Source organism: Paenibacillus humicus NBRC 102415, assembly GCF_004000905.1.
GTDB lineage: Bacteria > Bacillota > Bacilli > Paenibacillales > Paenibacillaceae > Paenibacillus_O > Paenibacillus_O humicus.
Window position 1 is genome coordinate 1 of the sequence record NZ_BIMD01000039.1, and the last position, 49,970, is coordinate 49,970.

The 49,970-nt window shown below is 57.5% G+C and carries 44 protein-coding genes, 3 pseudogenes, 1 riboswitch and 1 other annotated feature; of the genes and pseudogenes, 13 read left to right on the plus strand and 34 right to left on the minus strand.

Annotated features, from left to right (window positions below; all coding sequences use genetic code 11):
• From PHU01S_RS19405 to PHU01S_RS19425, 5 genes are all read right to left on the minus strand, one after another.
• The coding region (locus PHU01S_RS19405) for a Gfo/Idh/MocA family protein (RefSeq protein ID WP_164763127.1) at window positions 1-1,220 on the minus strand (1,220 nt) is incomplete at its 3' end.
• Between the two features lie 16 nt (window positions 1,221-1,236).
• Window positions 1,237-2,814, minus strand: a complete 1,578-nt coding sequence (locus PHU01S_RS19410; RefSeq protein WP_127509465.1) for an extracellular solute-binding protein — start codon at window positions 2,812-2,814, stop codon at window positions 1,237-1,239.
• Window positions 2,815-2,933: 119 nt separating this feature from the next.
• Window positions 2,934-3,815 (minus strand): carbohydrate ABC transporter permease, encoded by an 882-nt coding sequence (locus PHU01S_RS19415; protein WP_048745024.1) that lies wholly within the window; start codon window positions 3,813-3,815, stop codon window positions 2,934-2,936.
• Between the two features lie 13 nt (window positions 3,816-3,828).
• Window positions 3,829-4,782: an ABC transporter permease gene (locus tag PHU01S_RS19420; RefSeq protein ID WP_048745039.1), complete on the minus strand. Its 954-nt coding sequence runs from the start codon at window positions 4,780-4,782 to the stop codon at window positions 3,829-3,831.
• Window positions 4,783-5,102: 320 nt separating this feature from the next.
• Window positions 5,103-6,143, minus strand: a complete 1,041-nt coding sequence (locus PHU01S_RS19425) for a LacI family DNA-binding transcriptional regulator (protein ID WP_048745023.1) — start codon at window positions 6,141-6,143, stop codon at window positions 5,103-5,105.
• Between the two features lie 248 nt (window positions 6,144-6,391).
• Here PHU01S_RS19425 and PHU01S_RS27165 point away from each other — a divergent pair.
• The 4 genes and pseudogenes from PHU01S_RS27165 to PHU01S_RS19440 all read left to right on the plus strand — a co-directional run.
• Window positions 6,392-6,574: pseudogene (locus tag PHU01S_RS27165) on the plus strand (helix-turn-helix domain-containing protein); the annotation flags it as partial.
• Window positions 6,575-6,721: 147 nt separating this feature from the next.
• Window positions 6,722-6,940, plus strand: a pseudogene (locus tag PHU01S_RS27170) (cupin domain-containing protein); the annotation flags it as partial.
• Window positions 6,941-7,151: 211 nt separating this feature from the next.
• Window positions 7,152-8,198 carry an L-threonine 3-dehydrogenase gene (gene tdh, locus PHU01S_RS19435; RefSeq protein ID WP_049869033.1) on the plus strand — a complete coding sequence of 349 codons (1,047 nt, stop codon included), beginning with the start codon at window positions 7,152-7,154 and terminating at the stop codon, window positions 8,196-8,198.
• 51 nt (window positions 8,199-8,249) lie between these two features.
• Window positions 8,250-9,428 carry a glycine C-acetyltransferase gene (locus PHU01S_RS19440; protein ID WP_127509411.1) on the plus strand — a complete coding sequence of 393 codons (1,179 nt, stop codon included), beginning with the start codon at window positions 8,250-8,252 and terminating at the stop codon, window positions 9,426-9,428.
• 928 nt (window positions 9,429-10,356) lie between these two features.
• On the opposite strand, the gene PHU01S_RS19445 is transcribed toward PHU01S_RS19440, so the two are convergent.
• From PHU01S_RS19445 to PHU01S_RS19460, 4 genes are all read right to left on the minus strand, one after another.
• The gene (locus PHU01S_RS19445) at window positions 10,357-11,652 is read right to left on the minus strand and encodes a glycoside hydrolase 5 family protein (RefSeq protein ID WP_048745037.1); all 1,296 of its coding nucleotides are present in this window, start codon (window positions 11,650-11,652) and stop codon (window positions 10,357-10,359) included.
• A 453-nt stretch (window positions 11,653-12,105) separates the two neighbouring features.
• Complete coding sequence (locus PHU01S_RS19450) at window positions 12,106-12,390, minus strand: hypothetical protein (RefSeq protein ID WP_127509414.1); 285 nt, start codon at window positions 12,388-12,390, stop codon at window positions 12,106-12,108.
• 20 nt (window positions 12,391-12,410) lie between these two features.
• Entirely contained in the window at window positions 12,411-13,049 is a 639-nt protein-coding gene (locus PHU01S_RS19455) for an alpha/beta fold hydrolase (protein WP_049869029.1), read from the minus strand.
• 228 nt (window positions 13,050-13,277) lie between these two features.
• Window positions 13,278-14,369, minus strand: a complete 1,092-nt coding sequence (locus PHU01S_RS19460; RefSeq protein ID WP_069202504.1) for a LacI family DNA-binding transcriptional regulator — start codon at window positions 14,367-14,369, stop codon at window positions 13,278-13,280.
• A 262-nt stretch (window positions 14,370-14,631) separates the two neighbouring features.
• Here PHU01S_RS19460 and PHU01S_RS19465 point away from each other — a divergent pair, with 262 nt between their 5' ends.
• On the plus strand, window positions 14,632-15,135 hold the full coding sequence (locus PHU01S_RS19465) for a hypothetical protein (RefSeq protein ID WP_127509417.1): 504 nt from the start codon (window positions 14,632-14,634) through the stop codon (window positions 15,133-15,135).
• Window positions 15,136-15,242: 107 nt separating this feature from the next.
• On the opposite strand, the gene tyrS is transcribed toward PHU01S_RS19465, so the two are convergent.
• The 7 genes and pseudogenes from tyrS to PHU01S_RS19495 form a co-directional block, all read right to left on the minus strand.
• On the minus strand, window positions 15,243-16,532 hold the full coding sequence (tyrS, locus tag PHU01S_RS19470; RefSeq protein ID WP_127509420.1) for a tyrosine--tRNA ligase: 1,290 nt from the start codon (window positions 16,530-16,532) through the stop codon (window positions 15,243-15,245).
• A gap of 115 nt (window positions 16,533-16,647) precedes the next feature.
• Window positions 16,648-16,882: a binding site (T-box leader), on the minus strand.
• 42 nt (window positions 16,883-16,924) lie between these two features.
• Window positions 16,925-17,680 (minus strand): class I SAM-dependent methyltransferase, encoded by a 756-nt coding sequence (locus PHU01S_RS19475; RefSeq protein ID WP_127509423.1) that lies wholly within the window; start codon window positions 17,678-17,680, stop codon window positions 16,925-16,927.
• A gap of 111 nt (window positions 17,681-17,791) precedes the next feature.
• Window positions 17,792-18,814 (minus strand): GNAT family N-acetyltransferase, encoded by a 1,023-nt coding sequence (locus PHU01S_RS19480; protein WP_127509427.1) that lies wholly within the window; start codon window positions 18,812-18,814, stop codon window positions 17,792-17,794.
• 225 nt (window positions 18,815-19,039) lie between these two features.
• Entirely contained in the window at window positions 19,040-19,411 is a 372-nt protein-coding gene (locus PHU01S_RS25900) for a glyoxalase superfamily protein (RefSeq protein ID WP_164763128.1), read from the minus strand.
• 51 nt (window positions 19,412-19,462) lie between these two features.
• Window positions 19,463-19,741, minus strand: a pseudogene (locus PHU01S_RS27175) (LysR substrate-binding domain-containing protein); the annotation flags it as partial.
• A 500-nt stretch (window positions 19,742-20,241) separates the two neighbouring features.
• Complete coding sequence (locus tag PHU01S_RS19490; RefSeq protein ID WP_218032478.1) at window positions 20,242-25,320, minus strand: S-layer homology domain-containing protein; 5,079 nt, start codon at window positions 25,318-25,320, stop codon at window positions 20,242-20,244.
• Window positions 25,321-25,622: 302 nt separating this feature from the next.
• Complete coding sequence (locus tag PHU01S_RS19495) at window positions 25,623-26,138, minus strand: DUF6886 family protein (RefSeq protein ID WP_049869022.1); 516 nt, start codon at window positions 26,136-26,138, stop codon at window positions 25,623-25,625.
• Between the two features lie 72 nt (window positions 26,139-26,210).
• Here PHU01S_RS19495 and PHU01S_RS19500 point away from each other — a divergent pair, with 72 nt between their 5' ends.
• A complete protein-coding gene (locus tag PHU01S_RS19500; protein ID WP_127509435.1) occupies window positions 26,211-26,693 on the plus strand; it encodes a hypothetical protein in 483 nt (160 codons plus the stop codon).
• Here PHU01S_RS19500 and PHU01S_RS19505 read toward each other — a convergent pair.
• The 4 genes from PHU01S_RS19505 to PHU01S_RS19520 form a co-directional block, all read right to left on the minus strand.
• A complete protein-coding gene (locus PHU01S_RS19505; protein ID WP_049869020.1) occupies window positions 26,657-27,928 on the minus strand; it encodes an ATP-binding protein in 1,272 nt (423 codons plus the stop codon). The two genes, PHU01S_RS19500 and PHU01S_RS19505, sit on opposite strands and share 37 nt — an antisense overlap.
• 24 nt (window positions 27,929-27,952) lie before the next feature.
• Window positions 27,953-29,596 (minus strand): hydroxysqualene dehydroxylase, encoded by a 1,644-nt coding sequence (locus tag PHU01S_RS19510; protein WP_232312941.1) that lies wholly within the window; start codon window positions 29,594-29,596, stop codon window positions 27,953-27,955.
• Between the two features lie 333 nt (window positions 29,597-29,929).
• On the minus strand, window positions 29,930-30,868 hold the full coding sequence (locus PHU01S_RS19515) for a DNA-3-methyladenine glycosylase 2 (protein ID WP_049869019.1): 939 nt from the start codon (window positions 30,866-30,868) through the stop codon (window positions 29,930-29,932).
• A 62-nt stretch (window positions 30,869-30,930) separates the two neighbouring features.
• Window positions 30,931-33,018 (minus strand): beta-galactosidase, encoded by a 2,088-nt coding sequence (locus PHU01S_RS19520; RefSeq protein WP_127509439.1) that lies wholly within the window; start codon window positions 33,016-33,018, stop codon window positions 30,931-30,933.
• Between the two features lie 133 nt (window positions 33,019-33,151).
• On the opposite strand from PHU01S_RS19520, the gene PHU01S_RS19525 reads away from it, so the two are divergent.
• The 6 genes from PHU01S_RS19525 (at window position 33,152) to PHU01S_RS19550 (ending at window position 36,924) form a co-directional block, all read left to right on the plus strand.
• On the plus strand, window positions 33,152-33,988 hold the full coding sequence (locus PHU01S_RS19525) for an AraC family transcriptional regulator (protein ID WP_048745749.1): 837 nt from the start codon (window positions 33,152-33,154) through the stop codon (window positions 33,986-33,988).
• A 99-nt stretch (window positions 33,989-34,087) separates the two neighbouring features.
• Complete coding sequence (locus PHU01S_RS19530; RefSeq protein ID WP_048745748.1) at window positions 34,088-34,381, plus strand: hypothetical protein; 294 nt, start codon at window positions 34,088-34,090, stop codon at window positions 34,379-34,381.
• 101 nt (window positions 34,382-34,482) lie between these two features.
• Window positions 34,483-34,875, plus strand: a complete 393-nt coding sequence (locus tag PHU01S_RS19535; RefSeq protein ID WP_021878725.1) for a hypothetical protein — start codon at window positions 34,483-34,485, stop codon at window positions 34,873-34,875.
• Window positions 34,876-34,970: 95 nt separating this feature from the next.
• Complete coding sequence (locus PHU01S_RS19540; RefSeq protein WP_127509441.1) at window positions 34,971-35,462, plus strand: DinB family protein; 492 nt, start codon at window positions 34,971-34,973, stop codon at window positions 35,460-35,462.
• Between the two features lie 128 nt (window positions 35,463-35,590).
• On the plus strand, window positions 35,591-36,625 hold the full coding sequence (locus tag PHU01S_RS19545; protein WP_127509444.1) for a helix-turn-helix transcriptional regulator: 1,035 nt from the start codon (window positions 35,591-35,593) through the stop codon (window positions 36,623-36,625).
• Window positions 36,622-36,924, plus strand: coding sequence for a putative quinol monooxygenase (locus PHU01S_RS19550; protein WP_049869015.1), 303 nt, complete (start codon window positions 36,622-36,624; stop codon window positions 36,922-36,924). The genes PHU01S_RS19545 and PHU01S_RS19550 overlap by 4 nt, the downstream gene beginning before the upstream one ends.
• Before the next feature lie 229 nt (window positions 36,925-37,153).
• On the opposite strand, the gene PHU01S_RS19555 is transcribed toward PHU01S_RS19550, so the two are convergent.
• From PHU01S_RS19555 to PHU01S_RS19620, 14 genes are all read right to left on the minus strand, one after another.
• Window positions 37,154-37,738 carry a YdeI/OmpD-associated family protein gene (locus PHU01S_RS19555; protein WP_127509447.1) on the minus strand — a complete coding sequence of 195 codons (585 nt, stop codon included), beginning with the start codon at window positions 37,736-37,738 and terminating at the stop codon, window positions 37,154-37,156.
• Window positions 37,739-37,902: 164 nt separating this feature from the next.
• Complete coding sequence (locus PHU01S_RS19560; RefSeq protein WP_127509450.1) at window positions 37,903-38,652, minus strand: amino acid ABC transporter ATP-binding protein; 750 nt, start codon at window positions 38,650-38,652, stop codon at window positions 37,903-37,905.
• 20 nt (window positions 38,653-38,672) lie between these two features.
• Window positions 38,673-39,392, minus strand: coding sequence for an amino acid ABC transporter permease (locus tag PHU01S_RS19565; RefSeq protein WP_049869013.1), 720 nt, complete (start codon window positions 39,390-39,392; stop codon window positions 38,673-38,675).
• Between the two features lie 66 nt (window positions 39,393-39,458).
• Entirely contained in the window at window positions 39,459-40,250 is a 792-nt protein-coding gene (locus PHU01S_RS19570; protein WP_373864548.1) for a transporter substrate-binding domain-containing protein, read from the minus strand.
• Window positions 40,251-40,395: 145 nt separating this feature from the next.
• Window positions 40,396-40,578: riboswitch (Lysine riboswitch) on the minus strand.
• 434 nt (window positions 40,579-41,012) lie between these two features.
• Window positions 41,013-41,714, minus strand: a complete 702-nt coding sequence (locus tag PHU01S_RS19575) for a DUF4386 domain-containing protein (protein ID WP_049869010.1) — start codon at window positions 41,712-41,714, stop codon at window positions 41,013-41,015.
• A 5-nt stretch (window positions 41,715-41,719) separates the two neighbouring features.
• Window positions 41,720-41,947: a helix-turn-helix transcriptional regulator gene (locus PHU01S_RS19580; RefSeq protein WP_048747276.1), complete on the minus strand. Its 228-nt coding sequence runs from the start codon at window positions 41,945-41,947 to the stop codon at window positions 41,720-41,722.
• A 1-nt stretch (window position 41,948) separates the two neighbouring features.
• Window positions 41,949-42,395: a hypothetical protein gene (locus tag PHU01S_RS19585; RefSeq protein ID WP_021878734.1), complete on the minus strand. Its 447-nt coding sequence runs from the start codon at window positions 42,393-42,395 to the stop codon at window positions 41,949-41,951.
• Between the two features lie 203 nt (window positions 42,396-42,598).
• Window positions 42,599-43,552, minus strand: coding sequence for an NAD-dependent epimerase/dehydratase family protein (locus PHU01S_RS19590; RefSeq protein WP_174806387.1), 954 nt, complete (start codon window positions 43,550-43,552; stop codon window positions 42,599-42,601).
• Window positions 43,553-43,626: 74 nt separating this feature from the next.
• On the minus strand, window positions 43,627-44,148 hold the full coding sequence (locus PHU01S_RS19595; RefSeq protein ID WP_127509459.1) for a TetR/AcrR family transcriptional regulator: 522 nt from the start codon (window positions 44,146-44,148) through the stop codon (window positions 43,627-43,629).
• A gap of 37 nt (window positions 44,149-44,185) precedes the next feature.
• On the minus strand, window positions 44,186-44,419 hold the full coding sequence (locus tag PHU01S_RS19600) for a multicopper oxidase domain-containing protein (RefSeq protein ID WP_049869008.1): 234 nt from the start codon (window positions 44,417-44,419) through the stop codon (window positions 44,186-44,188).
• Between the two features lie 146 nt (window positions 44,420-44,565).
• Window positions 44,566-45,459: an NAD-dependent epimerase/dehydratase family protein gene (locus tag PHU01S_RS19605; protein ID WP_049869007.1), complete on the minus strand. Its 894-nt coding sequence runs from the start codon at window positions 45,457-45,459 to the stop codon at window positions 44,566-44,568.
• 101 nt (window positions 45,460-45,560) lie between these two features.
• The gene (locus PHU01S_RS19610; protein ID WP_049869005.1) at window positions 45,561-46,994 is read right to left on the minus strand and encodes an MFS transporter; all 1,434 of its coding nucleotides are present in this window, start codon (window positions 46,992-46,994) and stop codon (window positions 45,561-45,563) included.
• A 246-nt stretch (window positions 46,995-47,240) separates the two neighbouring features.
• Window positions 47,241-47,762 (minus strand): TetR/AcrR family transcriptional regulator, encoded by a 522-nt coding sequence (locus PHU01S_RS19615; RefSeq protein WP_049869004.1) that lies wholly within the window; start codon window positions 47,760-47,762, stop codon window positions 47,241-47,243.
• Window positions 47,763-48,245: 483 nt separating this feature from the next.
• Window positions 48,246-48,668, minus strand: coding sequence for a hypothetical protein (locus PHU01S_RS19620; protein ID WP_049869003.1), 423 nt, complete (start codon window positions 48,666-48,668; stop codon window positions 48,246-48,248).
• A gap of 274 nt (window positions 48,669-48,942) precedes the next feature.
• On the opposite strand from PHU01S_RS19620, the gene PHU01S_RS19625 reads away from it, so the two are divergent.
• Window positions 48,943-49,593: a DUF421 domain-containing protein gene (locus PHU01S_RS19625; RefSeq protein WP_049869815.1), complete on the plus strand. Its 651-nt coding sequence runs from the start codon at window positions 48,943-48,945 to the stop codon at window positions 49,591-49,593.
• The last annotated feature ends 377 nt before the right edge of the window (window positions 49,594-49,970 follow it).

Sequence of the window (49,970 nt, forward strand, 5' to 3'; positions counted from 1 at the left end):
CGCACCGGCTCCCCGCCGGAGAGGCGGGACTTCTCCGCCGCGAACGCCATCAGGTGGCTGCGCACAGAGGCGGCTGCGGAGGTCAGGCCTTCCTGGCCGTCGTAGGAGCGGACCTCCTGCAGGAAGCTGCGGACGATGCCGCTGTCTCCGCCTCCATGGCCGGTCCACTGCTCCGGAATCGTAATTTCGTTCTTGCGGTGCGTCAGGAAATCGTAGACGGTGATCTTGTCTTCCTCTCCCCGGATCTCGCCGCGCGTGCCCATGATCTGGATGCGCCGTTCCTGCTCGTAGGTGAAGCCGCTCATGCTGAACATGGCCGTCGCTCCGCCCTCGAATTCCATCGCCACGACCTGATGGTCCACGACGTTGTTGTCGCTGCGGTAGACGCAGCGGCCGTAATCCGTCGTGCGCAGCCCTTCGAGAATGGTCTCGCGCTCCAGGTTCGGCGAGAAATGCCCGGCCCAGCCCTTGTAGGGCTTGCTGAGATAGAAGCGCGGCGCGGAATAAGGGCAGTCCGGCTCCACCGCGCAGTCCAGGCAGCGGGCGGCGGATCCGGCCGGAGCCTGCTCCTCGCGGAAATGCATGAGCGAGCCGAAGGAGCTGACGCTGACGCAGCTCTTGTCCATGAGCCAGCTGAGCACGTCCATGTCATGGCAGGACTTGGCCAGAATCATCGGGCTCGCCTTGTCGGAGTTGTTCCAGTTGCCCCGTACGAAGCTGTGGGCGATATGCCAGTAGCCTACGTTCTCGTTGAGCTGAATGGAGGCGACCTCGCCGATCTCGCCCGAGGCGATGATTTCCTTGATCGTCGACCAGAACGGAGTGTATCGCAGCACATGGCAGATGCTCAGCAGCCGGCCGCGATCCCTGGCCGCCTGCTCCATGTCGAGGCACTCCCGCGGATTCGGAGACATCGGCTTCTCCAGCAGCACATGATAGCCGGCCGCCAGCGCCCTCATCGTCGGCTCGTAATGCATCCGGTCCTGGGTGCAGATGATGGCGATGTCCGCCTTCCTCGGCTCTGCCAGCAGGCCTTCCCATGACGGGTAGCGTTCCTCTGAAGCGATGCCATGCTTCTCCGCCGTCCGCTCCAGACGCACCGGATCGGCTTCCGCCACGGCGGTCAGCCGCAGCTCATGGGGATAATCCAGCGCGTAAGGGGCGTAGCCGCCGGCGCCTCGCGCGCCGGCTCCGATCAGCACTGCTGTAAGTGGGGGCATGATTGTACCTCTTTTCTCAATTCTTGTTGTTGCGGTCCAGCGCCGCCTGATAGATTTCGATATACTGCTTGAGTCCCATGCCGTCCAGCGTCGAGACATAGGAGTCCCAATCGCTGAGCTTGGCGTCTCCGACGATGAATTTGTCCCTCATCTCGTCCACATAGGTCTGGATGTCGGTGCCGACCGTGGAGAGCACCTCCTGCTCCTCCGCCGTGAAGCTGAAGCCCGGCCAGACGGCATCCGGCTTGAGCACGTAGGGATCGGCCTTCTTGGAGTTCGCCACGGAAGTCGGCAGCGCCTCGGCGCCCTTGAAATACTTCTCCTTCACATAACCCGGATAGAGGCCGCCCGGCCAGATGAGATAACGGCTGACCGCCTGGTCGAGGCTGAGGCCGTCCTTGTTTTTGGCCATATCGTCGACATACTCCACGCTGCCGTCGGCGTTCTCCTTGTACGTATCGTCCTTCCAGCCCATGAAGAAGTTCTTGATGCCTTCGTCTCCATAGAAATAGTCCATCCAGCGGATCATCGCCTCCGGATTTTTCGCCTTGTCCGTCAGGACGAACTGCGCGATCCCGCCTAGCGGAGCCCCGAGATAAGTGTACATCCGCTCGCCGTCCGGCCCCTTCAGCACCGGCAGGCCGACATAACCGTTGTCGTTGTAGATGGCGACGGGATCGACGTTGTCGACGACGCCGAGCAAGCCGGCCGTGCCCTTGGCGTCGATCTCCTCGGCTTTGACGGAGGCGATGTCCTTCTCGATCAGGCCGTCCGCGTACAGACCGTGCACGTACTCCAGCAGCTTCTTGTATTCGGGAGCGGCCGCCACGAAGCGGATCTTGCCCTTGTTCGCGGGGTCCTCGTCGACATAGGGATTGGCCGCTCCGCGGTTGTTGAGGCCGAAGGAGCCCTTGAGATACCCCATGAGACCCGCCGTACCGGTGCCGCCCCAGGCGATCTCATCCGGCTTGCCGTTGCCGTTCGGATCTCCCGTCTTGAACGCCTTCAGCATCGCCTTGAACTGGTCCAGATCCTGCGGCTCCTGAATGCCCAGCTTCTGGAGCCATTCGGTCCGCACCCACGGCGTATTGAAGAAGACGGAGCGGAAGTCGGGATCGTAGATGACCGGCAGGGAGTAGATGTTGCCGTCCGGCATCGTGATGCCCTGCTTGATGCTCGGGTATTTGTCCATGATCGCCTTGAAGTTCGGCGCGTACTTGTCGATGAGGTCGTTGAGCGGCAGGAAGACGCCCTGCTCGCCGTACTTGACCACCTCGGAGCGGCTGAAGGACGAGGCATAGAACACCTCCGGATAATTGCCGCCGGCAAGCAGCAGGTTGCGCTTCTCCTTCAAGCCGTCCTTCTGGACGGTCTCCCAGTTCATATGGATGTTGGTCTTCTTCTCGTATTCCTGCCACAGCTTGAGATGGCTCCAGTCGACGTTGGCGAAAAACTTGCCCGCAAAGCCGGACACCTCGATCTTGTCCTTGACGATCGGGAAGCCGGACGCTTCGATGCCCGCGTCCTCACCCTTGGAGCCTCCCGCTTCGGCGCTGCCTCCGCCGTTTCCGTTGTTGCTGCATGCCGCAAGCATCGCAGCCGTCAGCGCAAGCGCCAGCGCCCCTTTTGCCTGCCTCTTTCCGATGATCACCCTAACCCCTCCCGATGTCGTTGGTATGCCTCTTCATCAGCTCGTAATGCATGTATGGAAGATCAGCCCTTGATGGCGCCGACCATGATCCCCTTCACGAAGTAGCGCTGCAGGAACGGATACAGGAGGAACATCGGAATGTTCGCGACGACGAGCACCGCATACTTGATGCCCTCGACGGCGCGCTGCTGCTTGATCGCCGATTCGGTGGAGGCCCGCACCATCTCGTCGGTCTGTCCCTGGATCAGGATTTCCCGCAGGATGAGCTGGAGAGGGAACTGCTTGCGGTCGGACAGATAGAGCAGCGCGTTGAAGAAGGCGTTCCAGTGGCCGACCGCGTAATACAGCACCGTCACGGCGATGATCGGCATGGACAGCGGCAGCACGATGCGGATCAGCGTCTGGAAGTTGGAGCAGCCGTCGATGACGGCAGCCTCCTGCATTTCCGCCGGGATCGACTGCTGGAAGTAGGTCCGCATGATGATGATGTTCCAGACCGATACCGCTCCCGGCAGAATCATGACCCAGAATGTATTCAGCAGATGAAGGTTCTTGATCAGCAGATAGGTCGGGATGAGGCCTCCTCCGAAGAACATCGTGAACACCATGACGCCCATGAACAGATTGCGACCGGCAAAATCGCTCCGGGAAAGCGGATAAGCGGCGAGAATCGTCATGACAAGATTCAGCCCCGTGCCTGCCGCGGTGTAGAGCAGCGTGTTCAGGAATCCGCGCACGATCGCATCGTTCTTGAAGATGCTGGCGTAGGAATCGACCGTCATTCCCTTCGGCCAGAGCCAGATTTCCCCGCCCATGATGTATTGGGGATCGCTGAAGGAAGCGCTGACGACGTAGACGAGCGGATACAGCACGCACAGGGCGACAAGGGAAAGCAGGGAATAAACGACGATATTGAACATCCGGTCTTCTCTTGCTGCGGTCATGCTACTCTCCCCTTTACCATAGGCTGGTCCCCCCGGCGCGCCGGGCGACGGCGTTCACGAGCACGAGCAGCAAGAAATTGATGACGGCGCTGAACAGGCCGATCGCGGCCGAGAAGCTGTAATTGGCGTCCAGGATGCCGCTGCGGTACACATAAGTGTCGATGATGTCCGAGCTCGCCAGATTGAGGTTGTTCTGCATGAGCAGCACCTTCTCGAAGCCGATCGCCATGACGCTGCCGAGGTTGAGGATGAGCAGGATGACGATCGTGGGACGGATGCCGGGAAGGTTGATATGCCAGATGCGCCGGATCCGGCTCGCTCCGTCGACGCGGGCCGCTTCATGCAGCTGGGTGTCGATGCCTCCGAGCGCGGCGAGATAAATGATGGAGCTCCACCCCATCGTCTGCCAGACGTCGGACAGCACATAGAGCGTCTTGAACCACGAAGGATTCGCCATGAAGTTGACGGTGTCTCCCCCGAGCGCGCCGATGAACTGATTGACGAGGCCGTAGCGGGGGTTCAGGAAGATCATCATCATGCCGACCACGACGACGGTCGAGAGGAAATGCGGAGCGTATGTGATGGTCTGGACAAACTTCTTGAATCTCTCAGCCTTCGCTTCGTTGAGGAGGAGCGCCAGAAGGATCGGAATCGGGAAGCCGATGACGATCAGATACAGGCCGAGCTCGATCGTGTTGAAGATCAGCCTTTCGAAGAAGAAGCTGTGGAAGAAGCGGTCGAAATGCTTCAGTCCGACCCATGGGCTGTCCCAGATCCCTTTGTTGATCCGGAAGTCCTTGAATGCGATTTGAATGCCGTACATCGGAACGTAGTGGAACAGAATGTAATAAGCAAGTACCGGAGAAATCATGACATAGAGCTGCCAATTGCGAAGGATTTTGCTGAAGCGGGAGATTCTGGCTGTGCTTTTCAACGGTTTTCGGCCCACATGCTCTTGCTGAAGCATCGCCATCGGTTGATCGCCCTCCAGGTGCGGTAGGTTTGTTTACGTGAATCTATCATATGAGAACGATATCCAAATTGTCAACGAAATAATCCAAATATTTTTGGCTTTTTCCTCACGTTTGGATTGAGTTTTAGAAGAAAATAGAGTCTGTCCCTATCCGAATTCGAATAGATAACGCTTTCATTTTCTGTTTTGCTCTGCTCCTTTGCAATCCTGTTTTCTAACTTAGCAGAAAAGATCCGAATCGGCAACAAGTATTTTGGAGTCAATTATCCAAAATATTTGGATAAGAACCCGCAAAAAAACCTGACGATAAAACGTCAGGTCAGGGAAGAGTCCAGCTGCCAATCGGAGGATTCGCGTACAACGAGCGAGCAAGGCAGCAGCAGCTTCGGCACATCCCGGTATTCGCCGCGGGCGAAGTCGTACAGGAATTTGCAGGCGGCCCGCCCGATCTCCAGCCTCGGCACATGCACCGATGTCAGAGGCGGCGACGTATACTGCGCCAGCTCGATGTTGTCCATTCCGGCGAACGCGATATCCTCCGGAATCCGGCAGCCCTGGTCCATGGCAGCCCGCATCGCGGGAATGGCGAGCGTGTCGCTGGCGCAGAACATGGCGGTCGGCCTGTCCTCCGGCGCCAGCGCGCTCAGCATGGCGGACGTTTCGGCATAGCTCTTTTCCACGCTCCAGTCCGCATCCACGATCCATTCCGGCCGGAACGGCAAATCGGCCTGCAGGATGGCGAATTTGTATCCGAGATACCGTTCGTCGTTCTCCATGATCTTGTCGAAGGCGGGGCCTCCGACATACCCGATCCGGCGATGACCCTGGTCCAGCAAATGCCGGACCGCCATCCGGGCCGCCGACATGCGGTCGCAGTCGACGGTCGGAATGCGGATGGAATCGTCGTTGAGGCTCACCCCCGCCATCGGGATGCCGCTGTCGACCAGCGTCCGATGCATGCCCCGGTCATACCAGCCCAGAGCCAGCACCGCTCCCGCACCGGTCTCGTCCAGCATGGAACGCAGCCTGCCGGGTTCCCGCAGCTCCTCATAGGAGCGCATGATCGCCGGCGGCAGTCCCATCTCGGCCAGCCTGCCGTGGAAGCCTTCGAGCACTTCGGCAAAATAAGGATGGTTGCCCATCAGATTGCCGGGCAGGATGCATACATATTGCAAAGGCAGACCGGCTGCCGGAAACGCCATTCCCTGCAGCGGGTAGCCGACCTGGATGGCGGCCGCCTTGATCTTGCGCTTGGTCTCCTCGCTGACGGGCCTCGACGTATCGCCGCTGATCGCCCTGGATACCGTAGAGATCGACACGCCGAGCAGATCGGCGATGTCCTTGAGCTTGGCCACTTGCCCGTACCTCCATTCACTCGCTCCAATTATGCTTCAACCATCTTATCATATCGGAGAAGCGGAGATATACTTGCCACTTCACCGGCCTGACGTGATAAAATAAACGATAATGAACCGAGCGGATAGACAGGCCGATTCCGGCTGAGAAGCAGGCAAAAGGGAAAAAGGGAAATAGGAACGCTCATGGTCTCCATTGGGATCTGCGGACCAAGACAATAAAGCATGGAGGTTATGCAGTGGACACGATGGTGCTGCGGGTTGCCCGCAATTTGAAGAAAATCCGCAAGGCCCGGGCCTACAGCCTGGACAAGCTGTCCGAGCTGACCGGGGTCAGCAAGACGATGCTCGCCCAGATCGAGCGCGCCGATTCCAACCCGACCATTACGGTGCTGTGGAAAATCGCGAGCGGACTGCGAATCTCCGTCTCCGACCTGATCGAAGAGGAACGGCCGTCCGTCACGCTCGTGAAGGCTTCCGTCCGCTCTCCCATTCTGGCCGGGGACGGCAAATATAGGAGCTATCCGCAGTTCTCGTACAACGACAGCTCCCGCTTCGAGATCTACCGGGTCGTCATGCTGCCCGGCTGCGTCTATGAGGCCGAGCCCCATCACGAAGGCGTCGAGGAGTTCGTCACCGTCACGCGCGGAACGCTCCGAATGGTCATCGGCAACGAGTCCTACACGGCCGGAACGGGCGACGCGATCCGCTTCGACGCCGGGCAGCCGCATACGTATCTCAATGAGTCGGGGGAAGAGGAGACCGAGCTTCAAAGCATCATTCTCTACCCGTTCTAAAGGGGTCGTGTCTGCCCCTCGCGGACGGCCGTCCAACCGGCGCGAACGCGCGCCCCATAAGGGATTTCCGACTTCCAACAACCTTCGCAGAAGGTTGTTTTTTGTTGTTTACAAAGCAGGGTCGACTAATATACTATTACATACGAAGCAGTACCATATACTGCACATATGTTCGTTATGACGATCATTCTTGATCAGAGGAGAATGAAAAATGAAGGATACGATGATTGGTTTGGTCAAGGCGGAGCGCAAAGCCGGCGCCGTGCTCATGGAAGTGCCGATTCCGCAAATAGCCGCCGACGAAGTCCGCATCAAGGTGAAAGCAAGCTCCATCTGCGGCACCGACATGCATATTTACCACTGGGATGAATGGGCGGAGCAGAACGTCGTGACGCCGAACGTATTCGGCCACGAATTTTCCGGCATCGTCGAATCGGTCGGAAGCGCTGTCACGAATGTCGCCGTCGGCGACCATGTGTCGGCCGAGGGCCACATCGTCTGCGGCACCTGCAAGCAATGCCGCTCCGGCAACGCGCATGTATGCCCGAATACGCGCAGCTTCGGCATCAGCGCTCCGGGCTGTTTTGCGGAATACGCCGTGACCAAAGCCGTCAATATCATCCACAACGATCCTTCCCTGCCGCATGAGCTGGCCTGCCTCCAGGATCCGCTCGGCAACGCGGTCCACACCGTCATGGCCGGAGATATCGTCGGCAAGTCCGTCGCCGTCATCGGCTGCGGCCCGATCGGCCTCATGGCGATCCAGGTCGCCAAAGCCGTCGGCGCGGGCAAGATCATCGCCGTCGACCTGCATGATTACCGGCTCGGCATGGCCGCCAAGCTCGGCGCGGACGCCTGCATCAAGTCGGAGCCCGGCAAGGATGTCGCGGCGGAGCTGCGCGGCCTGACGGACGGCGCTGGCGTCGAGGTCGGCCTCGAGATGTCCGGCAACGGCCACGCGATCAACAGCCTGCTCGAGGCGATGGCGAACGCCGGACGCGTCTCGCTGCTCGGCATTCCGTCCAAGGCGGTGCCGATTGATTTGGCCCGCCACATCATTTTCAAAGGCTTGCAGGTATACGGAATCACGGGCCGAAGAATGTACCAAACCTGGCATCAGATCAAGGGCCTGCTCGACGCCGGCCGGATCGACCTGCGGCCGCTCGTGGACCATACGTTCACGCTGGACCGCTTCGAGGAAGCCTTCGAGCTGATGGGCTCCGGGCAATGCGCCAAGATCGTGTTCAAGCACGAGTAGAGTCATACTAAAGGGCCGACGCGGCCCCGTTCAAAAAGGAGAGATCCGCCAATGGCTGGACTAGACGGATTGAAGGACGAACTGGAGGAGCTGAAGCGGCAGGGGCGCTATCGCCTGCCCGCCGTTTGGGAGAGCGGCTCCGGCCCGTGGATGGAGATGGGCGGCCGCCGCATCCTGCAGATGGCCTCCAACAACTACCTGGGCCTGACCGACCATCCCCGGATGAAGCAGGCCGCGATCGAGGCGATCGAGAAGTACGGCGTCGGCAGCGGCTCCGTCCGCACGATTTCGGGCACGCTCGACATCCATGACCAGCTGGAGCGCGAGCTCGCCGAATTCAAGGGAACGGAGGCCGCGCTGGTGTTCCAATCCGGCTTCACGACCAACCAGGGCGTGTTCGGCACGCTGCTGCAGCCTGATGACGTCGTCATCAGCGACGAGCTCAACCATGCCAGCATCATCGACGGCATTCGCCTGACCAAGGCAGCCCGCCGCATCTTCAAGCACAAGGATATGAACCAGCTGGAGGAAATTCTGAAGGAATCCGGTTCGTTCAACCGCCGCTATATCGTCACGGACGGCGTCTTCAGCATGGACGGCGACATCGCCCCGCTGCCGGACATCGTCGAGCTGGCCGAGCGTTACGACGCGATCGTCTGCGTCGACGACGCCCATGCGAGCGGCGTGCTGGGCAAGAACGGCAAGGGCACGACCGACCATTTCGGCCTGAACGGCCGCGTGCATATCCAAATCGGCACGCTGTCCAAAGCCGTCGGCGTTGTCGGCGGCTACGCTGCGGGCAGCCTCGCGCTCAAGGAGTACCTCATCCACAAAGCGCGTCCGTTCCTGTTCAGCACATCGCAGACTCCGGCCGTCGCAGCAAGCTGCCTGGAGGCGATTCGCGTGCTGCGCAGCAGCCCCGAGCTCGGCGAGCGCATGTGGGCGTCGGCGAACTCCTTCCGCTCGCAGCTCCAGGCGGACGGCTTCGACACCGGCGCCAGCGAGACGCCAATCATCCCGATCGTCGTCGGCGAAGCCGCACGCACGATGGAGTTCTCGGCTCGGCTGCTTGAAGAGGGCGTATTCGCTCCGGCCATCGTCTATCCGACCGTCGCCGCCGACAAGGGCCGCGTCCGTTTCATCATCACCGCCTCCCACACGGCGGAGGATCTCGAGTTCGCGCGCCAGGCGCTGCTCAAGGTCGGACGCGAGTTCGGCCTGCTGGGCTGACCGTTTGGATATTGAAAAAGCTGTCCCCCGTCCTTCGACGGCAGGGACAGCTTTTTTGGTTGGCCGGGACGGCCTTTTTGATGTCTGATCCGCCCTATTGTTCCGTGCTTGCTTCGTGCTTGCTTCGTGCTTGCTTCGTGCTTGCTTCGTGCTTGCTTCGTGCTTGTAATGGCCTTGTTCCGTGCTTGTTTCGTGCCTGTTCTGGGCTTGTAATGGCCTTGTTCCGTGCCTGTTTCGTGCCTGTTCTGGGCTTTGCGACCTCTCGGAGGCTTATCGATCCCTGTTTCAACTACTGGTCAATTCTATCGGACATAGGATCCGCTATTTCCCCATTTTCAGGCATTAAAAAAAATTTAACGGACATCAGATCCGCTATTTGAGACTTTAAGTCACCAAAAAGCCTATTTTGATATAAATAACGGATCTGATGTCCGATAGAAGGCCCTTTTCCAGCAAAACAGACGAAATAACGGATCTGATGTCCGTAGCAGTCAGGAGCCCAAAGAAAAGTTGGTTGGTGCGGTCCGAAATGATGTTCGATGGTGGATAGCCGATTGAATACGGTCGGGCTGGTTTTTCGCAGTTCATTGAATTGCTCAGCTGCCTCACTTCATCATGGCTGGCTATTTCCGCTTCCGAGATTTTGTTTCTCAAAGCTACGGCTGGCTTTATTTGTTTCGGGCTGTGACCACAGCATTACGCCATGGCCGCTTATGTCTGTTCCTGCCCGTCGTCGCATTAAGATGGCTGGTTGGTTCCATGCATATAGGTTTAGCGAAGGCTGGCTCCAGCTCTCTGACGTGAACGCCGCTCACTCTACCTTATCGACTTCACGACGATAACACACTCATTCTCCCTTATCGACTTCCCGACGTTAACACACTCATTCTTCCTTATCGACTTCCCGCCGCGGGCCTCCAACTCTTTCCTACCCGCTCTCCGGCGTAAAAACCTCCGACTCATAGACCGGCGAGTAAGCCCCTGCCCGTCCATCCGGCGCATGAGCCTTGACGCGGTACCACGCCTTGGCGGAATGAGCCCGCAGCGGATCGCGCCAAGGCATGTCATAATCGGCCTCCCGGGCAGCGAATACCGTCTGCCATGGCCCATCCGCTCCGCGGCTGGAGCGCTCGAGCGTGTACATCGCCGCCCCGGCTACGCCGCGGAACATGATCTTCTCCTTTGCCGCCGTGATGACAGGGGCTTCCGGAAGCGGGAATTCCGGCACCACCCTGCCGCTCATCCGGAAGGCATGCTCACGCAATCGCAGCACCCGCCTGCCGATCTCTTCGTTGACGCCCGTGCCGGGATAATGAAGCGAGAACCCGTCGTAATGCGGCACGTACCCGCCCCCGTCGCCATGTCCGAAGAGCGACCAGAACAGCGTTCCCGCCACTCTTTCATCCTCCTCGGCATGGCGGACAAAACCTTCCAGATCGCCTTCAGGCCATCCGAACTCTCCGGCGATATACACCTTGCCTGCAGCGGCCGTGTCGGCAGCGTCTGCAGCCAGCTTCACCGCGTCGGCAGGATAATAATGCACGTCGAGAATATCGAGCTCCTCGATGCCCAGCTTGTCCCGATCCAGCTCGAACTGCTTGCCGTGCGAGATCAGGTGGCGGCCGTCCTCGGACTTGATATGACAGGCGATCTCCCGCACCCATTCGGCCGGAGCGCCATTGAGCTCATTTCCCAGTTCCCAGGCCATGATCGTCGGATCATCCTTGTAGGCCGTCTCCGTCAGGCTGTTGACCCTGTTCAGCACAACGCTTATGTACGACTTGAAGTCCTCGATGACGGCCCGATCCGTATAGAACAGACCTGGGTCGTCGAGCCCGCGCCAGGAGGCAAAGGTTTCCCTGCCCCCATGGTAATAAGCCCAATTGCACACAAAAGGAACCAGCAGCCTGAGTTCTCGGCGGCCGGCTTCTGCGATGGCAAAGTCCACTCGGCGAAACGCCTCTTCATTGTACTCCCCGCGCTTTGGCGACAGAGCCTTAGGACAGCCCTGGGACGCGGCCAGCGTATGCGAACGAACGACGGCGGCACCCATCTGAACGGCGGCATCCAGCGCGTCGAGCACCCGGAATTCGGTCGGCCAGTCCACTCCGCCTACATTTTCGTCGAGCCCAAGCCAGTAAATATTGGGGCCTCCGAACCGGAACGGCTTGCCGCCAAGCATCAACCGGCTGCCTTCGCGGCTTATGAATTCCCTGCTCGTCATGGATGCATCCCTGCCTTTTCTTGGATAAATGAGAACGATTTCAAGAAAAAGCATACCACGGCCTTTATTTTCGTTCAACATAAATAAACATTTTATTATGTGTTTAAAATTGTTAAAGATCGAGATTTCTCTCTTCCTTTTTCAATCCTTTCCTTTTGCAATCCAACGATGGATTCCATCCCTATATCTTCTATAATGAAAGTCAATCCAACTATGATAGGGTTGCTACTATGCAGCTGAAAATCGTTCATGCCGATCATTCCCGGCGCGAGACGCTGAGCCGGTTGATCCAGCGGCTAGATCCCCTTTGTCGAAGCTGGCCAGCGGAGCAAGAGCCTTCGAGGTAACGACAAAGAAACCGCCCTTCAGCTCGTAGAAAGACACCACTTCATTAAAAATGGAATGGAGCGGCCTGCCTCTCCTTCCAGGAACAGAAAGGTATTTCTGAATCCCTCAAACTGATTCGTGGTAACCAGCGGATTCCGGACATACTGCGCCTGCAGGCCCGCTCGGCGGATGCCGAAGCTCCAGCTTGATGCAGATCGAGCCGAGATGCCGCCCGTCTGACTCCAGAATCCAGATCCTTTCGCGCGAATCGCTGCGCTCCACGATTCCTCTCACTCTCTCGTCGACGATCTCCCGAAACGACTCGTCATATCCGTGCTCCCGCCCGTATAGCTCGGCATGGGCATCGACTATCGCCCGGGCATCCTCTTCCTTATATGCTCTCAGGTTCACATTTTCGCCTCTCTCCAACTTCAGCTTTCCTTCAAATACATCCCGACCGCGGAAACGATCTCCTGAAGAACATCCAGCGACCGCCCGGCATCCGGCAGCTCCAGTCCATGGTCGCCTCCGTCGATCGTCAGCAGCCGGACCCCATTGCCCGCCGCTGTGCGCTGCATATGCTCCGGGCCGAACACCGGGTCGGCTGTTCCGACTGCAACCAGCCCTCCATTCCGCAGGATAGAGGAAATCGCCGGAGCGATCGGGGTCAGGAAGATCTGGCGGATTTCCTTGCCTCTCGATTGTTCCGCAAGAGACTCCCGAGCAAGGCTGGAGACGACCGTTCCCACGCTCTTGCCGATGTAGGCAAGGCGGTCATATCGCTCCAGCAGCGGCCTGAGGACGGCCGCGCTGTCGGCGCTTGCCGCAGCTGCCGCTTCCTCGAAGGGACCAGGATCCCGGCGCGCCGCCTGATAGCCGTATTCCAGCAGCAGAAGGTCGTAGCCTTCCTGCATCGCCGACTTCCCGGCATAGTGCAGCAGCGGCATTTCGCAGGAATAGCCTTGTCCTGGAAACAAAGCGGCCAAGGAGCGGCTGCCGTCCCTCCGAATCCAGCGGCAGCGGATGTCCGTTCCCCAGGCGGATGGAGATTGAATCCAGCTCATATGCATACCGAAGCCCTCCTTATCCTTCCATATCTTCCTTGTTATTCTAGCATATGTATTCTTAAAAACGCCTCCGCATCTTCGGCAGCAGCAGGCTGCCAGCATCAAAAAAAGACAGGGCTGAATGTACCATCCCTGTCTTTCTGTCTTTCTGTCTTTCTGTCTTTCTGCCTTTCTGTCTTTCTGCCTTTCTGTCTAGCCCGACCCGTCCCGAGCTTCTTCCCATCCGGCCCGCTACGCCTCGGCTGTCTCCGTCTCGCCAGCAGCGGCAACGACCGCTCCGGCCGGCGGAGCTGTCGACTCTCTCTTGATCAGCGACGTCGACAGCATCACGAGCTCCGGCAGCCGCTCGGGCTCTCCGATTCTCCCCAGCACGAGCTGGGCCGCCCTCGCTCCGATCTCTTCCTTGGGCACGCTGACGGTCGTCAGCTTGGGCTGATTCAGCTCGGCGAGTGTGAGATCGTCGAAGCCGACGACGGACAGATCGCGCGGACAGGAAAGCCCCATCTTGCCGATCAGGTTGAGCGCGTCGAAGGCGATGAGATCGTTGGCGCAGAAAAGCGCCGTAAGCCTGCGCTCCGCGTGCAGCTCCGCGCCCAGCTCGGCCGCGAACGCCGGCTGGGTATACATGCCGCTGCCGCTGACGCCCATGCCCTCGATCATGACGGCCTCGGCCTGGTCGGCCGGCTGGCGGCGGTTGTGCACGGCAATTGCTTCCGCAAAGCCCCGCTGGCGCTCCGAAAAGCTCCAGGTCGTAAAGGCGTCTCCGGCAAAGCCAAGCCTGCGGTGGCCTTCCGCCAGCAGCGCCTGCACCGCCTGGTAAGCGCCGAGGTAATTGTTCGCAAGCACCTGGTCCATGTCGGGATGCTGCGCGTCCGGATCGACCAGCACGAACGGAAGCTTGCGCCTGGTCAGCTGATCGGTGTAGGCTTCCGGCAGCTGCCCCAGCACGATGACTCCGTCGACCTTGCGCTCGGTGATGGCGGCTGGCATGCCGTCCTTCACCCGCATCGTCACGTCGATGCTGGAGAGTACCATGCTGTACGTCTGCTTGGCGAGCTCCGCGTCGATGCCCTTGATGATTTTGCCCCAATATTCAGGGTCGTCCAGATAGGCGCGGGGCATGAGCACCGCGAGATTGCCCGTCAGGGAGGAGCTGCCGAGCCGCTTGCTCCCCTTGATCCGGTAGCCCTCCTCCTCGGCCGTTTTCCAGATGATTTCGCGCGTCACCTCGTTGACGGCGCTGTCTCCGGAGAGCGCCTTGGAGACCAAGGCTTTGGAGACGCTCAATTTATCGGCAATCATTTGCAGCGTAACCTTTTTCATGATGCTCACCCCTTAGGTTTACGACCCTTTCCGGTTCGTCTTCATTCCTTCTAAGTGTAAGGGTTCCTTCAACTTTTTTCAAATTATTTCAGCCTTTCTCAGCGCCCTTTATCTTAGGAATGAAAAGTTTGTTTGCAAGAAATGGCAACCATTCCTATTCGGGGGTCGTAAAAAGATGGAAGGCCATGGAAGAATTTCTCGGGAAAGAACAATCGGAACCGCAATCCTTCGTTGCGTTCAGATCAAATGGGGAGGACATCCAATGAAAACGACACGCATCCTGCTAACCCTCGGCCTGATTGCAGCTCTATTGACCGCCTGCTCCGGAGCCGGGTCGGATGAAGCGGAAGCCATATCCGTTCTGGATAAGGCCATTCACATTCAATACGACGTCAAGCATCGCGATATTCCGGAAGATCATTATTCCATGATCAAAGAACGCGGCAGCTTGCTTAAGCCTCTCGTAACCGGAGAGCTGCTCGACAAGCTGGAAGCCAACATGGATACGGCTATGCCTGCCCGGATTGCAGCCTATAACAAAGCCGATCTGGAGGCAACAGTAACAGAGATGAAGATTGAAGCGGTCAAGGATGCAAAAGACTCCTACGACCTTAAATATACCGTTGTTGTAAAGGTGACCGAAGACAGCGGTAAGGTTCAGCCCTACAGCGTCCCCGGAGAAGCGACCGCCGTCCGGACAGCGGAGGGCTGGGTTCTGAGCCGTCTCTGGTCCGATTACCGCTGGATGGCTAAGCTGTATCCTTGACCAACAACCGGAGCAGATGGCTTCACCGTCTGCCGCGCAACGCCGCCCAAGGAGCTTCAGACAAAAAAAGCCCGCCCGGCTGGATGCCGGTGCGGGCTGAAGCCGTTCTATTCGAACTTCACGAGGTAGTAATTCTTCTTGCCGCGGCGCAGCACGACGTAGCGTCCATGCAGGCGCTGCTCGGACGTCAGCATCGTGTCGATGCCGGTCTGCTTGACGCCGTTCACGTAGACGGCGCCGCTCTCGATATCCTGCTTGGCCTGGCGGCGGGAAGGAGCGGCCTTCGCCTCGACGAGCAGGTCGATCAGCCCCGTTTCGGCCGCCTCTCCCATAACCGTCGTCGGCATGTCCTGCAGCGCCTCGACCAGCTCGTCCTCGCTGAGCTGCGTGACGTCGCCGGAGAACAGCGCAGCCGTAATCTTCTCGGCGCTCTCGACGGCATCGGCTCCGTGCACGAGCCTGGTCACCTGGCGGGCGAGCTCGCGCTGGGCCTCGCGCTTCTCCGGCTGCGACGCGACAGCCTGCTCCAGAGCCGCGATCTCCTCGCGGGAGAGGAACGTGAAGTACTTCAGGAAGCGGATGACGTCGCTGTCATCCGTGTTGATCCAGAACTGGTAGAACTGGTACGCGCTCGTCTTGCTCCGGTCCAGCCATACGGCTCCGGATTCGGACTTGCCGAATTTTTTGCCGTCGCTCTTCGTGACGAGCGGCATCGTGATGCCGTAAGCGTCGCTTCCGCCCATTTTGCCGATCAGGTCCAGGCCTGCGGTAATGTTGCCCCACTGGTCGCTGCCGCCCAGCTGCAGATTGACGCCATGGTCGCGGTTCAGCTTGAAGAAGTCGTACGCCTGCAGAATCATGTAGCTGAACTCCGTGAAGGAAATGCCGTTCGCGAGGCGCGAGTCGACGGAGTCCTTGGCCAGCATGTAGTTGACGGTGAAGTTTTTGCCGATGTCGCGCAGGAACGTGATGATGTCGAGCGGCGCGAGCCAGTCGTAGTTGCTGACGAGCTTCGCCGGATTGCCCGCCGCCTCGAAGTCGAGGAAGCGCGACAGCTGGTTTTTCAGGCTCTCGGTCCAGTTCGCGACCGTGTCGTCCGTGTTGAGCGAGCGCTCGGTGGAGCGGCCGCTCGGATCGCCGATGAGGCCGGTGCCGCCGCCGACGAGGGCGATGGAGTTGTGGCCCGCCAGCTGGAAGCGGCGCAGCGTCAGGATCGGAAGCAGGCTGCCGATATGCAGGCTGTCTGCCGTCGGGTCGAAGCCGCAGTACAGCGTGACGCGGCCTTCGCTCATCTTTTTGCTCAGTTCCTCGCGGTTCGTCACCTGGTACACCAGACCCCGGTACTCCAGATCCTCCAGCAATTCCGGATTGACGGCCGCAGCTTGTTCTTGTGTCATGTCTGTTCCCTCCACTTGATTGAATGTTTGTTGCAGCCGAGCCTGTTGATTGAAAGCCGCCTGACTGTATCGCTCCATGTCTGAGGAAAAAAAGAAAGACCCCTCCCTGTCCAAAGACAGGGACGAGTCATCGCGGTACCACCCTATGTTGAGCTTCCCGTACGGGACGAGAATGCTCCGCTCTGCCGGGTAACGGCCGGCTGCCGTCCAGGCCCTTCTGCCTCAGGCAGTTGCGGACGCGGATGCTCCAGGATGTAATTCGCAGCCCGACCCCGCACCGGCTTGCACCAACCGCCGGCTCTCTAGAGCGATGTCGCTCGGGCGCTACTGATTCCCTTCAACGCACTTTATCGCTATCACTTTAGCGAATCCCGACGGATCTGTCAACCGGCCTACAGAAGACCGCTGTACACTTCCGTCTCGTAATCGAAGCTGACGGTTCCGTCCTGCTGCGTCTCGTCGAAGATCTGCCGCAGCTCGGCCAGCATCTCCACGTGACCGGGCTGTCCCTCGGCGGGAGCGTAGGAGGAAGACAGCAGGCGGCCCTTGACGCCCTCGTAATCAAAAATCTGCCGATTAGGGAAAGTCTGCCATTCCAACGTTCCCTCGCGGAAGAAAGCCTGCAGCGCTTCCGGAGAGACGTTGCGGTGATTTACGCTCGCATAGTCCGTCCCGTACTTATGCAGCAGCGCCTCGTACCTCTCCAGGAAGGGCGTGCCCGTAAGCACGCGCGAGTTCCAGATCAGGAACGCGCGTCCTTCCGGCTTCAGGATGCGGCGGAACTCCGCCTGCGCGGCAGCCTGGTCGAACCAGTGGAAAGCCTGCGCGCTTACGATCGCGTCGACGGAGGCCTCGGCCATCCCCGTATCCTCCGCAGGCGACAGCATCAGGCCGAACCGCTCGTCGGGGCCGAGCTTGGCCCAGGCCGCCTTGGCCATATCCGGATTCGGCTCCACGGCCATGACCCGGAGCTGCCTCTCCAGCAGCAGCCCGGAGAAGATGCCCGTTCCGGCACCGATATCGGCTACCGGAGAATCCTCCTTGAGCCCGCCGCGGCTGATGATGTAGTCTACCGCTTGCGCCGGGTAGCTCGGCCGGTATTTCTCATAGTTCTCCACACGGCTGGAAAACCGCTCCTTGCTGTCCATCGATCATCCCTCCAGATCTCGTCCATGAGGCCAGGGTTGCCGTTCGAACGAGCCGATGCCGGCGCGCACCCTGGCTTGTCTGCATGCTTAACCGTACCAGACAAGGATCGCTCAGGCAACCGGAGGCTTGCAATAAATGATCTCGGGATCGCCTTCGTCCAGGTTGTCGACGACCCCGCTGCGGACGTAGCCCATCGCTTCGCACAGCTGCTGCATCGGCTTGTTGGATTCGTTGGTCGAGGTGAACAGCTTATGTCCCGGAAGCTCGGCCTCCCAAGCCTCCATAAGACTGCGGCCGACTCCGCTCCTGCGGTCGTCCGGATCGACAATGATCAGCTGCAGGAACCGCTGCCCGAAAAAAGACCGGTCATGCGCGGCGAAGCCCGCGAGGCGGCCCTCTCGAAGAGAAACGAGGCAGCAGCCGCTGCGCACATGCTTCTCGAGCTCGGAAAGCCGTCCGCCATGTCCGACTGCCTTGGCATCCAGAGCGGCTATGGCCGGCAAGTCGGCCATCGATGCCTTGCGGACGTCGCTGGAGCAGGCAATGCCTTTGCCGGACGTTTCCGTTCCTTCAGACACTCCCCCGGAAGTTTCCGCCGCCGATGAGAAGAGAAACAGCTTGCTGCAGCCAAAGTGCTCCAGCTCCAGATCCTCCTCCGTATATCCGTCTTCCCCCGCATGGCGGGCCAGCGACTTCCGCCAGAAGGAGATGGAACCGCGATTGCGCTCTCCCGGCGTCGTAAACAGCGACCAGCTTCCGGGATGACGCCGGAACAGCTCGCCGGCCGCTGCTTCACCGACGCCTTTGCCTCGGTAGGGCCTGAGGATGAAGAATTCGTTCACCATATAATCGCTGCCGGACTCGGTGTACGGCCCGGAAGCGATGAGCGCGAAGCCGGCCGGAATTCCGTCCGCGAGGATCAGATAGGGGAACAATAGGCCTTCCTTTTCCCACCAGATGTCGAATTCGCCTTGCTGCTCCTGCAGTGTCTGGATTCCGTCATCCTCTTCAAACACACCGCAGCGGTTCGGCAAAACTTCGCGGATTCCGGCCAGATCATGCAGATACAGCGGATACAGATTCATGAGAATAAATTTGCGGTCCAAGCCGCACGGTTCTACGGATATGTTCATGTTTATGGCTCTCTCCCACGTTTTGTCCTGCACTTACTATACTTGCAGGCTGAGGCGGGAGGATATGGAAAGAACGGTTATAGCCGAAGAAACACGAGGATTCGGTCTGCGGGCTTGATAGGACAACTCTGTTCTTCAGATGTTTCCGCCTCCCTTGACCGCAAGCAGCTCAATTCGCTTCAGTCCATAGTCCGAAGAACCGCCAGGGAATCGCATCCATCCTTTTCAGACCCCGTCCGCTTCATAAAAGGTAATCCGGTTCCCGAACGGGTCCATCACGGTCGCTTCGCAGCCGCCCCAGGGGGGCTTTTCCAATCCCGGCCTGGCATACCGGTAGCCGCTGTCCAGAAGAGCCTTATGATAGTCAGCCAGACCTGCCGTCTCAATCCGAATGTTGGCGCTGGGACTTCCATCGCCGTGATGCTCCGAGAGATGCAGCTCGCAGCCTCCCAGCTTTATGGCCATATAGAGAGGCAGCGCCTCCTCGAATCGATGCTCCCAGAGCAGTTCAGCCCCTAGAAAATCCAGGTAGAATTCCTTTGCCTTGCCGACGTCGAACATGCGCATAATGGGGACGACTCGATTGAATTCAGGCATTCTTATATCCCTCCTATAGATAGGTTTACCGCCATTTTCAAAAACTTCCGCGGCACACTCGACAAACCGCAGCGCCGCCGGAGGAAGACAACCCTCTTTTCTTGTCATCATGCCTATTCGGCAGATGGAGCCCTCATCCTCCAGCGGAATCAAAGTTAGTCCTTCCAGCATTGCTTCCGGCAGGATCGAGACACCGAGCCCGGCTGCGGCGGATGCAGCCGCTGTCATGAGAGCCTCGCCCCGCCTGAAAGGATGGCTGCGGCTTGAAATCCAGCCCAAAGCAGTCGTCGATAGCATCCTCGAGGCTGTGTGTGCCAGATTCCAGCCCATTCGGGAATGTTTCGGACATCGTCAACTCTGCTGCCTATGTATTGGCGGTTGGCGGCCATTTCGGAGTTCTTTTGCACATCATCAAACCTGCTAACCATGGTTCCCAACCATTTCGGAGTTCTATCGGACATCAAATCCGTTATTTGGGCATTTCAACCCCATTTTGGACTTTATCGGACATCAGATCCGTTATTTTCTCAAAAACCTGACATCTGAGGCGATTTTCGCATAAATAACGGATCGTATGTCCGCTAAAAAGTGAAATCGTCCCAAACTGGCAAAATAACGGATCGTATGTCCGATAGGTTTGCTGCGCTGTCTTCGCCACGATCCGTTGGGACTGAAATGTACATTCAAACCATGAGGCTGCATTCGTCAGAGAAAGCATGATATCGCTCGGTAAATCAGAATGTTGGGCTCGGTAAAGTAGATTGGACTACACAAAGAAGACCGCTCCCTCATCTCCAGATGAAGGGTAGCGGCCTTTCCTCTATCGTTCTTTATTCAAACAGCTTCAGCATCCGCTGCAGCATAACCGCTGCCTGAGCGCGGGTAGCCTTTCCCTTCGGCGCAAATCCGTCTCCTCCGGCGCCGTTCATGACTCCGAGGGCAGCAAGCTGCGCAACCGACGAGCGGGCATAACCCGCTATTTGGCTGCGGTCCTTGAAGCCCGCGAGCTTCGCATTCACGTCTGTGGACTTGAGACTGCCGAGATAGTTAAGAACATTTGCGGCCATGACCGCCATTTCCTCACGTGTAATCACTCGGTTCGGCTCGAAGTTGCCGGCACCGGTGCCGCCTGTTATGCCCAGCCTGGCAGCAGCCGCCACCGCCTCGGCATACCAAGAATCGGGTTTCACGTCGCTGAAGGCTCTCATCGGTTTCACATCGCTGAGTCCTCCCACCGTTTCGGCGGCATCCAACCGGAACGCCCGGAACAAGGCTGTAATGAATTCGGCGCGCGTAAGAGGTTTGTTCGGAGCGAACTTGTCGCCCCCTACTCCCAACATGATTCCTTTGGCCGCCATCTCTTCGATGGCGGAACGCGCCCAATCGGTCCCGTCCAAATCGCCAAAGGAAGGAACGGGATTCGAGCTTGGCGGCGGCTTCAGACTTGGCGCTGGCGTGGCGCTGGGCGAAGGTGCGGCGCTAGGCGAAGGAGCCTCGCTAGGCGCTGGTGTCCAAGCTCCTCCAGGCGTCGGCGTCGCCCCTCCTCCGGGCGTCGGTGTCGCTCCTCCCCCGGGCGTCGGCGTCGCCCCTCCTCCAGGCGTCGGCGTTGCCCCTCCCCCAGGCGTCGGCGTTGCCCCTCCTCCAGGCGTCGGTGTCGCTCCTCCCCCGGGCGTCGGCGTTGCCCCTCCTCCAGGCGTCGGCGTCGCCCCTCCTCCAGGCGTCGGCGTTGGCTCTCCGCCCGGCAGGTCCGCCGTTTTGATCAGCGACACATCGTCCACCTTGATCCAGTTGCCCCCGCTGTCCTTGGAATGGAAGCCGACGGTGAGCTTGCCTTCCCGAACCTCAAGCCCGGACAGCTTCACCGATGCCCATGAGCTCTCTCCTTGCGGAATCGCCGCCTTCCGTACGGCTCCCTGATCGCCCGTCGCCGTCAATTCGGCGGCAATCTGGCCGCCCTTGGACTTCGTCCAGGCTCTCAGCTCGTAGATGCCGGGCTCGAGGCCGTCGACTTCCTGCGAAGTCGTGGCTTCATAGGCTTTGTCGTTCCAATGGACGAGCGCATATTGATCCGTACGCGCCCCGCCCTCCAGCTTGACAATGCCGTCCGTAACCTCGGCGCCGGAGGCGTCCTTGCTGGACCAGTGCTTCGGCAGCACAGGCCATGCGCCCGCATCGACGGCTTCCTCGAAGCCCGGATTGAGCAGCCGGTTGTTCGCCGCAGGCGCCGTGCCGTCATCATAAGGGTTGCCCGGCACGTTCACGTTCAATGCCGCCATGCTGCTGTGAAGGACGGTCCCGTCAAACAGCTCGATGGCAGCCGTCGCCTCCTTCATGCCGTTGGCGATTTTGGAAGTGGTGTACGACCAGGTTCCGTCCGGCTTCACCGGGGCATGGAACGTCTGCTTGCCGACCTGGATGCGGACGAATTCCGCTCCGACGGCCGTGCCGCTGAAGGTGTAAGGCAGCGTTCCGATGACGGCTCCGCTATCCCGGATGGCTACGGACGCCGCGTTCAGCCTGTCGGTAAAGTCCGCTCCCTGGATGTCGTCGACATACAGCGTCCCGGAAGAGGACAGCGAATCCGGCGATCCGCCGAGATAAAGGGAGAACGTCTTGATCTGCCGGGTCGGATCCGGACGGTCGCCGGGATCGCCGCCATACCAGCTCGGATAGCGGAAGGAACTGAACGGCACGTACATCAAGCGCGGATCGCTGCCGCGGAAGACCGCCTTCGTCTCCCAGAACTTCCCGGCGTCGTCGGAAAACTGGATCGCCAGCTCATTGTTCGACCCGTCCGGCTGCAGCCAGAAGCTGAAGCCGTCATAGCCGTCCAGCTTCAGGTAATCGGGGCTGAAGCTGCCGCCCGCATATCCCGGACCGCTGAAGTCGTAGTCCATCCGCAAGCCGTAATCGCCTTCGGATTTGCGGGAGCCGTCCAGCGATACATCAAGAGCTCCGCCGCCGGTGTTGCGCGCGAATGCTTTTTGCACCAGGGCGTTGTAGCCGCCGTACCCTTCAAAATTGTCCAGCTTGGAGGCATTGGCCATCCGCACGTCGTCCACGACGATGCTGCCCGCTGGGGCGGAAGTCCCCTCCGTTTTGCCCACATACAGGCCGAATCGAGTCACGTCGGACAGATCGATCGGCCCCCGGCCCGCATCGCCCGCCGCAAGCGCAAAGTCCGCAAGCTTGACCTCCAGCGTGCGCGCTGCCGTGCCGTTCAGCGAAGCGGCTGCTTCCCATATCCGTCCGTCTCCCGTGGAGAGCCTGAAGCCGAGCTTATTGCCGCTGCCGTCCGGCTTCACCCAAGCATGCAGGGCATCAAAGGAAGACAGGTCGGCATGGCCGATCGGCCTGCTCAGTCCCGCAAACGAAGCGGAGCCGAATTCGTAGCTGATTTTCGCTCCGTAGCTGCCCCGGTTCTTCGAGCCGCCGTCCAAGGCGATCGAGGCATGGCCCCCATCCTCGTCCCGCTCATAACGGGCAGCGATGCTCTCATCCTTGCCGTAATCGTATTCGCCATCCTCGAGGACGTTGGCGGGCGGAGCTTCCGTGAGCGGAATCAGCGCCGACCCGAAGCCGATATCGGCTTTGGCGAGAGCCGGAGATTCCGGGTTTCCGCCTGCCGGGTAATCCGCTTTGATGTAACGGGTGCCCGCCGGCAGCTCGAATCCGGCATACACCTTGCGGCTCCATCCGCCGGCTGTCTCCTTGCTGGTCACGGCCGGCTGCAGCGGCTGGTAATTCAGGCCGTCGATAGAGCCCGACAGCTGCAGCTCCTCTCCGCCGTTCGCATACGAGGTGAACCGGTAGGAATTCATGTCGCCTGCGGCTGCGTACACAAGCTCCGCATGCTCTCCGTCCAGGCGGCTGAGGACCGGCAGCCCTTCCGTGCCGGCGGAAGCGCCGCGAACGGCCAGATTGCCCGATGCCGAGTCCGGCTGTCCGTCGAAGCTGCGGTCTACGATCAGCCCGCTGCGCACCGGCGCCGGAACAGGCCGATAGCCTTGACCGGAATAGGCGTATTCCAGCTCGACACGGTCGATCAGAACGGAGCTGCCGCCGTCGATGACCAGCTTCACGTATCGTGTATCCGCCGGAAGCGCGTCCGCCGTCCAAAGCCCGTCCTTGAGCTGCGGCTGGATTTCCGCATACTTGCCGTTGACCGAGGAGACGAACAGCCGCATCTTTCCGCCGCCCTCGCTCTTTATCCGCACCGCCTCCAGCGGAACAGGCGCCGCATAGGTAAGCGTGCCCGGCAACGCGCCGGCGGCATAGGCTTTGAAGCCTTGGCCGAGCTCATTCCAGTTGTCCGCCTTGTTCAAGACATTGGAGGACTGGTCGTAGGCATAGGTCCGGCGATTCTCCTTCGGACTCTGCATAAGGCTCATTTCATCCGTGATGAGATGTCTCGCCGTCGTACTCACGACGTTGGACCACGCCGATGCGCCGGACTCGTTGACTCCGCGCACCCTGTACTGGTACGACGCGCCGGTGATCGCCTGCTCGTCGTGGAAAGCCTTCGTTCCGGCGCGTCCGCCGTCGGAGACGCCGGTCCCGACCGTCTCCCAGTTCATCCCGTCTGCGGAGCGCTGCACCTCGTAGCCCGATGCTCCGACAACGCCCTGCCACTTGATGTCCGCGACCGAATCGATCGGGAACAGGCCCGGAGCTCCTTCCGGCGCCTCGATTGCGGGAACCGCGGACGTCTTGCCTTTATCCAGCGCATTCATGTAATGGGCGTAGTTGTATACTGTCCGGATAATATCCGTCTCGCCGTAATAATCGCCCGAGGCGAAGCCCGGCCAGTGATACGAGGCCCAGTTGCCCGGATCCTCGTCATGCCAGTAGAATCCGCCGTCCTCCTTATGCGGTCTCAGCGACCAGATCATGATGCCGGAGGTGCCGTTTTGCAGCGCGGCGTTGTACAGGGCCTCCACCGGCTCCTTGGTCGTATAAAGGCCGAACTCGCCCAGTATATAAGGCTTCTTGCCTGCAGCCATAGCCGCATCGGCATTGATCTTGTCGATAAAATTGCCGGTATAGAAATGATTGCCGACGATGTCGATATGATCGTCCGTCAGCGAAGCGGCGTTGATCGAGAAGCGCCCGTCGAGCAGCAGCTGCTTGGGCTGCTCCTCCTCCTTGATGTAGCGGGCTATTTCCGCCGTCCATGACTGCGGGAACTTGTCCTGGTTGTAGCCGCCCAGCTCGTTGCCCGTCTCCCAGGCCAGAATCGCCTTATCGTCCTTGTATTTCACTCCCGTAATCGTGTTGGTGCGGTTCATCATGTAATGGACGACCTGCTTGAACAGGCCGATGACCTGAGGGTCGGTGTAGAACTTCCAGCCGTCCGGATCCGTCGCCGCATCACCCGTTATCGTACCGGGATAGACGAAGTTGACATAGCTTTCAATGCCGCCGACCCACTGCCATTGATCGACGAACGGGATGATGATCCGGACGCCGGTCTCATTGGCAAGCGCGAGCATGCGGTCCATCTTGGCGAAGCCTTCCTCGCTGAACTGCATCCTGCCGCTGGAATCCGGTCCGAGGATAAAGGCCGAGCCTTTGTTGGATCCGTCGTAACGGAGAACGGACGGCACATAGGAGCGGGTCACTTTCCCGCCCATCGCCTTGATCGTGCGCAGGGCGTCGTCCTGGGAAAATGCCGAGTCCCCCAGCGCACCGGGATAGTTGAGGCTGGCAAAGCGATATTCCCTGCCGTCCTCCATCAGCTTGTCTCCTTCTGCCGTAATGTAAGAGGAGAACATGGTATTTTCTCCGTATACCTGATCCGGAACGCCGCCGTATACGGATTCCGGCACGCTCCCTTTTTCCGACGCCCCCGCTGGAGAAGCTCCGGCTGCCGGCCCAAAGGCAGGCGTCATCAGACCGAATGCCAGCACCCACGATAAAAGCGCTTTCAATATAGGTTGTCTCGAACTTCCAGAACTGGACAATTCCATTCCTCCCGTCATGAACATGGTTGACGCTTCCTTGCCGCCCTGAGCCCTCTCTTCCTCTCCCCGATTTGCAGTCCTGCTTCAGCCTCCCTTCCTGTTTTGTTTGGTAAAACAAGGTACGAAGACATAATTTCAACGAAATTATAGGTATCTCATAAATTTATGTCAACTATTTTCAAATTATTTATACCTTCTTATTCTTGAATTCAAAAAAAAAAGACCCTTCAGCTAACGGCTGAAAAGTCTTATCTCGCGTTGCGGAACCGGATGATGGAAAACCGGCGCAGCGACGATCCCAGAATGACATCCCTGGCGGGAAAGAGGCTTGGCGTCACGCGGAGCTCGGCGCCGCTTCGCTCGATTTCTCCCAGAAGATCAGTCATGCGCTCGACCGATCGCGGGACGACCGTCTCCTTCGAAACATAGTATCCCGCGTTTGCGTCCTCCACCCGGAATGCGGCGGCAGGCATCTCATACCGGTACAAAACCGCGGCCCGAATGCGCTCCAGCCATCGGCTCTCGACCATAACGATCCGAGCGGCGCCGGACATCCCGAACAACAGCTGCTCCTCCCGCTCATCAAGCCCGGGCTGGCGATCGTAGATGATCCGCGGGCATTCCCGCGGGAAGAAATAATTCACGCTGTGCTCTTCGTCGACAGCCCATACCGCGGCAGGCAGACCGTCACGTCCCGGCCTTGGCCGGGGGACAAAGCGGCTGATGAAGGACTCCTCGCTGAAGTGGTAAAGAAGAGGCTCCAAGGCGTCGTTCTCCTTTCGGTTGCTGCATAAGATAGCTGGGAAGACAGAATACAAAGCGGAAGAAGGCATCCCATGACTTGCGCATCCTCCGCCGCCCGTTCCGGCGGGAACGACGGCATCATCCGATTCACCGGCTGCAGGCGATGTTCGGCCGATGCGCCGCAGCCCGGGCTCGCGTTCAGCAAAAGCTGCCCGGCCCGGCATCCAGCCGTCTCTCTGAGCTCATCCGGCGCCATCCGGATCAAGGCCGGCGGAATCTACCTGGCCGGCATCGCCATAACAGGCGGCAGCTCCATTCTTCCCGCGCTTGCGGTCAACGGAACTCCCCTGACAGGCGCCCTGCACGGTCCGAACGGCAAAGAAGCGCGAACCGCTTATCAGCTGGTCGCGCTCCAGCGCAGCGACCTGCTCGAGCTGCTGGATCTGTCCGCTCCGCTGAACAGGCTTCTCCGGCCGTCCGGCGATCATGCCGGACCGGATGACGCCGCTTGGACTTTGACGCTCCGCCGTCTTGAGGATCAGGAAGACGCCGGATTCGGCGCCATCGGCAAATGAATCTCGCAAATCGTCCCCTGATTCGGCTTGCTGCGGTAATACGTCCGGCCGCCCATCGCCTTGATCAGGTTCGTCACGACCATGAGTCCGAGTCCGGTTCCCTTGTCCTTGGTCGTATAGAACGGCATCCCGATGCGCTTCAGCTGCTGCTCGTTCATCCCCACTCCCGTATCCCGGATGAAGATCAGAGCCTTGTCGTTCTCCTGCCTCGTGCTGACGGTAAGGACGCCGCCTTCCGGCATCGACTCGATCCCGTTTTTTATGATATTCAGCAGGCATTGCTGGAATTTCTTCGAGTCCCCGACAATGATGAGCGGCTCTTCCGTCGAATGGCTCGTCACGAACTCGATGCCAGACATGACGCATAGAGGCTTGACCCACTGCTCGACGCTGCTGAGCTCTTGCCGGATATCGAGCGGCTTCGGCTCTTCGACGGAGGGCTTGGAATAATTGAGATAATCGGTAATGATGGCATTGGCTCCGTCGATGCCTTCAAGGGCATGGTTGCGGTATCGATCCATCGCCTGCTGGTCCAGTCCCGGCTTGCCCATCAGCTGGAGGAAGCCTCTGGCCGTCGTCAGCGGGTTGCGCACCTCATGCGAGATGGAGGCGGTCAGCTGCCCGATGAGATGGTATTTCTCCGCGTTGAACAGCTCCTCGGTCATCCTCTCCTGATGCTTCACCAAATAATAGGTGTAGGATACAAGCGGAGCGGAGAGAAGGGAGCCCACTGTAATCAACAGCACTTCCGTCTGGCTGAAAGTGATCCCCTGTTCGGCCATGAAGCCGTAACTGATTCCGATATGAACGCTCGTCAAGAGAATATGCAGCAGAATCATGAGCCTGATCGACTCCGACAGCTTGATCCGGTAATGGAAGATGATGCCCAGCACGGTCACGACGGCGCAGGCGATGGTAGGCGGAAGCCAGTCGTTGCCCGCAATGAAGACATTGCCCCATACGAATGCCGCCGCGGTCGCCGTCCCTGGAATCCACCCCTCGAACAAGGCGACCATGGCGACGCACACCGGCGTCAGATGGAGCGCGTAGACCAAGGGATCGATTTCTTCGTAGGCCAGATAGAAGTAGCTCTGGACGATGAGGATGAGAACGAACAGGATTTTGCGGCCATGGCGTATGAACGATACTCTGGGCGTAATGATCAAGAAGAGCAGACACGCGGTCAGATAATACATCAGCCCTTGGAATTCGCGTGCAATTATATTTTCAATCACGGCAGGAAATCCTTCCTATCCACTCTAGCCGACAATTCTGCCGTTCCAGGGCAGCCCGTTTTCCCACCGGGATTTGTCCCTGCTCCGGTTCAAGATCAGCCAATCGTATTGGTACATATCCCATATCTTGCATTTGTCGGCCTTGAGATCATAATGATCGATGATGGCGTTGACGGCTCTGCGTGCGGCCTCGTTCGCGCCCTCCATCGTGGCGAGATCCGTATTGGTGCGCACGTAATCGGAAGCCAGGAACAGATTCGGCACGGCCGTATAGGCGTTGGGCCGCAAGTCCCATGTATGCACCCTGTTGACGAGCAGAGGCTCCATGTTGGTCACGGAATTCGGATTGGGGAACTGGATGTCCTCGTCGAGGAACCAATGCTCCAGCTGCTCGTCGCGCAGCAGCTCCGCCTCATGGTTGAAGCTTTTCTTGAGCTGCGCCCACACCTCGTTCTTGATCTCCTCGGCCGAGCATTGCATGGCGGGACGGCCGTAAAGAATGCCTTTCTCCTGCCAATCCGAGATATCGACCGAAATGACTCCCCTTACCCGCCCGTTGCCGTATTGGGTCAGATCGATGCCGGGCCAGAACTGCTTCTGCGAGACGAGCGTCAGCGCCCAAGGGCTGTCCATGCAGATGATGTGGCCGTGGATCAGCTCGACGTCCTCATTGAGATAGAACTGGATGCCGTTCATCCACTCGACGGATTCGCTGAGCGTCCTGAGCTTGCCGAGGAGAGGATCGGCACTGGCAAGCTCAGGCGTGACGAGTTCCGCCATGACCTCTACGGGCAATGCAGATATGTAGGCATCCGCCACAACCGTCACCTCCTCGCCGCCGACGATGACGGCAACGCCGGTCACGGCGCCGTTCTCGCAGGCAATCGACTTGACCGGGGCATTGCGATGGAACTCGACCCCGAGCGAGAGAAGATAGTCCTGCCACGGCTTCAGCCAGGCTTCGTTGGTCGGGGCGTTCAGCAGCCGGTCGGCGCTGCCTCCCGGGGTGATCATATCCATCATCAGGGTCGCTCCCACCGTGCCGATCGTGCAGGCGTTCGCCTCCTTGGCCTTGGCGGCGACAAGAATGCGGGACAGCCCTGCGAGAATGCGCTGGAACTGCTGGGATTGCTTGTCCGCTTCGATGAAATCCCACCAGGAGACACGCTGGTATTCCAGGTATCGGCGGAGGTCGCTGCTGGAGGCGAGCTGGTAGAGCTTGCCGGCATAGTGCTCGGCTTCCGCCCGGGTCAGGCCCAGATCGTTGCCGAAAATGGATTCCAGCAGCACTTTCCAGTCGGAGGCGTTCGCCGGGAACTCCGTGACGAACGGCTGCATCGGCCGATCGTCGAAGGCGACGCCGAGCCGGGAGCCCTCCACCAGATTATCGAAGACGCCGCGCTTGTTGCCCGGGAAGGGAATCCGCTTCATCGTGTCGGGAAGATGCTTGTAGAACTTAGGGAAGAAGCGGAAGCCGTGCTCTCCGGGGAGATCCTTTCTTCCCTCGGTGCCGCTTCCCTTCACATCCATGCTCCGGGCTTTGCCTCCAGGTATGGACCTTGCCTCGTAGACGGAAACGTTGAAGCCCCGCTCCGCGAGCTCATGGGCCGCGCTCATTCCCGCCACGCCCCCGCCCAAAATGACAATTTTCGGCATGACCTTATTCAAATCGCCATCTCCTTCTCTAGCATCCATTATTTGTTAGCGAACACCAATAGGCTGAAATACACATAAACTCTTTCCACATAGTACCATCGAACTAATGTCTATTACTGTCGAATTATATCAATAAATGAAATAAATTTTTGCAGCAGGCGTCCATCCCTTCCATTTAGGCGCGAACCTGCATTCGCTCTTCCGGACAGCAAACGCTTCCAGCAGCGAATGAGGATCAAAAGAGAATCATAAAAGGCGTCCCCTGGCGGAGACGCCTTCTGCCCCTAGCAACCCCTAGCGATTCGGGTCCGATCGTCCGGCTCCGTCGCGCTTGCTTCCCATTGATCAATACAAGGTTCTCCATAGATAAAAAGTCGCATAGGCCTCCCAGCCCTTCCATGGCCGGGCCAGCTCCCTGGCTTCATCCGCCGTCGGCCTGCGTTCCATGCCGCCGGCCGCCTTGATCGCGTTCAGCAGCCCGACGTCGGCGGCCGGCAGCGCCTCCGGCATGCGCAGGCAGCGCATCATGACATAATGGGCCGTCCACAAGCCGATGCCGCGAATAGCGACCAGCTTGCTTTCCGCGCCTTCCCAGCCCGCCTCGAGCAGCGACGGCTTGTCCAGCGTACCGTCCGCGACCAGACGGGCGGCTCCGATGAGGTATTCGGACTTGCGGCCGGTCATCTGCAGCGCCATAATGTCGGCCGGCTCCAGCGAAGCGACGACGGCCGGCTCCGGGAAAGCCCAATATTCGCGCCCGTTCCAGCTTACGGAGCGGCCGAACGTCTCGGTGAACCTTTTTTTGAGCGTGTAAGCGAACGCCAGATTGATCTGCTGCCCGATGATCGCCCAGCAGACCGCCTCGAACAGATCCGGGATGCCGATCATCCGCAGTCCCCGGAACGTCCGGCCGGCCTCGCGCAGCAGATCGCTGCTCTCCGTGAGGACATAAAACGGCTCCAGATCCCGGTCCAGATCGAACCATTCCAGCATATAAGCTCCAATATGCTCCCTCATGACTGGAGAAGGGGCGTCTCCCATCGGAAACGTGGCGACGAGACGGGGGACAGCTGCCGTACCGCTGCCATCCTCCGCGTAATCCACCCGGACCAGAATCTCTTCCCCGCCCCGCGCGAACAGCTTGACCAGCGAATTCCCCTCCACGGCATAGAGCGCTTCATCGCTGGAGCGGCTCAAATAAGCCAGGGCGGCAGCGTAATTGAAAGGTTCGGGCACCGGTACGACAATGGGCCCGGCGCCCGCATGAGGCGTAATTCGGTTCATCGACAGTCCTCCCTCGTTGGGCGGGGGCTTCCCGCCCTCTAAGGGCTATTTTAGCACAACCGCTATGAAATCCGGCCGGATTGTACGATCCGCACGCCTTTTCCCGGCACGGAGACACGGCCGCCGACGGTCGCTCCGGTCAGCAGATCGACGCCACCGCCTGCCGGAAGCGCCGCCCATCCCTCATCGACCCCATGGTTGAGCAGGAACAGGTACCGTTTTCCGTCTTTGACGCGGACGGCGGCTTCCAGCTCCGCCGACGCCTCCTCCACAAGCGCTTCAATGCCGAGTCTGCTGCACAGGCTTCCGAGGAAGTCCCGGAGGAAAGCCGGCTCCGGGCTGGAGGCCACGTACCACGCTTCCCCCTCGCCGAACCTGTTGACGGTCAGAGCCGGCATGCCGCTGTAAAAGTCGTCCCCGTAGACCGCCTTCACCTCCGCTCCTTCGCTATGGATCAAGTCGCAGAGCAAGCCGCATTCATACTCGGAACGCATGCCGGCGAAAGCGCGCGGGCCTCCGTCTTGAGCGTCCGGCCCGCCCGCAAGCTCTCCGGATTCCGTCATGACGATCCGGTTGCGCTGCTCCGGCAGAAGCGCGTCGATCTCCTCGGACCAGATGCCGAGCAGCTTCCGCAGCTCGCCTGGATAACCGCCGGTCCGGACGAGGTCGTTCTGGTCGACGATGCCGCTGAAAAACGTCGTGATGAACGCTCCGCCGGCGGCAGCGAAGGCTTCCGCCTTCTCCGCGAAGCCTGGCTTCACCATGTACATCACGGGAGCGATGACGAGATCGTAGCGGGAAAAATCCTCCTCGACGCCGATGATATCCGCCTGGATATGCCGGCTGTACAGCGCGTCGTAATACTTGTGGACTTCCTGCGCGTAGTTCAGCGCCACCGTCGGACCGCTGCTCAGCTCCGTCGCCCACCGGTTCTCCCAGTCGTATATGATGCCGACCTTGGAATCCGCCCTTGCGTCCAGCAGCGTATCGCCGAGCTGCTCAAGCTCCCGCCCGAGCTCCGCAACCTCGCGGAATACCCGCGTATGCTCATGGCCGGAATGCTCGATCACGGCCCCGTGGTATTTCTCGCAGGCTCCGACCGACCGCCGAAGCTGGAAGAACATGACCGTGTCCGCGCCCCGGGCAACCGCCTGCCAGCTCCACAGCCGCATGACGCCGGGGCGCTTCAGCGAGTTGTACGCCTGCCAGTTCTGCTGGCTTGGCGTCTGCTCCATCAGCATGAACGGCTGGCCGCCGCGCAGCCCCCGCATGAGATCATGCGCCATCGCCGTGAAGCTCGGCGGCGTGTCGATGGACGGATAGTTGTCCCACGAGACGATATCCATCTCCTTGCCCCATTTGAAATAGTCCAGCTCCGGATACAAGCCCATCAGATTCGTCGTCACCTGAATGTCGGGCGTCAGCGCCTTGACGGCATCGCGCTCCAGCTTGAAGCAGTCCAGCAGGCTGTCCGACTGGAAGCGCCGGTAATCCAGCGAGATGCCCTGGAAGTTGGTGCGGCTGCCGCCCCATTCCTCGCTGAGCGCGTTCGGCGGAACGATTTCCTCCCAGTCATAGAAGGTGTGGCCCCAGAAGCGGGTATTCCAGACGCGGTTCAGCTCCTGCAGCGAGCCGTACCGCTGCCGCAGCCAGCCGCGGAAGGCCGCCGCGCAGTTGTCGCAGTAGCAGTACCCGCCGTACTCGTTGCTGATGTGCCAGATGAGCAGAGCCGGGTGCCGGCCGTAGCGCTCCGCCAGCTTGCCGGCCAGCGCCGTGGAATAGCGGCGGTAGACCGGACTGTTCGGGCAGGAATTGTGGCGTCCGCCGAAGCGGCGCTTGCGGCCCTCCCAATCCACCCGCAGCACCTCGGGATGGCGCTTCGCCATCCAGGCCGGATGGGCTCCCGTGCCGGTCGCCAGACAGATTCCGATGCCTTGCCCGTGAAGCAGCTCGAACTGCTCGTCAAGCCAGGCGAAGTCGTACGTATGTTCGTCCGGCTGATCGAGAGCCCAGGAGAACACGTTGATCGTGGCGACATCGATCCCGGCCAGCTTGAACATCCGGTGGTCCTCCGCCCAGGTGTCCCCGTCCCACTGCTCGGGATTGTAATCGCCTCCATACCAAATCTTGGGCAGTTTCGAATTTATCATGATCAGGCACCTCTTCCAGGTGTAATATAAGGATATCTTCATTTTAAAAAAGGAATGATCTCCTTAAAATCCAATCTTATGGCCGACATATATAAGAATATGGAACTACGTTGAGCTTAGGAGGCGCATAACGATGAACATCGCCGGACATCGCCGGGTCGTTCCCGTCCAGCTGCAGGACAGGCCTCTGCCGGTCCAGCTGGAGAGCATCGGCTTCAACCCGGACCAGGAGCCGTTCCATCGCGGAGACGGCTACCCGGTCTACCACTGGCTGCAGACGCTCGCCGGCGAAGGACGCGTCTCCTGGAACGGCCATGCGGAGACGCTGCCGCCCGGCAGCGGACTGCTCCTGCCGCCGCGAGAAGCCCATAGCTACCGCAGCGGAGGCGGCGTCTGGCAGACGGCCTACCTGACCTTTGCCGGACCCGAGCTGCCGGGCCTCATGGCGTCGCTGGCGCTGTCCAGTCCGGCGCTCTACCGCTGGGAGCCGGGATCTCCTCTGGACAGCCTGCTGCTGAACAGCCTGGAGCTGCTGGAAGGCCAAGCCGATCCGCTCGGGCTGGAATCGTCCCAGCAGGCGTACCGGTTCCTGCTGGCGCTGCGCACTTACTCCAGCACCGACGAAGCCGCCGGCGTGTCGCAGCGGCTGCGCCAGCTCGAGCCTCTGCTGTCCTGGCTGGAGGCCAATCTTCACCAGCCGGCGATCGGGCTCGGGGACCTGGCCGCAGCCGCAGGCCTCTCCGGCCGCCGGCTCAATACGCTGTTCCGCAGCCTGTTCGGCCTGTCTCCCTACGCCTACCTCGTGCGGCTGCGCATCCGCCGAGCCCGCGAGCTGCTGCTCAGCCGTCCGGGCGAGCCGCTGCGAGTCATTGCCGGCCAGACCGGCTTCCGCGACGTCAGCCACTTCATCGCGACCTTTCGCCGCCTGACCGGCGATACGCCGGACCGATTCCGAAGCGGGCGGGCATGAAGCGGGCAGGAGTCGGGGCCGGCTTTTGCTTGGAATGGGACAATTCACCGTGCGAATAGGATGGTCCATACATGTTTCCCTTTGCAAGGAGGCCAGGCTATGACCGTCCCCATCCCGTTTGTCCGCAAGAGCCAGTTCATTTTCATCCTGCCCAAGCATGCCTTCCACCAGATGGTATGGCTCGACTTCGCCGCCGGATCCGCCACCGCCTGGCTGATGGAGGAGGGGCATCTGGCCAAAGTCCTCATCTTTGCCGGCAGCGGCTTCGTCCCCTATGTGCTGAAGAAAAGCGTGAATTCCAGCCTCAGTCCGCTTCAGCCGCGTCTGGTCCGGTACCATTGCTCCCTTTGGTCGAAGAGAGCAAAAAGCAGCCCGATCTGGACCCGGAACTGATCCGATCAAAATCCAACTTCCATTCAACCCCTTTTATTCCGTGACATGGATATTTTCTTTGGATAGGATAGAAGAGATCCTGCTTTGGAAGGGAGTTCTCCATGAAACTCGGCACCTATTCGAATTTAATCGCCAGCGTTGTCCTTGGCGCCTCCTTTATCGGCGGCTGCCTGATTGTAGCCTCAAGCAAGGAAGACGCTTCCCCAGCCATCGTCCAGCCCGCCGTCTCCAGCCCGGCCGGCTATGAATCTCCTTGGGACAAACCGCTGCTTACGATCGATGCGGCAGCAGGGTACCTCGGCATTCCCCAGGGCCAGCTGGAAAAAATCCTCAGCGCGGAGAGGGCACTGAGAATGAACTCCGGCGTAACGAACGCATTGCCGTACATCGTCGTGGAAGGAAGGATTTACATCAGCAAAGCGGCTCTAGACAATTGGGTGCTTGAGGCTTCGATGGCAGGGCGTACATACGTCAACGGGAAAATCGTGAACTAAACCTTCCCATCACTGACCGCAGCTGTCAGTGATGGTCCGTTATGCTTGTTCCGTAACGGAATCGGCGGCTGAGCCGCCCAGTGGAGGGATGCTTGATGTTTACGTCTATCGAGGATTTTGAAAAGGAATGGAAAGCGGAAGCGGAGCTGACCGCAAGCGTACTGGATGCTCTCACCGATGAATCGCTCGCCCGGCCGGTGGCGGAGAAGCGCCGCACGCTCGGAATGATTGCGTGGCATTTGGCGGAGTCGATCGGTTACACGGCCTCCATGGGGCTGGACTTCACCCCCGCGGATGCAGGGCAGCGTAATTCCGCAGAGGGAATCGCATCGGAATACAGGCGCGTCAGCCGTGATATTGCGGATGCCGTCCGCTCCGGGTGGAGCGACGAGACGCTGCTTCAGAAGCAGGAAATCGGCGGCGAGCTGTGGGCAAACGGCGCTTCGCTCCGATTCACCGTCATGCATCAGGCCCATCACCGGGGGCAGATGACGGTGCTGATGCGGCAGGCGGGCTTGCGCGTTCCGGATGTATACGGCCCGAGTTATGAAACCTGGGTGGAGAAGGGAATGGCTCCCCTGCCCTGACTCCGTTAAAATGGACGAAACGGCACCCATGATCTCCATCAGGCGCAAACGGCGCTGAATTCCATTCTCAAGCTGTCAGCGGCAAAACCGCCTGCTTATGACGGACATCTGCGAAGGGACTGAGTCCATTGGCCAAAGCCGACAATATGCTCTCGATTCTCTGGCTGCTCCGCTCCGGCCGCAAGATGACCGCCAGACAGCTGGCGGAGTCGCTGGAGGTGCACGTGCGCACGATCTACCGCTGCATCGATTCCCTTTGCGCCAGCGGCGTTCCGATCCTGGCCGATTCCGGCCCGAACGGCGGCTACCGGATTCTGGATTCGTTCAGCGAGTCCCCGCTGTTCTTCGATCCGGATGAGCAGCGCGCTCTCGTCCAGGCTTCCGTTTTTGCCCGGGAAGCAGGCTATCCTTACAGCACCGACCTCGTCCATGCGCTGGACAAGCTCATGCGATACGCGACGGACGAACAACGGAGCCGGCTGGCCAGGCATGCGGACGGACTGGAGGTCGTCCATTCCCCGACAGGCCCGCTGGAGCAAGAAGCTCTCCGGGTGCTGGAAAAGGCCGCCGCCTCGGGCGAGACGGTCATCATGGATTACGACAAGGGCCACGTAGAATCCGGTTCCATCACTGGTTCAAGCACTGGTTCAAGCCGCCGGGAATTCGATCCGTACGGAATCGTCCATTGGAAAGGGGCTTGGTATACGGTGGGCTTCTGCAGACTTCGGGGAGAGCTGCGGAGCTTCCGTGCCGACCGCATCCGAAGCGTCGAGAGCGGCAGCCTCCGGTTCGAAAAGCCGGAGGGCTTCTCCGCCAAGGAGTATTTGCTGAGCAGCCTGATGCCGGGCGCGCTGGAGAAGGAGCCGCTCGTCGACGTCGTCCTGGAAGGAGCGCCGCTTGCGCTCGGGGAGCTGTGCCGACACTGGCTGTTCGGGCATTCCGTCGCAGAGCGGCTTCCGGAACGGCTGCATCTTCGGCTCGGCGGCGATTCCCTCCAGACCTTCGTTCCTTACTTCCTCCTTCCCTACGGCCGCTCTCTGACGATTATCGAGCCGGCCAGCCTCATCGAGCGGATGGTGCAGGTGAGCTCAGAAGCGGCCGCCCATTATACGGATATGCTGAAACGACATTCAATATCAACGAAAGGCAGGTTGAAACCATGAGCAAATATGCAATGTTCGGTAAAATGAAAGCCCATCCGGGAAAGCGCGCCGAGCTGCTCGACCTTCTGCTCGGAGCCGCCAAGACCCTCGACGAAATGGAGGGCTGCGAGCACTACATCATCCATGAAGCGGCCGATGACGAAGACACGATCTGGATTACCGAGCTGTGGCTGAACGAGGAAGCTCATGCCGCTTCCCTGCGCAACGAGCAGGTGCTTGCCGTCATCGGCCAGGCACGCCCGCTCATCGCCGCAATCGAGCCGATCCGCGTCAGGCCGGTCGGCGGCGTCGGGCTATAGGCGGCAAACAGGACAAAAAGCTTGCCTCCGCAGGCGCAAATGCGCCTGGACGGGGACAAGCTTATCTTGGATAGTCGCGAACAGGCCGACTGACTGCTGCCCTGCCCTTGACCTTTATGTTTAATCGCCATGCCTTTGGTGCACTCAACAGGATGAAATGTTTCCGGGGCTTGGTCAGGATTGAAGCCTGCACCGATAAGGATTGCTCCGCTCAGCCTTGCAGCATCCCCTAATCATTCAATCCCTTGCCATCGAGAATCTGCTGCGTATATTTCTCCACCCTCGACTCTCGAGTTTTGGATTGCTTGGGGGCCGAAAAATAAAGAAGGTAAGCTCTCTGCCTTCCAGGCGTCAAGGCTTCAAAAGCAGCCTTCAAGGCAGGCATCTCATCGAGTTTCGTTTGAAATTCTTCCGAAATGGCATATTCGGTATTCTTTTTAAATTCCACTTTCAAACCGGCTTTTTCAACTTCAATGGCTTCATTGATATAGGCTTTCAAGATCGTTTCCTTATCAACGATTTCCTGGAGATTGGCGAACCGGATCTGGCGCGCCGCCTGTACATTTTCCGTTTGTCGAATCAGAATCCCGTTGGCATCCTTCAACAAGGCGCCTTTATGGAACAGGAGCGCGCAATAATCTTTGAATCCGTGGATGATCACGATGTTTTTGTTCTCGAACGTATAACAAGGATGCATCCACTTGAAGTCTTCGGTCAGCCCGCAGTCAAGAACGATCGCTCTCAGCTTCTCATATTCGGCCTTCCACTTTTTCGATTTCCGAATAAATCCATCTACCTTTGGATTCGTTGACATGGTTGAGGAACACTCCGTTTTCATACGAGAGGAGGGACGCGTATTTTCGGTTCCAACTGCTCGTTTATCCTGGTTTGGCTGTCCGGTTTGCCTTTGGTGCTGATATCATCTTATCACACCTGAAGCGCAGCCGCTTCCGATGGCCAATCAACAGTAAGGACTTGTCAGGCCCGATCATGCTCGACGAATGTCCTCTTCAGAAACTCTCTCGTGCGCTCCTGCTTCGGCCGGCTGAACATTTGCTCCGGTGTCCCTTCTTCGGCGATAACGCCTTTATCCATGAACACCACCCGATCCGACACTTCCCTTGCAAAATCCATTTCATGCGTGACGATGAGCATCGTCAGGCCGGAATGGGCCAGCTCCTTCATCACCTTGAGCACCTCGCCTACCATCTCGGGATCGAGGGCAGATGTCGGCTCATCGAACAACAGGACATCAGGCTCCATGGACAACGCTCTGGCAATCGCCACGCGCTGCTTCTGGCCGCCCGACAATTGCTTGGGCTTGGCGTTGATATAAGCCTCCATGCCCACTACCTTCAAATATTTCCGAGCCGTCTGCTCCGCTTCCGCCTTGGAGCGCTTCAACACCTTGATCTGGCCGACCATGCAATTGTTCAGCACATTATGATTTTCAAACAGATTGAATTGCTGGAACACCATCCCCAGCTTTTTGCGATAGGAGGGAATATGGTGGCTGCCATCCAGAATATTCCGGCCCCGATAATGGATTTCTCCGCCGCTGGGAATCTCCAAAAGGTTGATGCAGCGAAGCAGCGTCGACTTCCCCGAGCCTGAGGAGCCGATAATGGTGACCACTTCGCCATGATGGACGGAAAATCCGATATTTTTCAGCACTTCATTCATGCCGTAGCTTTTATTGAGCTGTTGGATTTCAATGACTTTTTCCATAGGTTTCTGTCTCCTCTTGCTTATCGGGCGGGTTCCATCTCGTAGCTTTTGGAACCATCCAGCCTTTTTTCGAAGTAGCGCAAAATTCTCGTGACGGTAAAGGTCATGACAAAGTAAATTACGCATGCGACAAAGAAGGATTCAAAATACCGGAAGTTGTTGCCCGCAACCGACTTCGTCAGGAAATAAAGCTCCGAAACGGAAATCACGTTAAGAACCGAGGTATCTTTGATATTGATGACGAATTGGTTGCCTGTTGCCGGCAAAATATTGCGGATGACCTGAGGTAAAACAATGTTGGCCATCATCTGCATGTGAGTCATGCCGATCGCATGAGCCGCTTCGAACTGTCCCTTATCGACCGACAGAATTCCGCCCCGGACAATTTCCGCCATATAAGCACCCGTATTGACGGACACGACAATGAAGGCTGCGGTGAGCACATTCATGTTGAAGTCGAAGGCCATTGCCGAGCCGTAATAAATGACTACAGCTTGCACGATCATAGGTGTGCCGCGGAACACTTCAATATATACCGTCAAAAGAAGGTTCGCGCTCTTGAGCATGATCCGCTGCGCGGCACGCCCAGGCGTCGGTATCGTCCTTATCACGCCAGCCAACAAGCCGATGACGGCGCCGATGACGGTTCCCACCAAAGAGATCAAAAGCGTCATCCCTGCCCCGCGCAGGAACATCTGCCAGTTCTCTTCGACAATTTTTACAATCCATTCCAAACTCATGCCGATGCCTCCCATTCATTCATTACAAAACCGACTGTATGGCATACAGCCGGTTCTCCGTTGGCATTATTTGGCTGCAGGCTGATTTTTTATCGCTGCATCCATGATGCTTGTGCGCTGCTCTTCCGAAATTCCTTTTAGAATATCGTTGATTTTCGCCGTATACTCGCTGCCCTTCTTGAGGCCGACTGCAATCGCCGTGTCATCCTCGGAGGTTTGGAAGCCGTCCTTGAATTCAACCATGACGAGGTTGCCGTTGGCCGCGGAAGCGCTCACCGCCTCCGGGCGCTCCGACACATAACCGTCGATCATTCCGGACTCGAGCGCTACTCTCATGACCGGGAAGTTGTCCATCGCCGTTTGCTTGGATACGCCTGTAATCTGGTCAATGACCGAATAGTGGAAAGTGTTTAGTTGAGCCGTCACTTTAGCCCCGTTGAAATCCTGGATGGAAGTGGCGCCTTCGTATTTCCCGCCTTTTTTCACGACCATCACCAAGTTGGACTTGTAGTAGTTGTCGGAGAAATCAATCGTCTCCTTGCGCTCTGCGGTAGGGGACATCCCGGCAATGATCGCGTCGATTTTTCCCGAAGTCAAGGCTGGAACAAGCCCATCCCACTCCGTCTTCACAATCTCAAGCTTTTTGCCCAAGCCGTCTGCGATCTTCTTCGCGACTTCCACATCGTAGCCGCCTGCGAATTCAGAAGTTCCGGCGATGCTGACGCCGCCATTGGAATCATCTTTTTGAGTCCAGTTGAACGGCGCGTAACCCGCTTCCAGTCCAACCTTGAACGTATCTTCATTTTCTGCCGTTGATCCGGCATTTCCCTTTGAACCGCAGCCCGTTATCATAAGCATGGCGGAAAGCAGCAAGATCGAAAATACCTTTGTCTTCATCTTCATTTTTTTATCCTCCCGGAATCTCTTTTTTCAAAACAAAAAAGCGGCCTGAGATCAGCTCAGGCCGCACGATGCCATAATACCTTATATGCCTCTGCTTCCCTGGGAAGATAGCTCAACTCAATGAACGGGGAGGTTCATTGAGACAGTCCTGCAGCTCTTAACTGCAGACCCAGCAAGCAATACGGAGCGTATTACCCACTTCGGCGGCATTTCCTTCTTCATAGCCTCATCGCCTTCTCGAGCTCCGCTACAAACTGTTAAACGCCGCGCCTCTACCTCACCGATAGTGTGAGGCAATATTCAGTTATCATAACTATGCTATAGGAAGCGGAAGATTGTCAATGTATATACACGGATCAATTGGCGGAAACATACCATTTCTAACGGCGGAATGTTTCTTTCATTTCTAAAATATCGTGTACATTATTTAACATGTATATTGTTGATACCTCTCGTACAACTAGCGTCGTGTTTCCCTTGGGCTTATTAGAATCGAGTTCTAATATTATCATCACTTGTCGTACCGTTCTCCGTGCTGCCTGTAACGGCAAGTTTAAGGCCATCCTTTTGCAGGATGGCCTTCTGCTGAAGCATGCGCCAGTCCCCCGCTGTTACCGATGCCGCATATGTTTTGACCAGTATTTCATTGCCCTTGGGCGTAGATTTCCCTACTCCTTCAGATGAAGAACACCGGGCGACCGTATTTGGATTACCGTTCTAGTGTTTGCTCAAATGGACTGCAGATTCATTAAAACCTTTCGTGATGAGCCATACCGCCAGGATCATTTCATTGGCGAATATTGGAAGCGCCAAGACCGCCCCCCAAGCAGAAACTTGATCAATGACCCCGAACATTTCTAAAAAGGCAGCTAGAAGAATCAGTGCAGACCCTGTCATGCCTAACAAGGGGATGAACCTGGGTACAAGTTTGGACTTATAAAAGATATAACTATACATCATCGTATTTATTCCTAGAAATAAATTAGGTCCAAGCAAAAATGTATAGTCATGCACTGCTTTTAGCAATGTACCCGAAACCTGATAAGACGCGATATCCGGGGCCCCCGCTGCTACATAGTTTTGACTTAAGGCCAGCAGGGACAGGACGCTGATCACCCCTACCGTAATAACAACAGCCTCCAAAAACCGGAAACAAACATGCCAAAGAGCAATCGTTTCATTGAATTTCCGTAAAAAAGGAAACATGGTTGTTGCAGTGCCTACCGCCGCAATGACAAGCATCAATTCCATAACCGCCCCAAGCACCACCTCGTTGGCATGCGCGGAACCTTGAACCAGGTAATCGGGATCATTTAGGACCGGTTTGTATAAGATAAGCCCTCCTATAATTGATGTAACGGCTGCAAGGATAAACAGAACACCTACGATTCTTGATGCTGTCTTCGTTGAAAAATCCATTTTCCTCATCCCTCCTCTGAGTTTTCTCCGTAAAAGAATACCTCTTCCAACGGCAAGTTAAAGGCTAGAGCAATACGAAATGCCAGCTCCAGAGACGGGGAGTAGTTTCCCTTTTCAAGAGCCACGATCGTTTGTCTGGTTACACCAACCTTGTCGGCCAGCTGCTGCTGGGTCATTTCATTACGATTGAATCGTAATTTTCGGATGTGATTGCCAACAAGAGCTTTACCCATCTTAGACTCCTCTCCTGTAGTGATACAGTCTCGATAAAGAACCGGTTACGTCCGAAAGAAAACCCGAGACAATTAGGACGATGAACATCACCTTCAAGGGTCGGTCGATAACCAAGGATCCCATAGCCAGAAGAAAACCGACGACAAATACAGCAAAAGAATTCCGGAAGGCCAACAAATCAATCCGCTTATCCAGCTCATCCGCAAATGCAGGCTCCTTTTCACCTGTCGTCATTCGGAAGACGATGTTGAAAATAATGCTGATCACGATGTGCGCTGCGATGGAAACCAAAGTCAAAACGAGTACAAAGGATCCCCAGTAATGAACCATTTCCTTTGAATCCAGTGCCCCTTCTGGATACTGCGGGTACCTGTACAAGCAATAAGCCGCAAAAATGAGTAGGGAACTGATTAACGATACGATGCTTTTCTTTTCTTGATAGGTCATGTACGACACCCACCTTAATCAAAGTAAAACCAACTGAACATAATGTATACCAAACTATACATATAGTCAACTTTAATATACAAAAAAGCCGATCAACACCTGAATAGAAGTGTTTCGGCTTGGGTGATAACACCTTTCCCTTACTTTTGGCTAAAATTCGCTTCAGCTCAGAAGTGATCAATTAATCCCAATTCTGCAACCCTTTATTTCCTCTGCAGCGCTTTTATCGTTGAGGCGATTCCCTCCTGGAAAGGCGTTGCAAGGACCGGACCGATGAGTCGTTCGTACTTGTCTCGGCTTAGCGTCAGCGGTTCTTCGGTCAGGTAAAGCATCTCCACGACTTCCTTCATGACGGGCAAGCCGATTCCGAGCAGGGACAAGCCCAGCTTCTTCAACGGAATGACCGGTTTGACGCTGCCGCTCGCCGATTGCGCGATCTTCGCGATTTCTCGTCCGGCGATCAATCCGGCCCCCGGGATATTCCAATTCTGCCCGTAGGCGAAGTCTTTGCCGGCCAACTCGACAATCATGGCCGCCGCGTCCGGCAGATAAATGAATTCGCGGGGAGTATGCATATTGCCGATGTAGAACGCCATCTTGCCGGCCGCGATTGCTTCCAGCGTCGAGCCCAAATAAGAAGCCTCGTTGGCCGTAGGTCCGTAATAATCGGGCAGACGGGCGATCAGAACCTTGGCCCGGCTCCACCGCTTGCTGAATAACATCCGTTCATATTCCAAGCGGACTTTGCCTTTTCGAGTATGCGGTTGCTTGGGATGCTCCTCAGTCACCGGGTTAGCCTGTCTCCTGCCGTAAGGGTAAATACCGTCAATCGCTACGACTCGGACAGCCATGCGCTCGGCCGCCTCCATCACCGACACGCCCAGCGGAATCAACTTGCTCGCCATCTCATGGTAAGGAACATTCGCGCAATGGAACCATACGTCCGCGCCGCCTGCTTGAGAAGCAATATCGTCGGGTCGCATCGCGTCCCCTACGGCAAGCGTCAAATGCGCAGGGTTGCCTAGCCGACCCGCGAACTGTTCTAATTTCTGGCGTGAACGCCCGAATGCAATCGTGTCGATCCCTCGTCTCACAAGTTCTTCCGTAATTGCGGCTCCCGTTCCACCCGTCGCTCCAATCACCATTGCTTTTGTCATCGTCATTTCTTCACGGCTCCTTCGTCATAGGGTATGAAATAATTTCCAACTAAGCTGAAGCCCTGCCGCTCCCTTTACTTGTCCTTCAGTTCCGGCATGTGGATGGCCTCGGCAATGTTGCCTAGCATCCCCCGAGCCAGGAACCGCATCGTGCTCTCTTCGGGATTCGAATTCTCCACCTGACGGAATGCTTCAAGCACCATTCGGCGCACCTCCCGGAACCCATAGCGCATAGCTTCTTGGATCGGCTCTTCTTGAATCGTCTGCGCCTGCATCTGCAGGAGCATTTCGTTGCGGTGGCTCTCCGAGATTTTCTCGTAGGTTCCGATCAGTTCGGCTTGCAGCCGCTCCGAAGACGCGGTCTCGATTACTTGGCGGAAGGACTTGATGATTCGCGTCCAAGATACATCAAGCGCTGACAGCAGCAGCTGTTCCTTCGTAGCGAAGAAGCGGAACACATAAGGCTGCGAGATTTGGACCCTCTGCGCGACTTGTGCCGTAGTGGCTATGTAGTAGCCGGTCTCGGCAAACACTTCAATCGCCGCAGAGATGATGTCGGTTCGGCGGTTGATGGATATCTTCGCGTCTTTGGTCATGAGATGAAGCTCCTTTGCGAATAACGAAAGTCTTTCGTTATAGATCGGGCAGATTGCCTGACTTGGTTCCTACCCGGTATGACGTTGTAATGCCTTCGTAATTCAGCATCATGCTCATGCCCATCGAGGCGTGTTTGAGGTTGTGGCAGTGGATCATCCAGAGGCCCGGATTGTCCGCTTCCAGATACAGCTCGTAGGTCTCGCCCTTCTTCGTCAGAAGCGTATCGAGATACACCGGGCTGCCTTGCAAGGCAGAGCCGTTCTTGCTCACGAAGCCTCGATCTCAATGGACAGGTAGACGATGACCTGAGCGTTCCGGTCAATATCGATTTGCTCCCCCCCGTTCAAACAATCCTTCCGCGTTCTCCGATCCCGACACGCCGGCTGCAACATTCGTTTTTTTCATTTTCAACGACCTCATTTCGCTGGATTTGGAATGGAATGATTATCCTTCTCCACCATGCGTTTTACCGTTGATGCTATCCCCTCTTGATAAGGAGCTGGCGATAAGCCGCCATACTCAGTGCCATATGTTCCAAGATCGTGGAAGCGCCCCTCGTAGCGATCCAGCATTTGCTTCACCTTCGGCTCATACCACTGAAGCAGTCGCCGCTGCCACCCTCCGATTGACTCGAAATGCGGCACCGCTTGAACGACTGAACCCGCGAGGTCAAGAAGCTCCGTTTGTGTAATTGGACCTTTGCCACGCAGATGCCAATCGCCCCCGTAGGAGGACTCCATCGACGCCAATTCCACGACATACCTCGCGGCATCGTCCACGTAGAGGTAGTCTCTTTTGACGGATGGATCGATCAGGAGCTTAACGGGCTTCCCTTGAACGACTTTGCGAAGCGCGTAGTGGATGAGCGTGTTGGAGACGGCCTCGCCGTACAACTCCGGGCTGAAGATTCGCATGGAAGTCGCGCCGGGAAGGTTCGGGTGCATCGGTTCCTCCTCATCGGCGGGAAGATAGACCCCTTCGAGGGTAACCGTTCTCGCTCCGGTCGCCGCGGCGGCGCTTCGAACGGCTTCTAGCATCCGCCGCACCTTCTCCGGTTTATCGTCGTAGGTCAAGTATACCCCGCAGAAAATCACGTCAACGCCTTCCGCGGCAGCCAGCAGCTTGCTCCGATTGCCGGCCTCTCCTCTCGCCGTTCGCAGAAGCGATGTGGATGAGAAGGCCTCCTCCAGCGCATCCAGCTTCCTTTGCGATCCCGAATAGGCAACGACTTCGACATTAGCCCCGATTAATTGCTTAACTAGCGCCTTTCCCCACCCGCTGCCTGCTCTCACTACCATTGCTTTAAGCATTCTGATCACTCCTAAGTTAAGGTATTTAGAGATTCTGAAGATTGCTGATTAGGTTCCTAACCGATACGGCTTTGCCATTAGCCTTATAATTGATTAGCCACTTACTTTGGAAGACGAGGTTTCCGCACAACCGCAAGGACCACTATCGCTCCGATAATCGAGAACGCGGCAGCTCCAAGGAACACCCAGGAGAATCCTCCGGTCAACGCTTGCGCTTCGGCTACGCCGCGGCCCATCAAGCGATCGATTCGAGCCGATGCCGCCGTTGTCAGCACCGCAAGTCCAATGGCTCCGCCAATCTGTTGGCTCGTATTGACCAAGCCGCTGGCAAGCCCCGCTTCCCCATCCGCCACGCCGTGAACGGCAAGCTCCGTTCCGGAGATGAAGGCGCCTCCCAGTCCGACCCCGATCAAAATAGATGGCCCCAGCAGATTGGCTGCGAATGTAGCGTCGCTAGGCGAAAAGGATAGCCCTATTAGCCCTGCGGCTAGCAGAATCAGCGATGCCGCCAGAGTCTTGCCCGTACCGATTGCCTTGATCGCTGCAGGAACGACTCCGGCGATGGCGACCAGCGCTCCGGCGAGGGGGAGCTGGGTGAGGCCTGCTTTTAACGCGTCATAATGAAGCACTTGCTGCATGTAAACCGAGAGCGCGAAGAACAATCCCGTCGTCGCTCCTCCGATGAGGAACATGGCTAGATTGCCGCCCGTAACCGACTTGTTGCGGAAGATGCCGAGCGGCATAAGCGGGTTCGAAGCACGCTTCTCGAGGAAGACAAACAATCCGAGCAGCACCGCCGCCAAGGCTGCGAGAATCAGCGTCTGCGGAGCCGTCCAGCCGACCCGCTCTGTCCCGGAAAGCGCAGCTACGAGCGCTACGATGCCGGCAGTTACAGCAGCCGAGCCCGACATATCCAGGCTGAGGCGTTCGCCAACCGAATCCTTGGCGATGAGGAAGGGAACAGCCGCCAGAATCAATGCGGCTACAGGAACATTCACATAGAACACCGCGGACCAGCCAAGCGAAGCCGTCAGCACGCCTCCCAACAGGACGCCCGCCGCGCTGCCGATACCCGCAACCGCGCCCCAGATGCCGAGCGCCTTCGCTCGATCCTTCGGATTCGCGAACAGCTTCGTGACGAGAGCAAGCGCGGCCGGGGCCAGCAGAGCGGCCGATGCGCCTTGAATCGCTCTCGCCGTGAGCAGCCAGGCTCCCGAGGTTGCCATTCCGGCTGCGGCCGAAGCAAGCGCGAATCCGGCCACTCCGGTCATGAACAACCTTCGATGTCCGAACCGATCCGACAGCCTTCCTCCGAGAAGCAACAAGCCCCCGAAGGGCAATACATAAGCCGTAATGACCCCGCTCAGAGTAGTTGTGCTGAGATTAAGTTCTGATCCGAGAGAGGGAAGAGCGATATTGACGATGGATGCATCAAGCACGACCAGGAATTGCGCGAACGCCAGCGCGATCAGCGCCCACCACCGCAGTGAAACAGCGCGGGAGTTCGCGATTGCCGATTGAACGATGGAACTCATCCGAATTTCCTCCTATTATTGATTAATCACTTACATTTGTTCAAAAAAATATTCGACCTGCCAAACCGCTTATCCGTCTTTATTAGAGTCCCTTTCCCCCCTGCCGCTCGACTCGTGACCAACAGGTGGATCGTGCTTGATCCCTCGCTTTCTCCGATAGTGATTGATCAATTACTAACTTGATGGTTTCACTATATCAGAGTGTTAGTGATTGGTCAATAACGATTTTGGGAAAATTCCACCCCCTCATCCTTTCATCAATTCAGGCAAATTAATCGCGACGGCAACGTTGCACAGCATTCCGCGCGCGAGGAACAGCATCGTCCGCTCTTCGGGCTTTCCGATACCGGCTTCACGGAAAGCGGTCAGCACCATATCGCGAACTCCCTTAAGCCCGTTGCGCATCGTCTCCTGGATGGCGTCCTCCCGAATGGTCTGTGCTTGCATCTGCAAAAACATTTCGTTCTGGTACATCGCCTGAATGTTCTCGTACTCTTGAATAAGCTTCGCTTCCAGCAATTCCGGCGAAGTCGTCTCCATCACCTGGCGGAACGATTCGATCACCCGAGACCAGGACACCTCCAACGCGGCCAGCAGCAACTTCTCCTTAGTCGCGAAAAATCGGAATACGTAGGGCTGCGAGATGTTCGCCCGTTCCGCCACCTGCGCCGTCGTAGCCCGGTAATACCCGGCTTCCGCGAACACTTCAATCGCCGCGGATATAAGGTCCGATCTGCGGTTGACTGACGTTGCTTCGGATTTAGCCATCTTTTAATTCCTCCTGTCGATAGTGATTGATCAATAATGAATTCAGTATACAATGGCCGAAGGAGCGATGCAAATCGTTCTGCAACAGCCCCGTGAGTGCAGATCGGGATCATCCGTACAAATATGAAATCCTTGAAAGAATCCTTGAAAGAAAGCATACTAAACCATGAATACAGGAACTCACAAAATGCAGGCTAAATAAAGGGATCCTTTAGGGGTACAATGAGGCGTTATTGATTGAAGCCGCCTGAAGGGCGTAGGACAAAATGTCGGTTCTTCTTAGAGCCTTTCCTACAATAATATAAGCAGTCGAAAGCTCAGGTGATCTTAGCACCGCTGATAATCCTGGCAAATACATCTCCATCTGCGACTTGTATAACAGTAGCTTCCTGAAATAGGAATCCTCAAAAACAAATTTCGCCCCACTTGTGGTTCACCGCGCTGTCAGTACGGCATGTATTTAGATAAGTCATGATCTATCTTTTACTGTAGGAATTCTGAGCCCGATACCATTCGACTGTAGCGGCCAGAGACTCTTCCGGCGTTGTCGCCTGCAGCCCGAACCGATTCGTAAATTTGGCTGCTTACAACAAAATCCTTCTCAAACTGATAGGACATCTCGATACTTCCCCTCGCTGCCGGGATGAATAACCCACCAACGCGGAGCATGCGTTCGGACAATACCTTCAACTCAATTAAGATGCGCTCCTCAGCAAGCCTCTCATTTAGAATTTTCAGACTATCCAACCGGCCGATTCGGTTCTCTATAGATTCAGCGGTTATTTGAAGACGACACATTTCCTTCAGCGTTTCATCCCTTTTCTCCTTCAGGGTTGAGCTTAATCCTTCTACACCTCTCTGTTTCAGGATGCTGCCGACCTCTTCTAATGCAGAATTTATAATCAACTATCAAAACTCATTCTAAATTCCGTTACATCGACGACTGTTTTGTTTTTAAGATTCTCCGTGCTGTCTATAACGGCAAGTTTAAGTCCATTCTTATGGTATGACCTTTTCTTTGCAAGCCCGAAATGCGAAAGAGTTGTAACCCCGGCTCCAACCGTCAATAGGGTTATTATCGAGCCGTACGGCATATCCCATAAATGAGAAAAAGGAGTCCCACCCATTGCAAGCATATGTGGAAGTTATTTTTCGAACGATCGCCGCTTTTGTCCTCCTCATGATCACATCGAGAATTCTCGGCAAGCAGACGATATCCAATATGACCTTCCATGACTTCGTGAGCGGCATCACGCTGGGTGCCATTGCGGCGAATTTGGCGTTTAACCATAAGCTCAACCATTGGCTCATCATCGCATCGCTGCTGATGTTCTTCGGCATCTCTTTCCTCGTGTCCAAGATCGCGCTCAAAAACCGGGCGTGGAACCGGTTGGTATCCGGCACTCCGACCGTCGTCATCGAGAACGGCAAAATTCTCGAGGACAACATGCGAAAAATCCGTTACACGTTGGACTCCCTGGCCCAATCATTGCGAGAAAAAGATATTTTCAATATGGAGGAGGTCGAGTACGCTTGCTTGGAGGATCACGGGAAGCTGTCCGTCAAGAAAAAAAGCGAGTATGAGTGGGTGACGCGCAAAGATCTGAAGCTACACGCCGCGGCCGTCCAGTCGTTCCCTGTCGAGCTGATTATGGACGGCACAATCATGGAAGACAATCTCGTCCACAACGGGCTGACCGTCCAGTGGCTGGAGCAGGTGCTGCGGCAGCGGAACAAGTCCGTTTCCGACGTGTTCTATGCCGTGAGAGGTACGCAAAATCAGTTGTATTTTGACTACTATCGGGACCACATTGACAAACCTATCGATTAGCCCCGACCTCACTGCGCTCTCCCCTCGCTTGCCGAGTGCTCCTCCCCCCATCAGGGAGGCAACCTCTTGTAGCACCTTCCTCCATTACTCCTACAGATCTTTAACACCCTTCTTGCCACCAAATATTCGCCGTCACTTATAATAAGGCTCACCCTATCACAAGTGATGAAAATAGATTGGACTCATTGCGAATCTCCAATCGGCATGATCGGCTCAGTGGAAGAGGGATGCCGTCTACAAACAAGGCTGCTTCGAGTTAGACTCGCAGCAGCCTTGCTTAGCTTCCTTTACTTGTTATTCGGCGCCAGAATGTTCAACGACACCGTTTCCGCCTCTGCTCTTGCCGCTTTGCCTCCAGAAATAAATTCGTTGGCGCC

What these genes read in the sequence shown, in the direction of transcription:
- PHU01S_RS19460 (WP_069202504.1), bottom strand. Translation starts at nt 14,369, where the DNA reads ATGAAAAAGGTTACGCTGCAAATGATTGCCGATAAATTGAGCGTCTCC.
- PHU01S_RS19525 (WP_048745749.1), top strand. Translation starts at nt 33,152, where the DNA reads ATGAACATCGCCGGACATCGCCGGGTCGTTCCCGTCCAGCTGCAGGAC.
- PHU01S_RS19480 (WP_127509427.1), bottom strand. Translation starts at nt 18,814, where the DNA reads ATGAACATATCCGTAGAACCGTGCGGCTTGGACCGCAAATTTATTCTC.
- PHU01S_RS19595 (WP_127509459.1), bottom strand. Translation starts at nt 44,148, where the DNA reads ATGACCAAAGACGCGAAGATATCCATCAACCGCCGAACCGACATCATC.
- PHU01S_RS19440 (WP_127509411.1), top strand. Translation starts at nt 8,250, where the DNA reads ATGGCTGGACTAGACGGATTGAAGGACGAACTGGAGGAGCTGAAGCGG.
- PHU01S_RS19575 (WP_049869010.1), bottom strand. Translation starts at nt 41,714, where the DNA reads ATGGATTTTTCAACGAAGACAGCATCAAGAATCGTAGGTGTTCTGTTT.
- PHU01S_RS19585 (WP_021878734.1), bottom strand. Translation starts at nt 42,395, where the DNA reads ATGACCTATCAAGAAAAGAAAAGCATCGTATCGTTAATCAGTTCCCTA.
- tyrS (WP_127509420.1), bottom strand. Translation starts at nt 16,532, where the DNA reads ATGACACAAGAACAAGCTGCGGCCGTCAATCCGGAATTGCTGGAGGAT.
- PHU01S_RS19420 (WP_048745039.1), bottom strand. Translation starts at nt 4,782, where the DNA reads ATGCTTCAGCAAGAGCATGTGGGCCGAAAACCGTTGAAAAGCACAGCC.
- PHU01S_RS19610 (WP_049869005.1), bottom strand. Translation starts at nt 46,994, where the DNA reads ATGAGTTCCATCGTTCAATCGGCAATCGCGAACTCCCGCGCTGTTTCA.
- PHU01S_RS19535 (WP_021878725.1), top strand. Translation starts at nt 34,483, where the DNA reads ATGAAACTCGGCACCTATTCGAATTTAATCGCCAGCGTTGTCCTTGGC.
- PHU01S_RS19555 (WP_127509447.1), bottom strand. Translation starts at nt 37,738, where the DNA reads ATGTCAACGAATCCAAAGGTAGATGGATTTATTCGGAAATCGAAAAAG.
- PHU01S_RS19500 (WP_127509435.1), top strand. Translation starts at nt 26,211, where the DNA reads ATGACTTGCGCATCCTCCGCCGCCCGTTCCGGCGGGAACGACGGCATC.
- PHU01S_RS19445 (WP_048745037.1), bottom strand. Translation starts at nt 11,652, where the DNA reads ATGACGAGCAGGGAATTCATAAGCCGCGAAGGCAGCCGGTTGATGCTT.
- PHU01S_RS25900 (WP_164763128.1), bottom strand. Translation starts at nt 19,411, where the DNA reads ATGCCTGAATTCAATCGAGTCGTCCCCATTATGCGCATGTTCGACGTC.
- PHU01S_RS19515 (WP_049869019.1), bottom strand. Translation starts at nt 30,868, where the DNA reads ATGAACCGAATTACGCCTCATGCGGGCGCCGGGCCCATTGTCGTACCG.
- PHU01S_RS19560 (WP_127509450.1), bottom strand. Translation starts at nt 38,652, where the DNA reads ATGGAAAAAGTCATTGAAATCCAACAGCTCAATAAAAGCTACGGCATG.
- PHU01S_RS19520 (WP_127509439.1), bottom strand. Translation starts at nt 33,018, where the DNA reads ATGATAAATTCGAAACTGCCCAAGATTTGGTATGGAGGCGATTACAAT.
- PHU01S_RS19570 (WP_373864548.1), bottom strand. Translation starts at nt 40,250, where the DNA reads ATGCTTATGATAACGGGCTGCGGTTCAAAGGGAAATGCCGGATCAACG.
- PHU01S_RS19410 (WP_127509465.1), bottom strand. Translation starts at nt 2,814, where the DNA reads ATGCTTGCGGCATGCAGCAACAACGGAAACGGCGGAGGCAGCGCCGAA.
- PHU01S_RS19625 (WP_049869815.1), top strand. Translation starts at nt 48,943, where the DNA reads ATGATCACATCGAGAATTCTCGGCAAGCAGACGATATCCAATATGACC.
- PHU01S_RS19590 (WP_174806387.1), bottom strand. Translation starts at nt 43,552, where the DNA reads ATGACAAAAGCAATGGTGATTGGAGCGACGGGTGGAACGGGAGCCGCA.
- PHU01S_RS19415 (WP_048745024.1), bottom strand. Translation starts at nt 3,815, where the DNA reads ATGACCGCAGCAAGAGAAGACCGGATGTTCAATATCGTCGTTTATTCC.
- PHU01S_RS19540 (WP_127509441.1), top strand. Translation starts at nt 34,971, where the DNA reads ATGTTTACGTCTATCGAGGATTTTGAAAAGGAATGGAAAGCGGAAGCG.
- PHU01S_RS19475 (WP_127509423.1), bottom strand. Translation starts at nt 17,680, where the DNA reads ATGGACAGCAAGGAGCGGTTTTCCAGCCGTGTGGAGAACTATGAGAAA.
- PHU01S_RS19565 (WP_049869013.1), bottom strand. Translation starts at nt 39,392, where the DNA reads ATGAGTTTGGAATGGATTGTAAAAATTGTCGAAGAGAACTGGCAGATG.
- PHU01S_RS19455 (WP_049869029.1), bottom strand. Translation starts at nt 13,049, where the DNA reads ATGCATATGAGCTGGATTCAATCTCCATCCGCCTGGGGAACGGACATC.
- tdh (WP_049869033.1), top strand. Translation starts at nt 7,152, where the DNA reads ATGAAGGATACGATGATTGGTTTGGTCAAGGCGGAGCGCAAAGCCGGC.
- PHU01S_RS19580 (WP_048747276.1), bottom strand. Translation starts at nt 41,947, where the DNA reads ATGGGTAAAGCTCTTGTTGGCAATCACATCCGAAAATTACGATTCAAT.
- PHU01S_RS19615 (WP_049869004.1), bottom strand. Translation starts at nt 47,762, where the DNA reads ATGGCTAAATCCGAAGCAACGTCAGTCAACCGCAGATCGGACCTTATA.
- PHU01S_RS19550 (WP_049869015.1), top strand. Translation starts at nt 36,622, where the DNA reads ATGAGCAAATATGCAATGTTCGGTAAAATGAAAGCCCATCCGGGAAAG.
- PHU01S_RS19530 (WP_048745748.1), top strand. Translation starts at nt 34,088, where the DNA reads ATGACCGTCCCCATCCCGTTTGTCCGCAAGAGCCAGTTCATTTTCATC.
- PHU01S_RS19605 (WP_049869007.1), bottom strand. Translation starts at nt 45,459, where the DNA reads ATGCTTAAAGCAATGGTAGTGAGAGCAGGCAGCGGGTGGGGAAAGGCG.
- PHU01S_RS19465 (WP_127509417.1), top strand. Translation starts at nt 14,632, where the DNA reads ATGAAAACGACACGCATCCTGCTAACCCTCGGCCTGATTGCAGCTCTA.